55 protein-coding genes, 12 tRNA genes and 1 rRNA gene are annotated in these 54,348 nt (G+C 41.8%); 49 read left to right on the plus strand and 19 right to left on the minus strand.

Annotation, left to right across the window (positions count from 1 at the left end; all coding sequences use genetic code 11):
- The first annotated feature begins 533 nt into the window (after positions 1–533).
- Positions 534–1,550 (plus strand): AimR family lysis-lysogeny pheromone receptor, encoded by a 1,017-nt coding sequence (locus tag LCM11_RS19500; RefSeq protein WP_224895911.1) that lies wholly within the window; start codon positions 534–536, stop codon positions 1,548–1,550.
- A 21-nt stretch (positions 1,551–1,571) separates the two neighbouring features.
- The gene (locus tag LCM11_RS19505) at positions 1,572–1,742 is read left to right on the plus strand and encodes a hypothetical protein (RefSeq protein ID WP_224895912.1); all 171 of its coding nucleotides are present in this window, start codon (positions 1,572–1,574) and stop codon (positions 1,740–1,742) included.
- A gap of 58 nt (positions 1,743–1,800) precedes the next feature.
- Here LCM11_RS19505 and LCM11_RS19510 read toward each other — a convergent pair whose 3' ends face one another.
- Together LCM11_RS19510 and LCM11_RS19515 are read right to left on the minus strand one after the other, a co-directional pair.
- Positions 1,801–3,312: a BCCT family transporter gene (locus LCM11_RS19510; protein WP_224895913.1), complete on the minus strand. Its 1,512-nt coding sequence runs from the start codon at positions 3,310–3,312 to the stop codon at positions 1,801–1,803.
- Between the two features lie 133 nt (positions 3,313–3,445).
- A complete protein-coding gene (locus LCM11_RS19515; protein ID WP_224895914.1) occupies positions 3,446–4,006 on the minus strand; it encodes a GNAT family N-acetyltransferase in 561 nt (186 codons plus the stop codon).
- Positions 4,007–4,119: 113 nt separating this feature from the next.
- Between LCM11_RS19515 and LCM11_RS19520 the strand changes: the two genes are divergently transcribed.
- The 6 genes from LCM11_RS19520 (at position 4,120) to LCM11_RS19545 (ending at position 10,270) form a co-directional block, all read left to right on the plus strand.
- Positions 4,120–4,689, plus strand: coding sequence for a nucleotidyltransferase domain-containing protein (locus LCM11_RS19520; protein WP_224895915.1), 570 nt, complete (start codon positions 4,120–4,122; stop codon positions 4,687–4,689).
- 76 nt (positions 4,690–4,765) lie between these two features.
- Positions 4,766–6,088, plus strand: a complete 1,323-nt coding sequence (locus tag LCM11_RS19525) for a DUF2254 domain-containing protein (RefSeq protein WP_224895916.1) — start codon at positions 4,766–4,768, stop codon at positions 6,086–6,088.
- A 158-nt stretch (positions 6,089–6,246) separates the two neighbouring features.
- Positions 6,247–7,767 carry a BCCT family transporter gene (locus LCM11_RS19530; protein ID WP_224895917.1) on the plus strand — a complete coding sequence of 507 codons (1,521 nt, stop codon included), beginning with the start codon at positions 6,247–6,249 and terminating at the stop codon, positions 7,765–7,767.
- Between the two features lie 155 nt (positions 7,768–7,922).
- A complete protein-coding gene (locus LCM11_RS19535; RefSeq protein ID WP_224895918.1) occupies positions 7,923–8,738 on the plus strand; it encodes a DUF368 domain-containing protein in 816 nt (271 codons plus the stop codon).
- Between the two features lie 38 nt (positions 8,739–8,776).
- Complete coding sequence (locus tag LCM11_RS19540) at positions 8,777–9,130, plus strand: thioredoxin family protein (RefSeq protein WP_224895919.1); 354 nt, start codon at positions 8,777–8,779, stop codon at positions 9,128–9,130.
- Between the two features lie 57 nt (positions 9,131–9,187).
- Positions 9,188–10,270 (plus strand): FAD-dependent oxidoreductase, encoded by a 1,083-nt coding sequence (locus tag LCM11_RS19545; protein ID WP_224895920.1) that lies wholly within the window; start codon positions 9,188–9,190, stop codon positions 10,268–10,270.
- Positions 10,271–10,298: 28 nt separating this feature from the next.
- Here LCM11_RS19545 and LCM11_RS19550 read toward each other — a convergent pair whose 3' ends face one another.
- The 5 genes from LCM11_RS19550 to LCM11_RS19570 are packed head-to-tail and all read right to left on the minus strand — an operon-like array spanning position 10,299 to position 14,772.
- On the minus strand, positions 10,299–10,943 hold the full coding sequence (locus tag LCM11_RS19550; protein WP_224895921.1) for a TVP38/TMEM64 family protein: 645 nt from the start codon (positions 10,941–10,943) through the stop codon (positions 10,299–10,301).
- The gene (locus tag LCM11_RS19555; RefSeq protein WP_224895922.1) at positions 10,940–11,899 is read right to left on the minus strand and encodes an ABC transporter ATP-binding protein; all 960 of its coding nucleotides are present in this window, start codon (positions 11,897–11,899) and stop codon (positions 10,940–10,942) included. The genes LCM11_RS19550 and LCM11_RS19555 overlap by 4 nt, the downstream gene beginning before the upstream one ends.
- Positions 11,896–12,696 carry an ABC transporter permease gene (locus tag LCM11_RS19560; protein ID WP_224895923.1) on the minus strand — a complete coding sequence of 267 codons (801 nt, stop codon included), beginning with the start codon at positions 12,694–12,696 and terminating at the stop codon, positions 11,896–11,898. Before LCM11_RS19560 ends, LCM11_RS19555 begins: the two co-directional genes overlap by 4 nt.
- Complete coding sequence (locus LCM11_RS19565; protein ID WP_224895924.1) at positions 12,693–13,553, minus strand: ABC transporter permease; 861 nt, start codon at positions 13,551–13,553, stop codon at positions 12,693–12,695. Before LCM11_RS19565 ends, LCM11_RS19560 begins: the two co-directional genes overlap by 4 nt.
- Positions 13,534–14,772 carry an ABC transporter substrate-binding protein gene (locus tag LCM11_RS19570; RefSeq protein WP_224895925.1) on the minus strand — a complete coding sequence of 413 codons (1,239 nt, stop codon included), beginning with the start codon at positions 14,770–14,772 and terminating at the stop codon, positions 13,534–13,536. The genes LCM11_RS19565 and LCM11_RS19570 overlap by 20 nt, the downstream gene beginning before the upstream one ends.
- Before the next feature lie 166 nt (positions 14,773–14,938).
- Here LCM11_RS19570 and LCM11_RS19575 point away from each other — a divergent pair, with 166 nt between their 5' ends.
- Positions 14,939–15,529, plus strand: coding sequence for a class I SAM-dependent methyltransferase (locus LCM11_RS19575; protein WP_224895926.1), 591 nt, complete (start codon positions 14,939–14,941; stop codon positions 15,527–15,529).
- 111 nt (positions 15,530–15,640) lie between these two features.
- The gene (locus tag LCM11_RS19580) at positions 15,641–15,895 is read left to right on the plus strand and encodes a DUF2164 domain-containing protein (protein WP_224895927.1); all 255 of its coding nucleotides are present in this window, start codon (positions 15,641–15,643) and stop codon (positions 15,893–15,895) included.
- A 167-nt stretch (positions 15,896–16,062) separates the two neighbouring features.
- Here LCM11_RS19580 and LCM11_RS19585 read toward each other — a convergent pair whose 3' ends face one another.
- The 5 genes from LCM11_RS19585 to LCM11_RS19605 all read right to left on the minus strand — a co-directional run bounded on the left by LCM11_RS19585 (position 16,063) and on the right by LCM11_RS19605 (position 22,197).
- Positions 16,063–17,061, minus strand: a complete 999-nt coding sequence (locus LCM11_RS19585; RefSeq protein WP_224895928.1) for an LLM class flavin-dependent oxidoreductase — start codon at positions 17,059–17,061, stop codon at positions 16,063–16,065.
- A gap of 135 nt (positions 17,062–17,196) precedes the next feature.
- Positions 17,197–18,504: an efflux RND transporter periplasmic adaptor subunit gene (locus tag LCM11_RS19590; RefSeq protein ID WP_224895929.1), complete on the minus strand. Its 1,308-nt coding sequence runs from the start codon at positions 18,502–18,504 to the stop codon at positions 17,197–17,199.
- A gap of 23 nt (positions 18,505–18,527) precedes the next feature.
- A complete protein-coding gene (locus LCM11_RS19595) occupies positions 18,528–19,199 on the minus strand; it encodes a hypothetical protein (RefSeq protein ID WP_224895930.1) in 672 nt (223 codons plus the stop codon).
- A 1,166-nt stretch (positions 19,200–20,365) separates the two neighbouring features.
- Complete coding sequence (locus LCM11_RS19600) at positions 20,366–21,748, minus strand: MATE family efflux transporter (protein WP_224895931.1); 1,383 nt, start codon at positions 21,746–21,748, stop codon at positions 20,366–20,368.
- Positions 21,745–22,197 (minus strand): MarR family winged helix-turn-helix transcriptional regulator, encoded by a 453-nt coding sequence (locus LCM11_RS19605; protein WP_224895932.1) that lies wholly within the window; start codon positions 22,195–22,197, stop codon positions 21,745–21,747. The genes LCM11_RS19600 and LCM11_RS19605 overlap by 4 nt, the downstream gene beginning before the upstream one ends.
- A gap of 271 nt (positions 22,198–22,468) precedes the next feature.
- Between LCM11_RS19605 and LCM11_RS19610 the strand changes: the two genes are divergently transcribed.
- The 3 genes from LCM11_RS19610 to LCM11_RS19620 all read left to right on the plus strand — a co-directional run bounded on the left by LCM11_RS19610 (position 22,469) and on the right by LCM11_RS19620 (position 25,593).
- Positions 22,469–23,131 (plus strand): DUF4396 domain-containing protein, encoded by a 663-nt coding sequence (locus LCM11_RS19610; protein ID WP_224895933.1) that lies wholly within the window; start codon positions 22,469–22,471, stop codon positions 23,129–23,131.
- Between the two features lie 402 nt (positions 23,132–23,533).
- Complete coding sequence (locus LCM11_RS19615) at positions 23,534–24,625, plus strand: hypothetical protein (RefSeq protein ID WP_224895934.1); 1,092 nt, start codon at positions 23,534–23,536, stop codon at positions 24,623–24,625.
- Between the two features lie 44 nt (positions 24,626–24,669).
- The gene (locus tag LCM11_RS19620; protein ID WP_224895935.1) at positions 24,670–25,593 is read left to right on the plus strand and encodes a YegS/Rv2252/BmrU family lipid kinase; all 924 of its coding nucleotides are present in this window, start codon (positions 24,670–24,672) and stop codon (positions 25,591–25,593) included.
- Between the two features lie 53 nt (positions 25,594–25,646).
- Here LCM11_RS19620 and LCM11_RS19625 read toward each other — a convergent pair whose 3' ends face one another.
- On the minus strand, positions 25,647–26,258 hold the full coding sequence (locus LCM11_RS19625; RefSeq protein WP_224895936.1) for a class I SAM-dependent methyltransferase: 612 nt from the start codon (positions 26,256–26,258) through the stop codon (positions 25,647–25,649).
- Positions 26,259–26,425: 167 nt separating this feature from the next.
- Between LCM11_RS19625 and LCM11_RS19630 the strand changes: the two genes are divergently transcribed.
- Together LCM11_RS19630 and abc-f are read left to right on the plus strand one after the other, a co-directional pair.
- Complete coding sequence (locus tag LCM11_RS19630) at positions 26,426–26,890, plus strand: MarR family winged helix-turn-helix transcriptional regulator (protein WP_224895937.1); 465 nt, start codon at positions 26,426–26,428, stop codon at positions 26,888–26,890.
- A 268-nt stretch (positions 26,891–27,158) separates the two neighbouring features.
- Complete coding sequence (abc-f, locus tag LCM11_RS19635) at positions 27,159–29,027, plus strand: ribosomal protection-like ABC-F family protein (protein ID WP_224895938.1); 1,869 nt, start codon at positions 27,159–27,161, stop codon at positions 29,025–29,027.
- A 94-nt stretch (positions 29,028–29,121) separates the two neighbouring features.
- Here abc-f and LCM11_RS19640 read toward each other — a convergent pair whose 3' ends face one another.
- Positions 29,122–30,219, minus strand: a complete 1,098-nt coding sequence (locus LCM11_RS19640; protein WP_224895939.1) for an SDR family oxidoreductase — start codon at positions 30,217–30,219, stop codon at positions 29,122–29,124.
- Between the two features lie 260 nt (positions 30,220–30,479).
- Between LCM11_RS19640 and LCM11_RS19645 the strand changes: the two genes are divergently transcribed.
- The 4 genes from LCM11_RS19645 (at position 30,480) to LCM11_RS19660 (ending at position 33,329) form a co-directional block, all read left to right on the plus strand.
- Positions 30,480–30,761 carry a glutaredoxin family protein gene (locus tag LCM11_RS19645; RefSeq protein ID WP_224895940.1) on the plus strand — a complete coding sequence of 94 codons (282 nt, stop codon included), beginning with the start codon at positions 30,480–30,482 and terminating at the stop codon, positions 30,759–30,761.
- A gap of 96 nt (positions 30,762–30,857) precedes the next feature.
- Positions 30,858–31,244 carry a YppG family protein gene (locus tag LCM11_RS19650; protein ID WP_224895941.1) on the plus strand — a complete coding sequence of 129 codons (387 nt, stop codon included), beginning with the start codon at positions 30,858–30,860 and terminating at the stop codon, positions 31,242–31,244.
- A gap of 94 nt (positions 31,245–31,338) precedes the next feature.
- The gene (locus LCM11_RS19655; RefSeq protein ID WP_224895942.1) at positions 31,339–32,025 is read left to right on the plus strand and encodes an alpha/beta hydrolase; all 687 of its coding nucleotides are present in this window, start codon (positions 31,339–31,341) and stop codon (positions 32,023–32,025) included.
- A gap of 23 nt (positions 32,026–32,048) precedes the next feature.
- Positions 32,049–33,329 (plus strand): MFS transporter, encoded by a 1,281-nt coding sequence (locus tag LCM11_RS19660; protein WP_224895943.1) that lies wholly within the window; start codon positions 32,049–32,051, stop codon positions 33,327–33,329.
- Between the two features lie 218 nt (positions 33,330–33,547).
- Here LCM11_RS19660 and LCM11_RS19665 read toward each other — a convergent pair whose 3' ends face one another.
- The 3 genes from LCM11_RS19665 to LCM11_RS19675 form a co-directional block, all read right to left on the minus strand.
- Complete coding sequence (locus LCM11_RS19665; protein ID WP_224895944.1) at positions 33,548–33,934, minus strand: hypothetical protein; 387 nt, start codon at positions 33,932–33,934, stop codon at positions 33,548–33,550.
- A gap of 157 nt (positions 33,935–34,091) precedes the next feature.
- Positions 34,092–34,949, minus strand: coding sequence for a DegV family protein (locus tag LCM11_RS19670; protein WP_224895945.1), 858 nt, complete (start codon positions 34,947–34,949; stop codon positions 34,092–34,094).
- Positions 34,950–35,016: 67 nt separating this feature from the next.
- Entirely contained in the window at positions 35,017–35,931 is a 915-nt protein-coding gene (locus LCM11_RS19675; protein WP_224895946.1) for a DMT family transporter, read from the minus strand.
- 231 nt (positions 35,932–36,162) lie between these two features.
- Here LCM11_RS19675 and LCM11_RS19680 point away from each other — a divergent pair, with 231 nt between their 5' ends.
- A complete protein-coding gene (locus tag LCM11_RS19680; protein ID WP_224895947.1) occupies positions 36,163–37,635 on the plus strand; it encodes a DEAD/DEAH box helicase in 1,473 nt (490 codons plus the stop codon).
- Positions 37,636–38,541: 906 nt separating this feature from the next.
- On the opposite strand, the gene LCM11_RS19685 is transcribed toward LCM11_RS19680, so the two are convergent.
- Positions 38,542–39,312 (minus strand): rhomboid family intramembrane serine protease, encoded by a 771-nt coding sequence (locus LCM11_RS19685; protein WP_224895948.1) that lies wholly within the window; start codon positions 39,310–39,312, stop codon positions 38,542–38,544.
- A gap of 128 nt (positions 39,313–39,440) precedes the next feature.
- Here LCM11_RS19685 and acpS point away from each other — a divergent pair, with 128 nt between their 5' ends.
- The 15 genes from acpS (at position 39,441) to LCM11_RS19760 (ending at position 51,981) form a co-directional block, all read left to right on the plus strand.
- Positions 39,441–39,797, plus strand: coding sequence for a holo-ACP synthase (gene acpS / locus LCM11_RS19690; protein WP_224895949.1), 357 nt, complete (start codon positions 39,441–39,443; stop codon positions 39,795–39,797).
- Positions 39,798–39,859: 62 nt separating this feature from the next.
- Entirely contained in the window at positions 39,860–41,389 is a 1,530-nt protein-coding gene (locus LCM11_RS19695) for an NAD(P)H-hydrate dehydratase (protein WP_224895950.1), read from the plus strand.
- A gap of 42 nt (positions 41,390–41,431) precedes the next feature.
- On the plus strand, positions 41,432–42,451 hold the full coding sequence (locus tag LCM11_RS19700; RefSeq protein WP_014641672.1) for a LolA family protein: 1,020 nt from the start codon (positions 41,432–41,434) through the stop codon (positions 42,449–42,451).
- Positions 42,452–42,574: 123 nt separating this feature from the next.
- Positions 42,575–43,732, plus strand: a complete 1,158-nt coding sequence (gene alr / locus LCM11_RS19705) for an alanine racemase (protein ID WP_224895951.1) — start codon at positions 42,575–42,577, stop codon at positions 43,730–43,732.
- A 163-nt stretch (positions 43,733–43,895) separates the two neighbouring features.
- Entirely contained in the window at positions 43,896–44,177 is a 282-nt protein-coding gene (locus tag LCM11_RS19710) for a CopG family ribbon-helix-helix protein (protein ID WP_014641674.1), read from the plus strand.
- A gap of 5 nt (positions 44,178–44,182) precedes the next feature.
- Positions 44,183–44,533 (plus strand): type II toxin-antitoxin system PemK/MazF family toxin, encoded by a 351-nt coding sequence (locus tag LCM11_RS19715; RefSeq protein ID WP_014641675.1) that lies wholly within the window; start codon positions 44,183–44,185, stop codon positions 44,531–44,533.
- A 255-nt stretch (positions 44,534–44,788) separates the two neighbouring features.
- On the plus strand, positions 44,789–45,658 hold the full coding sequence (locus LCM11_RS19720; protein WP_224895952.1) for an RsbT co-antagonist protein RsbRA: 870 nt from the start codon (positions 44,789–44,791) through the stop codon (positions 45,656–45,658).
- A gap of 5 nt (positions 45,659–45,663) precedes the next feature.
- Complete coding sequence (locus tag LCM11_RS19725) at positions 45,664–46,020, plus strand: STAS domain-containing protein (RefSeq protein ID WP_014641677.1); 357 nt, start codon at positions 45,664–45,666, stop codon at positions 46,018–46,020.
- A gap of 3 nt (positions 46,021–46,023) precedes the next feature.
- On the plus strand, positions 46,024–46,425 hold the full coding sequence (locus LCM11_RS19730; protein ID WP_089752251.1) for an anti-sigma regulatory factor: 402 nt from the start codon (positions 46,024–46,026) through the stop codon (positions 46,423–46,425).
- 14 nt (positions 46,426–46,439) lie between these two features.
- The gene (locus LCM11_RS19735; RefSeq protein ID WP_224895953.1) at positions 46,440–47,450 is read left to right on the plus strand and encodes a PP2C family protein-serine/threonine phosphatase; all 1,011 of its coding nucleotides are present in this window, start codon (positions 46,440–46,442) and stop codon (positions 47,448–47,450) included.
- Positions 47,451–47,515: 65 nt separating this feature from the next.
- Positions 47,516–47,848 (plus strand): STAS domain-containing protein, encoded by a 333-nt coding sequence (locus LCM11_RS19740; RefSeq protein WP_224895954.1) that lies wholly within the window; start codon positions 47,516–47,518, stop codon positions 47,846–47,848.
- Positions 47,848–48,324, plus strand: coding sequence for an anti-sigma B factor RsbW (gene rsbW / locus LCM11_RS19745; RefSeq protein WP_014641681.1), 477 nt, complete (start codon positions 47,848–47,850; stop codon positions 48,322–48,324). Before LCM11_RS19740 ends, rsbW begins: the two co-directional genes overlap by 1 nt.
- Complete coding sequence (gene sigB / locus LCM11_RS19750; RefSeq protein ID WP_224895955.1) at positions 48,296–49,075, plus strand: RNA polymerase sigma factor SigB; 780 nt, start codon at positions 48,296–48,298, stop codon at positions 49,073–49,075. Before rsbW ends, sigB begins: the two co-directional genes overlap by 29 nt.
- Entirely contained in the window at positions 49,075–49,671 is a 597-nt protein-coding gene (locus tag LCM11_RS19755) for a PP2C family serine/threonine-protein phosphatase (RefSeq protein WP_224895956.1), read from the plus strand. The genes sigB and LCM11_RS19755 overlap by 1 nt, the downstream gene beginning before the upstream one ends.
- A gap of 168 nt (positions 49,672–49,839) precedes the next feature.
- Positions 49,840–51,981, plus strand: coding sequence for a Tex family protein (locus tag LCM11_RS19760; RefSeq protein WP_224895958.1), 2,142 nt, complete (start codon positions 49,840–49,842; stop codon positions 51,979–51,981).
- A gap of 46 nt (positions 51,982–52,027) precedes the next feature.
- Here the strand turns inward: LCM11_RS19760 and cmpA are convergent, their stop codons facing one another.
- On the minus strand, positions 52,028–52,138 hold the full coding sequence (gene cmpA, locus LCM11_RS19765; protein WP_087946026.1) for a cortex morphogenetic protein CmpA: 111 nt from the start codon (positions 52,136–52,138) through the stop codon (positions 52,028–52,030).
- Between the two features lie 76 nt (positions 52,139–52,214).
- On the opposite strand from cmpA, the gene LCM11_RS19770 reads away from it, so the two are divergent.
- From LCM11_RS19770 to LCM11_RS19835, 14 genes are all read left to right on the plus strand, one after another.
- Positions 52,215–52,670 (plus strand): SprT family protein, encoded by a 456-nt coding sequence (locus LCM11_RS19770; protein ID WP_224895957.1) that lies wholly within the window; start codon positions 52,215–52,217, stop codon positions 52,668–52,670.
- Between the two features lie 196 nt (positions 52,671–52,866).
- Positions 52,867–52,941: transfer RNA gene (locus tag LCM11_RS19775), tRNA-Asn, on the plus strand.
- A gap of 4 nt (positions 52,942–52,945) precedes the next feature.
- A tRNA-Ser gene (locus LCM11_RS19780) sits at positions 52,946–53,036 on the plus strand.
- A 17-nt stretch (positions 53,037–53,053) separates the two neighbouring features.
- Positions 53,054–53,125, plus strand: a tRNA-Glu gene (locus LCM11_RS19785).
- A gap of 14 nt (positions 53,126–53,139) precedes the next feature.
- Positions 53,140–53,216, plus strand: a tRNA-Asp gene (locus LCM11_RS19790).
- Between the two features lie 10 nt (positions 53,217–53,226).
- Positions 53,227–53,301, plus strand: a tRNA-Gln gene (locus LCM11_RS19795).
- 111 nt (positions 53,302–53,412) lie between these two features.
- A tRNA-Lys gene (locus tag LCM11_RS19800) sits at positions 53,413–53,488 on the plus strand.
- 9 nt (positions 53,489–53,497) lie between these two features.
- Positions 53,498–53,579, plus strand: a tRNA-Leu gene (locus LCM11_RS19805).
- Between the two features lie 43 nt (positions 53,580–53,622).
- A tRNA-Leu gene (locus LCM11_RS19810) sits at positions 53,623–53,706 on the plus strand.
- Positions 53,707–53,780: 74 nt separating this feature from the next.
- Positions 53,781–53,857, plus strand: a tRNA-Arg gene (locus LCM11_RS19815).
- Between the two features lie 5 nt (positions 53,858–53,862).
- A tRNA-Pro gene (locus tag LCM11_RS19820) sits at positions 53,863–53,939 on the plus strand.
- 33 nt (positions 53,940–53,972) lie between these two features.
- Positions 53,973–54,046 (plus strand) — tRNA-Gly (locus LCM11_RS19825).
- Positions 54,047–54,063: 17 nt separating this feature from the next.
- Positions 54,064–54,140 (plus strand) — tRNA-Ile (locus LCM11_RS19830).
- A gap of 118 nt (positions 54,141–54,258) precedes the next feature.
- Positions 54,259–54,348: ribosomal RNA gene (locus LCM11_RS19835) — 16S ribosomal RNA — on the plus strand; the annotation flags it as partial.

The raw sequence follows: 54,348 nt of genomic DNA on the forward strand, positions 1-54,348 counted from the left end.
GGTGGCGGAGGAAACGACGAGACTCCCGCGGGAGAAGGAGCTAGGCGAGACCCCGCAGGGAGTGAAACGAGCGAGGAGACTTGCCAGTTCCCCCGCAGGAAAGCGAGTTGTTTCCGCAGTCATCCCTTCTCTATATTAAGTAACGGACCCGATTTATCTCGAAATCAAGTCTTCAACAAACGGGAGCTTTACTGTTAAAGCAGCAAGGTGGTTTAATAGTCAATCCACGAAAGGTAGAAAGGACTTGAAACATCATGATGGCCACAGGACACCAAGTCGTTGGAATTACATTTGGAATAGGAGCATTGACCTTACTTCCCCAGCTCGCCCCTCATGCTAATGAGCCATTTTCAGCGGTATTTTTCTCTGGTATATAAACTTAATATTTTAGTTAATTTAAGATATTTTTAATAAAAATTGAAAAATGACTTAATATTTACCTTAAATTTACAAAATAATCTGATAGATTGCTAGACTTTACCAATAAAATACAATAAAATGAATAATAGGTAATGCGAAAGGGATGAAGCTGGATGGTCAGTTATCAGGTTATTGAACCTAGTCCATTGCATCAATTACAATTAAACTATACCTCATCCTTGTATGAAACATATATCCCCTTATTAAAAAAACAGTCCAAACAAGAAGCCACTTTTCAGGCAAGCCGATACTGCTTGACTCATCCGCCTAAGTATTTGGAGGATCAAATCGCATATCTGGAATTTCTTTATATGAATGATTTTTTTAAGGAGATGGATAAACTCCTTCAAAACCATAACTTGGACTCCCGTCTTGTTTATTTATATAGACTGCTATTAAACCGACTGAATAGCAAACCTTCAATAGGGCAACTACAGTCCTTACAAAAAGAAAAATTCCTCCATCCATCACTTCATTGCTTACATCTTTTCACAATTATTTATTATTATTATGATTTAAAAGAATATACGGGACTCGACAAGTACCTGGAACAAATCGATGAAGCTATTAGTGCCGTTAACGAACCTCTGACTCTTTACTATATGAGGATCAGGTATCATGAATTATTATTCCAGCATTATTGGAAGACGAATAACCCGCTTCTTGCTAAGAAATATGCTTATAAAATTACCAATACAGAATTATCACCTAAGAAAATCTGCCGTGTTTATCACAATCTTGCCCTATGCAATTTATATACCGACTATCCCACTGCCATGGAACAAGCTTTGAAGGCATTTGAAGCTGCAGAAAAGTATAGTTTAAATCGATGGGCCGCTATTATTAAAAACCATACGATTCCTTTTATTGCTGCCTATCATCTTCAGACAGAAGAAATAACAACGCCTGACCCCGTAGAAACAGCTCATTTAGCCATAGCTGACAAAGAATTTAATAAAGCTAGAACCATTCTGAAAAATATGGAAACTTGGACTCCGTTTCAAGAGTGCTACATGGGGGCAGCGAGTAAGAATATTCATCTGTTGGAAAACGCCCATTATCGGTTTATTCATGAGCTAGGAGATCAATTCTTTGCACTTTTACCCAAACACTATTTGAAGCGTTTATAAAATAAGGGGAGGTAGAAGAAAATGAAAAGACGTTTAACTGTATTTCTCTTAGGTATAATGTTGGCCGCAGGTACCTTGGGATCGGCATCTCTTGCATTTGATAATCAGGAAGATCAAAAACCTGAAGAAAGTTCGGAAGTCACTCTTGCCAAATTTAAGGCTCATGATCCAGGAGATTTAGGTATGGGGTAAAGATAGTCTGAATAAAGTTGAAAAAGCTGCCTCCTATGAAAGGGAGGCAGCTTTTTCATTATCTTGCCTTGCGGTGTTGTTCAATTTTTTGTTGAGCAGGTTCTTCTTTTCTAATCATCTTCGTAAATGCATAGACAAAGAGTATGATCACTATGGTAAATGGTAAAGCAGAAACAAGGGAAGCAGTCTGTAAGGCATTCAGCCCGCCTGCTAACAGCAGAACTCCAGCAATGGCTGCCATTAGAACCCCCCAAACAATTTTAATGATAAGCGGAGGTGTTAAGCTTCCATTAGTCGTCATACTTGCCAGGATGTACGTAGCGGAGTCTGCTGAAGTAATTAAAAATGTTGCAATTAATAAGATGGATAAAATAGATAGTATTCCCGTCATGGGAAGATGCTGGTAGGTTTCAAACAATGCTAAAGTTACGTCATTGTTAACCGCCTCAGCTATGTTTGTTCCGTTATTTAAATCGCTGTTTAAGGCTGTACCTCCAAAAGTAGCAATCCACAAGCAGGCAATTAATGGCGGCACGATCAGCACGCCGAAGATGAATTCTCTGATGGATCTTCCTCTTGATACACGGGCGACGAAAGTTCCAACGAATGGAGACCAGGCAATTACCCATGCCCAGTAGAAGATGGTCCACTCTCTCAGCCAGTCCCCTCCACCATCTTCATAAGGAGTGAGACGCAGGCTGTAACCCACGAAGTTTGTAATATAATCTCCAAGCCCTAGGGTGAAGGTATTAAGTATAAATACAGTAGGTCCTGCTATGAATACAAAGGCTAGTAAAACCATACATAAGCCAAGGTTCACGTTACTAAGCCACTTAATCCCTTTATTTAATCCTGTACTGGAAGAAGCTAAATAAAGGACGAGAAGTACGCCGGTAATGGCCAGTTGAATCATGGTGTTATTTGGCACACCGAATACGGCTTTTAGACCACCATTCATTTGCAGAATCCCAAGTCCGAGTGAGGTCGCGATACCCATGACCGTGGCAATGACGGCAAGCGAGTCAATAAAGGTCTTCACCCCTTTATTCTTACCCAGAACTGGTTCGAGTGCGGTGGAAATCAAACCGCTCTTATTCTGCCTGAACTGTAAAAATCCGATTAAGAGTCCGACAATGGCAAAAACAGACCACTGATTGATGCCCCAGTGGAAAAAAGCATATCCCATAGAAATTCGAGCTGCTTCTTCAGTCTGTGCTTCAAGCGTATTAAATGGAGTTGTGAAAAAGTGACTCATCGGTTCAGCTACGCCCCAAAACACTAAACCTGCTCCAAATCCAGCTGAGAAAAGCATGCCGATCCAAGTGAAGAAAGGATACTCTGGTTCAGAATCTGGCGGGCCGATTTTAATTTTCCCGTACTTACTCAGGGCTAACGCACCTAAGAAGATAACGAAGCCAAATACAGAGATGAGGTAAAACCAACCGAAATTTTTCGTTGTAAAACCAAATAAAGTGCTGGCTACACTGCCAAAACCTTCAGGATTGACGGCACCTATGACTACTAATACGGCAATCACAGTGGCCGAAATAAAAAATACTGGATTTTTCATACTGACTCCCTTCCTGGAAATGGATTTTGATAAATAGATCAGTGAATTAAATCAAATAATATTGATAATTTTATTCCCTTAAAAATCCCAAAAAAAACATGTAATAGGAGATATGTACAGTAGCTGTATTATTTTAACGTGAGCTGGAGTCAAATTCGCTTTTCAATATTCCCATAAGAATGGTGTCATAGTAGCTTCCTTGAACGAATTCATTTCTACGCAGACGCCCCTCCAGTTGAAATCCGGATTTTTCATATAACTGGAGGGCTTGATGATTTCCGCTCCAGGTATCGAGTTGTACCCTTTCTAAATTAAGGGTATAAAAAAGGTGATTGAGCAAAGTGTAAATAATATCTTTTCCATATCCCCGGCCCCAGTAATCGCGTTCCCCAATGGTGAGCCCAATCTCTGCGGCTCTTGTAACAGGATTCAAATTTCGATAATCACATTTGCCGATAGGTTCTTGCGTTGCTTTTGAATAAACAATAAAAACAGTTCCATGTTCCCATAAATGGTGTGCATTCAGATTTTTTTCATACTGGGCTTGGAGAGCTTCCAGAGGGTTATTATTCTGGGTAGCTGATTCACTTCCTGAACTAAGAAAAGTAAGGGCCTCATCATTAGCCCATGTGTAAAGATTCTCCAAATCTTTGCGAGACACGGGCTTTAAATCTACTAAGCGTCCTTTTAACATATCCCACCTCCTATGCCTCATTATTCGACTAAATATTGGATTTGTCAAAAAACACTGAATTTTTTATGTAGGTTCTATCTAGCTTTCCATTTCAGGGTAAGGAGGTATTCATCGTGTTTGAATCATGTGTGCAAGTAAAGAAGTTCATGAAAGACTACCCGGGTCACTGGTGGATCGCGGGTGGATGGGCGATTGACCTTCATATAGGCGAAGAAATAAGAGGGCACGAAGATCTTGATGTAGCTGTATTAAGGGAGGAGCAGTATATGCTCCAGACACACTTCAAGAATTGGAAAATGGAGTATATTAAAGAAGGGGAAGGAATAAATTGGAATTTGAAAGATTGGCTGGATGCCCCCATTCACGAGATGCATGCAACGAATCATTCTGGAGAACATATAGAGGTTTTATTAAATGAAAGGAAAGGGGACTATTGGCACTTTAGGCGTGACAATAAAATTAAATTTCCGCTTAGTTATATGCATCTTCGCTCTGAACAGGGAGTTCCTTATTTAAATCCGGAAATTGTCCTTCTTTACAAAGCAAAGAACACCCGTGAAAAGGACCACCAGGATTTTCACTCTATATTCCCCCACTTAAATGAACGTCAAAAGGAATGGATCAAGCAGAGTCTGATGCACCACCAGCCTGAACATGTCTGGTTAGAAAAATTATTATTTTAAAGTAAATCCTTAAGACTTCTCGTACTAAAATGATATGGTGGGAAAGTGAGTTAAACAGGAAGGGAGAAAGAATTTGATGAACAGAGAGAAAATTTGGGTAAAAGTGCGGGACAGTTTCTGGTTTCTTCCAACTCTTTACAGCCTAATATCTATCATTTCAGTTATTTTAATAAGTATTGTGGACTTATGGATCGTTCCGCAAGTTCAGGAAAGTATGCCGAAAATATTTTTAACGGAGAAAAGTGTGGCCACGACCCTGTATGGGTCTTTGATTACCTCAATATTGACGATGACCACCATTAGTTTTTCGACTATTATGGTGGTGCTGACCACTTATTCCACTCAGTTTTCACCGCGTACATTACAGGATTTTATGAAAAGCCGAGTGACCCAGCACGTTTTGGGGGTCTATTCATTTGGGTTTATCTTTGCACTTGTTAATTTATTATTACTAGGAGGCACCCAGAAAAAAGGTCTGGTCAGTCCATTTTTAACTGTGGTCGTATCCATCATTTGTTTAGGTTTTTTCATCCTGTTTATTCACCATTCCTCCCGCTTTTTACAAGTGAACAATTTAATTGGTGATATCCGCCAGACCACTTCAAGTGTTATTGCTAACACGTTTAAGGAAAAGAGCTATAATGAATCAACAGAGTGGGATGAAGAAGAGCTGGAAAGCTTGAAACAGAACAGTCAAGGAGTCATTTTTGCAAATGAATCGGGTTATCTTCAAGGAATGCAGATGGGGTTATTCATTCAGTGGGCTGTGAAAAATGATTTATTTATTGAAGCCAACACGTTAATTGGAGATTACATTCAAAAGGGTATGCCTCTGTTTTATTATTGGAAAGAGGATTCCTCAGAAGAAATTAAACCGGAGGAAGCGCTGCAATATATTATAGTAGGAAATGAGCGTACCGATATACAGGACATTGAATTTTCAATACAGAAACTCGTTGAAATAGCCGTCAAAGCCATCTCACCTAGTATTAATGATCCACATACAGCGGTGAACTGTATTAATCGAATAGGTTCGCTGCTTGCTGAATTAGGTTCAGTGTATGAGCCGATCCGCTATTATGCTGATGATAATAATCATCTTAGGCTGAAGATAGAGCCAAGGAAATTTCACGATTATCTGTACACCAGCTTCTATCAGATGCGCATCTATGGGAGTCACGATTTCTCTGTGATGAACGGAGTGATTGAAGCTCTCTATAAAATCTCTGTGGTGCATGATGAGAAGATTAAAGAGGACGTATGGAGGTTTGGCCGATATATGATGAAAGCTGTCGATACAAAGAGTATGGATCAGCTGGATTTTGAATACTTTGATAAGCAGGCTCAGAAGTTAGCATCAGCTTGTAATAAAACCGTTCAGTTCCCGCGCCCATATTAAATAGGTACATTTTTCCGGGAAGTCGACATTTTTTACAGTTTTTAGACAAATTGTTTACAATTTTGAGGATGGGGTAACAGTTAACTAGTCCACAATTACCATTTCCTCGCAATTATCTATTGATGTAAAAAAAGTTGAGCACCGGAAAGGAGAAAATGATGAAAAAAGTTACGTCGGTATTTTGGATTACTCTGGCCATCGCCTTATTTTCAGTTATTTGGGGGGCTGTTGCTCCTAAAAATCTGGAAAGCATTACAGGTTCGATACAGTCATTCATTTCTGTACATTTTGGCTGGTATTACTTATTAATCGTTACGGGTTTTGTCATTTTTTGTATTTATATGATTTTCAGTCCATATGGGAAAATTAAGTTAGGTAAACCTTCTGATAAGCCGGATTACAACTATGCCACATGGTTTGCGATGTTATTCAGCGCAGGTATGGGGATCGGTCTGGTTTTCTGGGGGGCAGCAGAACCGATTTACTTTTACTCAAAGAATGCTCCAACTGCAGAAACAGGCACTCCTGAAGCTTTGAACGAAGCCATGCAGTTCGTGTATTTTCACTGGGGAGTTCATGCCTGGGGGATCTATGCGATTGTTGCTTTAGTACTCGCCTATTTTAAATTCCGCCGTGGAGCGCCCGCTCTCGTAAGTGCCACTTTAGAGCCGCTATTTGGGGATAAGATGAAAGGTCCCTGGGGGAAAGCGGTTGACGTGGTTGCGGTTTTTGCAACTATTGTAGGTGTAGCTACTACTTTAGGATTCGGAGCAGCACAAATTAATGGTGGACTGACATTCCTTACGCCTATTAAGGATTCGTTTACTGTGCAGCTGATTATTATTGGTATCGTAACGGTCCTGTTTATGATGTCAGCTTACACTGGACTTAGTAAAGGGATTAAATACTTGAGTAATACTAATATGATTTTAGCTTTACTTCTGTTAGTAATGATGATGGTAATAGGTCCTACCTTATTTATTATGAATATGTTTACGGATACGATAGGAGCTTATTTGCAGAACTTGCCTTCCATGAGTTTTAGATTAGCTCCGAATAGTGAAGAGAACCGAACTTGGATTAACAACTGGACCGTATTCTACTGGGCCTGGTGGATCGCCTGGTCTCCGTTTGTCGGTATTTTTATCGCCCGTGTGTCCAAAGGACGTACAATTAGAGAGTTTCTATCCGGGGTGCTGTTAGTGCCATCTGTAATAGGATTTCTATGGTTCTCTGCTTTTGGATCTTCTGCCATCAATGTTCAGCAGGGCGGCGAAACGGACTTGTCTGAATTAGTTACGGAACAGACGCTATTTGGTGCTTTTGATAATTATCCATTAGGATTGATCATGTCCATCATTGCGATGATCCTTATTGGAACTTTCTTTATTACCTCCGCCGATTCTGCAACATTCGTATTAGGTATGCAGACTACGAACGGCTCGTTAACACCGCCGACTATGGTTAAATTTGCCTGGGGAATTATCCAATCCTCTATGGCAGCTGTGTTATTGTATTCTGGCGGCTTACAAGCCTTGCAAAATGCTTTAATCTCGGCAGCATTTCCATTCTCGTTTATTATGATTCTCATGGTTTTCTCGCTTTATAAAGCACTTCGTGCTGATAAAGCTTCCATAGAGAAAGAACACAGAGAATCTGAGGAAAAAACCTCTGCCTAAAATATTGGATAAAAGGACCGGGTAAAATCCGGTCCTTTATTTATGCTATAAGAATGATTGATTGAAGGCAATTTTTAGGATACATTAAATAAGGATCATAAAATCATAGACAAGTACGATAGAATAAGTGACACTATTAAAAAGGAGTATTGAACATGTGGGAATGGAGAAATATCTACCGTGGTATGCTTATGGGAGCAAGTGACGTAGTCCCAGGCGTAAGCGGTGGCACAATTGCGGTAGTCCTCGGTATCTATGATCGTCTAATTGAAGCGATCAACGGTTTCTTTACAAAGGAATGGAAAAAACATCTTAAATTCTTACTGCCGTTGGGAATTGGGGTTGTTACGTCTATTCTGCTGTTGGCAAAATTAATAGAATGGTTATTTGAACATTACCCTGGTCCCACTCAGTTTTTCTTCCTGGGATTGATTATAGGGGTTCTTCCGTACTTAACACATAAAGCGGATGTGAAGCATAAATTTAAAGCGAACCATTATTTCATCTTACTTATCGGTGCAGCACTCGTAGCTTCAATGGCATTCTTCCAGACCAATGAAACGGAACCTATGCAGAACTTAACGCTTTCCACCTATATCCTTCTTTTCTTTTCGGGCTGGATTGCGAGCAGTGCCATGATCCTGCCGGGTATAAGTGGGTCATTTATCTTGTTGATTATTGGGGTTTATTCAACAGTAGTCGGTGGAGTATCAGATTTGAAATTTGATATTATAGCAGTGGTCGGATTAGGAATTCTATTTGGTATTGTGGTTATGAGTAAGATTGTTAAATTCTTTTTGGAGAATTACACCTCAGGGACTTTTGCCCTCATTATTGGTTTAGTTATTGGGTCAGTATTTGTTATTTTTCCTGGTGTACCGGAAAGTGCAGCATTGTGGTTGGTAAGTGCCCTGACCTTCTTTGGAGGTCTTGTGGCTGCATGGCTGCTGGGCCGTGTGGAATATAAATAAGCAAATCATAAGACAAATGCATTCTTACCGATTATCATATGGATAAGAATCTGTTTAAAAGGAGAATGATGAGCATGGAATCAATTCATACAATAGAGAAATTCAACGAAACAATCGAGAGTGAGCAACCGGTTATTATTAAGTTCCAGGCAGACTGGTGCCCGGATTGTCGTCGAATGGATATGTTTATCGGAGAAGTTTTAGAGGAATATAATCAGTATCACTGGTACGACGTTAATCGTGACGAAATTCCTGAAGTTGCGGATAAGTATGAGGTTATGGGTATTCCTAGTTTGTTGATTTTTAAACAAGGTGAAAAAATAGCGCATTTGCATAGTGCAAACGCAAAAACCCCTGAAGAAGTAGAAGAGTTTTTGCAAACAAGTCTTTAAAGTAAACGTCCACATGGTTATTCCATGTGGACGTTTTGTATAAAGGGGGAACCTGTATTGTCAAAGCGATTGTTATTAGTAGGAGCAGGGCATGCGCATCTAGAGGTGATTCGAAGACTGAAAAGCGAAGCATGGGTAAATGTTGAGGTGTGTCTGATTTCTTCCTCCAGGTACCAATATTACTCTGGAATGTTTTCGGGATTCACAGAAGGTCTATACTCACTTGAGGATACACGAGTTTCATTGGAAAAGATTACAAGAGAAGCACGTATCCATTTCATTGAAAAAACCGTGGTCAGTTTGCGACCTAAACAGAAAAAAGTAATTTGCCATGACGGTTCCGTCTATCCGTTTGATGTTGTAAGTTTTGATATTGGCTCCAGAAGTTTACCTCAGGAGTTTGAAAATTCGGTAGCTCGGACCATCAAACCTAATTATGAATTTATATCTCAAATTGAAGAAGTTCGTAATACAACTCATCCTTTAATTGTAGGTGGAGGTGCTGCGGGAACGGAACTTGCTCTTTCGCTCCAAACTTATAAAGAAAAGAACCAAATTCCGGGACAAGTTAAGCTGGTAACTGCTGAGAAGGTCATGAGTGGATTTCCGAAATTAGTTTCCCATCGGCTTAAATCTTTACTTACTAAAAAAGGAGTCCAAGTGTGGGAGGATGAGAGTGTGGAGGAAATTCACGATCATTACATTGTGACGGACTCCGGTAATAAGATTCGGCATACGAGTGTTCTTTGGCTGGGAGGAGCTTCTGCGGAGCCTATCTTTAAACAGTCGGGCGTCGAAGTAGATGAGAAAGGATTTGCGCTGGTCCGGGACACTCTGCAATTTCAAGATTATGAATATATTTTTGGATCAGGGGACTGCGTAACCTTAGCGGGGTATCCTGAACTTCAGAAAAGTGGGGTCTATGCTGTTAAACAGGGCCCAGTGTTATGGAACAATTTGAGCCAATTCTTGTCTGGTCAATCCCTCCAGGAATATGATCCCCAAAAAAATGCCCTCTATATCTTATCAACTGGAAAACAGCAAGGATTTATGGTCTATGGTGCGCTGAGTCATCACAGCCACCAGGCCTGGAAGTTAAAAAATAAAATAGACAGAGATTTCATGGCTAAATATAAATAAGCGTCTCCATAAAGGAGGCGCTTATTTACTATATTTTCAGCCAGCTTCTCACTTTATTCCGGAATAGAAAAGTCAGGGCGAAGATCAGAGCAAATACAGTCAAGGCGATGAAGATCAATTGGCGGTCTCCACTTGCCAGACTAGTACCAACTAAACTATAAGCAAACGTTCCGGGAAGCATTCCAAAAACGGTGGCGATGATAAAGGATCGCAGCTTTACGCGTGTAACGCCCGCCAAGTAACTTAAGATGTCAAATCCTACAATAGGGATGAGCCTTAGAACGAATACATACAGAAAACCCCGTTCCTTCATACGGTAATATATCTTTTCAGACCATTTGGATTCTTGGAATTTCAAAACCGAATCTCCAAAGAACCGGCCCATTACGTAACCCGTAATACCAGCAGCGGTAGCACCTATTACAATATATAACATGCCTGGCCATAAACCGTATGCAAAAGCAGCAGCTAGTGAAAGAATAGATGTTGGAAATACCACGATCGGACCTATTGCGTATAAACCCATAAATAGAAGCGGTCCATAAATACCGAAAGAAAGAATGAAGCTGCGAATGCTATCCGCCGTGACATCAAATTGCTGCCGTATAAACCAGGCAATAACAAGGAAAACGATAACAAACAAGAGGGCACGTATGAGGCTTTTCCACTTCATAAAGATGAGCCTCCAAACGTCCGGATGCTCGATTCTTTTATATATAGAGTGACTTCTTCACCGGATATAGGTTTTTCGAGAGGAAGAGAGATCTTATGATCCAGGTCCTCTAAAAATATATGACCGACCGCCTGACCGTTCTGATAGGTAATGTGCTGGAGGACGCCGTTATAGGAGCGTGCTTCTTGTTCATTAATAGGATCGAGAGAGCATTCCTTTAGTGGAACATAGTTTTGTTCATCAATTACCAAATGACCTCCTAAAAAATCGGCAACAAATGAATTAGCTGGGTGCTTATGAATCACTTCTGCCTGATCGATTTGCTGGAATTTCCCTTCATGAAAGAGCGCAAGCCGGTCACCCATAATCATCGCTTCCTCGGTATCGTGAGTTACGAAGACTCCTGTTATGGATTGATTAACTAAAAAGTCTCTTACCCAGTATCTGATCTGTTGACGCAGCTTAGGATCAAGACTACTGAAAGGTTCATCAAATAATATGATTTCCGGCTCTGTGGCCATAGCACGAGCTAAAGCAACCCGTTGCTGCTGCCCCCCGGAAATTTCTGAGGGGAAGTAACTTTTGAAGCGATCTAATCCAGTCGATTTAAGCAATTCAGAGATTTTGTGGTTATTCTTTTTGCCCGCCAGTTTTGCTCCATAGGTGATATTTTCCTGAACGGTCATATGCGGAAATAATAAAGGCTGTTGAAAGACAAGGCTGATGTCCCGTCGATTAGCTTTTTGGAAAGTAATTTCTTTCCCATACATATGAATACTCCCTTGAGAAGGAGATTCCAAACCAGCCAGTATGCGCAATAACGTTGTCTTTCCACTTCCTGATGGTCCTACAATGCTGAGGATTTCTCCTCTTTTAAGTTGAAAGGCAAGGTCAGACAGGATGAGATCTTGATTAAATTGTTTACTCAGATGCTGAACGTCCAGTGTGTGGCTCATCTTGTATTCCTCCAGGGCATTCTAGAATAGGGGAGAAGGAGAATGAACGCTTCTACAATGATATACATTGCGAGTGGAATCATAGCAAACCATACAGCAAATGCAGCCATGACTGATGTATTTGCTGTATCAAGAAATGGAAAGAAAATCATGGGCAGGGTAACAATCCTGCCTCCCCCGATAATAGATGTAATGGCATATTGACTTAGACTGATAACGATTGTTAAGAATGTGACACTGCGGATCGCAGGTTTCATTAAAGGAAGTTCTACAGTGAACAATTGCTGCAGCGGCCCGGCTCCAAGAACCACTGGCTGTTCCAGCATGTGCTTTCCTAGCTGAGCATACGAATTGTGAAAAATTCGTATGCTGTATGGAATGGTCGGAACCAGGTGGATAAGGATAACACCAAGGGCGGTATCAGCCAGTCCTGCTTGAATCATGAACAAATGAAGGCCCATAGCGACCGCAAGCACAGGAATTAAAACGGGAGACAGAAACAAGGCTTCCAGCAGCGGTTTTCCTTTAAAGGAAAGTGTAGAAAGCGCTTTTCCTGCAGCGATTCCCACTGCCATATTCAGGATAAGCACTCCGGCTCCGACCACAATCGACCAGAGAGTAGCTTCAAGAAGGTTAGCAGCTGACCATAGCACCTGGAAACTTTCAATTTGAAAATGAAATGATTCTCCAGACTGGAAACGCCAGGGAGAACTGACACTCTGTAACAGAAGCAAGAGGACGGGCATTATAAATAATAAAAGAGCTAGCATAACGAAGGTCATTTTCTTTATATTCATATGGATCGTCCTCTCATAGCTCGCCAGCGCTTTTTCTGAAGGATAGAGAACCCGGCAGCCGAAAAAGCAAGAATGAGCAGACTTAGACTGACCATCGCTGCAAAAGACATAGGGCGATCTTCCCATCCGCTGCCATAAAACCATTCATAGCTGAGTACAGATATCATTTCTGGAAAAGTCGTTCCCATTAAAGCAGGAACTTCATAGGCAGAAATTGTGAAAGAGAAAACAATCAATGCGGTTTCGATTAATACTGGAAATATAGCAGGCCACTCGATTGCTGTGAACTGTCTGAACTTGCTCCCGCCAAGGGTTTTCACAAGGTCGTAGTATCCTGGTTTAATGGAGCCGTAAACCGGCAGAAGCATAAGAATTACAAAAGGAACTTCCTTCCATACATACGTAACGATAATACCAATTCCCTGAGGATCCCTCGTCCATATGGGGAAGGCGCTGCTGTTCTGGAGCACTCCTGCTTCTACAAGTAATTGGGCAGCTAGTCCTGTTTCCGAAAGCAGAAGGATAATCATATAGCCCCAAACAAAATGAGGAAACAGCATCGGAAGCCACACGAGAAGACGCGGGACGTGATGTTCCAAGTAGGGATAAAAGGACCGGGTGATTAGGACTCCGATAATCAAGGATACAATCGTTGCGATTAAGGTTGTTCGGATACTGAACCAAATCGAAGAAAGGAAGCGGGTGGATTCCAATAAATCAAGATAATATTCAAATGTCCATCTGTCTCCCCCTGACAGACTCTGAAAAATGGCGGAAAAAAACCCATATAGAGGAAGAGTCAGAAATAAAAGGGCAGGTATTAATAGGTAGACAGACTTATTGTTGAACAACTTCATTAAACCACTGATCCTTAATCCATTCTACATAGCTTGCTTCTGATTCTGGAAGGAAGCTTTCCTCAAGCTTTTTCTGGCTTAGTACGCTCTCCCCTCTTTCTACGGCTTTAAATTTTTTACGCATATTTTCGGGAAGCTTATCCAGACTGATGGGGGTATTCTCTCCCCAATAATCCGGCTTTAGCTTAGCCAATTGGGCTTCTGGAGAAAGCATGAAATTGATAACGGTTAAAGCTCCCTCAGGTTCAGTAGTGTTAAAAGGAATTGAGAGGAAGTGTGTATTTCCGATAGAACCGGGCTCCATAATAAAAGACCGCGTGGTTTCGGGGAAGACTCCTTCTTCAATAAGTGACTCAGCGCGAGCTTCATTGTACCCCATCGTCATCCACACTTCCCCTTGGCTGTATAACCGATCCAGCTCAGCTAAGGTGTTCGGATAGTGTTTACCCTTCCGCCATAGATTAGATTCTATCTCTTCTAAATAACTCCAGGTCTGATCAGCTGTTGCTGCTATTCTTTCTTCATCTAGAGACTGTTCATATATAGCAGAAGGTTCTTCAGCTTTCGCGTATAAGACATGTCTCAGAAAAGCGTTTCCTGTAAAGTCTTCCGCGTTTGGATAAGTGAATTTACCCGGATTCTGCTCGACCCAGCTTTTCAGCTCTTCAAATGATGAAGGTGGGGTGTCTAATTTGGACTGGTCGTAATGAAAAACAAATTGTACTTTACCCCATGGAGCTTCCATTCCATCGGCTGATGTACCGAAATCCGTCTGAAAAGCAGGATCATCAGTATCGTAATATTCTTGGAAGTTAGGAAGTGCATTTACAAAAGAGCCAGCAAGCAGACTGTTTTCTTTAGCATTTTTAAAATTCTCACCGTTCAGCCAAATGATGTCAATCGTTCCTTCCGACTTACCAGCCTTCTTTTCAGTTTGAAGCTTTTGCAGGATTTCACCCGTATCCATAGGAACTCGCTCCAACTCAATATTATAATTTTCTTTTAGACGGGGAGCTGCCCATTCATCAATGTACTGGTTGATCCCTTCATCGCCGCCCCACATAAACAAGCGCACGGTTGTACCATCTGCAGCACTTTCTATATCTGACCAGGGCTTTTCTGTCACTTCAGATAATGCAGTTTCGTTTGATGATGTATTTCCGCAAGCGGCTAATAGCGCTATTAGAATGATACTAAATAGAAGCCATTTTTTTCTCATTGGAATCCCCCTTATCTCCGGCACCCTACATTATTTTATAAAAGGTTTCTGTAATCTATCATACAAACAAATCCATCTTAAGGAAACTAAATAACTTATAAATAGCGCATAGGATAGCTGAAGGGAGGGAAAAGAGACAAGAGAATATGAAAAGGAGTGGGACAGAATGTTGTATAAACAGTTTGCTAAGCCGGAAGGATGGATAGGTAAAATGACCGGCTGGTTTATGGTTAAAGAAAATGAGACAAGAAATGAATGGACGTTGTCTTTCCTTGATATCCAAAAGAATGACAAGGTATTGGAAGTGGGATTTGGCCCAGCGGATGCTCTAAAAAAGATAGCGGAGAAAGAAGGGGTTTCCTTATACGGTATTGATCCGTCAGAGTCAATGGTGGAGACAGCACTTCGCAGGCTGAAAAAGGAGAAGGCACCTGAACAGATATGTATGATGCAGGGGGAGGCTCAAATGTTGGAAAACTTCTATCAGCCCCTTGATAAAATCTATTCCATTAACAACATTTCATTTTGGGAGACCCCTGTAAAGACGTTACATCATCTGCATTTCTTGTTGAGGCCTGGAGGAAAAATAGCCTTAACCCTTTCCCCGCACGGACGTGGGACAAGTGATGAGACGACTGAAGTGATGGGCGGACAGCTTCGCGCACTGTTGGAAGAAGCAGGATTTGATCAAATTGAAGTATTTATTAAGCCGACATTTCCGAATGATACCGTCTGTGCCCTCGGAATGAAGAAATAGTATAGTAGTAGATAGTTTGGTTTCTAAAACTGTAACGATACAAACGTTATCTAACGCTTATTTTCGTAAAAGGTTATGGTAAGCTTTAAGTAGAAAGGGGGACTGATTTGAATGCTTCCATCTTTGAAAAAGGAAGAAAAAGATTACGTAATTGCCAAAATTCAGGAGTACTTTGAATTTGAACGAGGCGAGGAGATCGGTGATCTGGCAGCTGACCAGCTTCTACAATTAATGATCGAAGAGCTGGGTCCCTTTATATATAACAGAGGGGTTCAGGATGCACGTCAGATGGTTGAGCAAAAAGTGATGAATTTAGATGAAGATTTGATGTCCTTAACAAGACCGGCAGGGCGTCCTAAACGCTAGCTACATAATGAAACCTCCGTCCTAATCAGGACGGAGGTTTTCTCCATATAAAGTTTTAAAGCACTTTATAATAAGGGAAGGGATGCAAAAAACTAAAACTGGATAGAAAAGAGGGGAATTATAAAACAAAAGAACTTGGTATGAGATACCAGTTCCTGTGTTTACACTTACTCTTTGTGAAGTTGAAAAGCTTCAGCTAATAGTTCGTATGAGCGGAGTCGTTCCTCAAAAGGGGAAACGATCGTATTAATAATAATTTCGTTTACTTGATAGCTCTCTGCTAACTCCTCAATCTCTTGCTTTACTCGATCAGGAGAACCGACAATCATACGGCTGCGATTATCTTGTATTCTTTCCTGTTCAAAAAAAGTATAAGAGTGTTGCAGGGCTTCGTCAGGAGTAGGAAAACCGGATCTTCTCGCACCCTGTTCAATTTGTAATAAAGCGAGATCAAGACTCGAAGCTAAATACTCGGCATGTTCATCTGTCTCTGCACATACGACGAAAATCGAGACATTCGCATCCGGAGCACTTTGCTGCATGGAAGGGGAAAAGTATTTCTTGTAACGATCCACGACTCTTGTTCCTCCGTGGCCATTAATAAAATGGGCAAAAGAATACGATGCGCCTAAATCTGCAGCAAGCCGGGCACTTGTCCCGCTGGACCCGAGCATCCAGATCGGGGGAGAGGTTTCTCCTTTAGGAGTAGCATAGACATTCATTCCTCGAGGGTCCTGCCCATGCAAATAGGCCATCAATTCTTCTATTTGAGCCGGGTACCCTTCAATATCAGGTGAGCTGCCCCGGTTTAAAGCTAAGTTTACGTTTGGCATGCCGCCTGGCGCACGTCCTACGCCGAGGTCAATTCTGTTCGGGTGTAAGGCTTCCAGCACACGAAAGGACTCTGCAACCTTATAGGCGCTGTAATGAGGAAGCAGAACACCGCCTGTTCCTATGCGTATGCGGTTAGTGCGGGCTGCTAAGTGAGCAGCTAAGATAGCAGGTGATGACCCCGCCAGGCTTTCCGTACTGTGGTGTTCAGCTACCCAGAAGCGGTGGTAACCTAATCGGTCTGTCCATTCTGCCAGCTCTGTTGTTTGCTTTAGTGCATCTTGAGAAGTCATCCCGGATAATATGGGGGATTGATCTAATACACTTAATTTCATCTATAGGTCCCCCTTTACTTTAAAATATCATGTATATCGTGCCATGCAGCGTCTCATTATGCAATGGATAGGATTATCATCCATCATTAGAAAGCACCCTTTCCTTTAAGGGAGAAGGGTGCTCACCTGATCAAATTAACGAGCTAGCAAACCTAGCAATCCATAATTCACAATACTTTCCTGATCTGAATGCCATATTTGCGAAACATCCAAGTCCTGATACTTGAGAGGAGTAAAAAAGGTGGACTTCCTTCTAAACTCGTCTTTGGGCTGATAGGCTACCCATTCACCAGCTTCCAAACCTTTTTGTATTTCTATCAGGTTATCTTCTTTAAGGCCTGTTTCTACTTCTTGCCGGTCGATTTTTCCATCTTCATTCATCGTCCACACGTAGGATTTCTTCTCTTTAATGAGTCCGTCATCAAGAGTGGTAACCACCCCGTCAACTTGCTTTGTTATAATATCTACTTCTGCATGATAACCAGGCAAAACCTTCTCATCTACTTCATCTACCGTGACTTCGTATGGGTACCTGCTGCTTTCGTTGATTTCTACCTCTTCCGGATGGTCCTGAATGGCTGCGAGAGATCCATTAAGCTCCATGTTCAGTTCAGGAACGTACATCGTTACCGGCATTTCCGGTTTTACCTCTGGGCGGTCTTCTTCCTTTAAATCCCCTTTAAGGTTCAGTTCAGTTGAAGAGAGGGTCATAATGGGTTTGTCCAAATCATTTGACGTATCCGTAACGGTTCCTGAAAAAGGACTGCTGACCGTAATAACCTCTCCATTCTCACGTAGTTGATTAAGTTGACTTTCCACCATGGCAGCCATAGCTTCTTTTTGAGCCAGGACAGTTTCTTGCTCGGCAATTTTTTCTTTTTTTAAAAACTCTGTTTCAGCATAGGATCCTTCTGTGGCACTATTACCAGTTTCTCCATTAGCGGGACTCTCTGGGCTGAGATTCCCGACATTTGAATTATCTTCCGTGTTCTGATTGGTACGGCCAGGTGTGGTCAACTCATTTTCAGGGTCAGGTACTGTGTAGCTCTCAAGTTCTTGTATGTAATTTTCAATAGCCGCTATTTCCTGTTCTAAGCGGGTTTGTTTATTCTCAAGCTGCGCTTCCTTACTAGCATAGTCTTCTACTTCATAAGAATATAGGTCATCGCCTTCCTCAACGGTTTGACCTTCTTTGGCAACAAACTCATGAAAAGCGCCGGAATCCTGGTTGAAGTAAACAGGAGTGGTTTGAGCGGATGCAAAAACCCCTTCAGAAGACAGGGTGTTCTGCAAATCCGATGTAGTCGACTCAGACCATTCCTTAATATAGGACTTGCGTTCTACCTGCTCCTCGTCGTCAAAGTAAATAAGCAGAGCATTGGCTGCTATGAATGAAATTATTAAGAAGCCTAGAATTCTTTTACTATATCTTTTATTTTTCATATACCTTCACACCTTCTGCTTTCTTACCTGAGTAAATAGTGTAAAAACAGGTCATAGTTGGATAGAGCTGCGGTTCCGGTCCACAAAAGCAAGTGCCAAAAGATAACACCTGTCCATATCCACCTTTTTTTGGTGGGGGAAATGCTCGAGATGCACGTCACCTGATACCAAATGATGAACAATTGAAAGATGGATACAGAGCCAAGTAAATAAATGATCCAATCAATATTGGTTATGTAGGAAGTGATAATTCCAAATGAAAAAGGTGAAACATACCAGTCAAGTCCGAAATAAACCATTAGCGGGATCCAAAGTACACGCTCAAGAAGCATAATCAACAGGACATTCATTTGGATAATCAATAGCTTCTTATAAGTTACATGATTAAATAACCAGAAAAAGAAAGAAGAGATAAATAAGATGAAGACATATAATAGAATTCCAAATGCTACACGGCCGATTAAGAACCAGGCTTTTCGGAATTCATATTCCACTCTGTTTAAGGTGGTCATCTCATCTGATAGAGGATCGGTTCCAAGGCCCATCCAGGATGTCCAGACATAGGTCAATACGGTTAAACCTAGTAATAAGAATAATAGTTTCCAAACGTTTTTAATTCGTTCCGCTTCCCTCAATTTGAATAGATGGTCTTCGCGGCGAATAAACAGTTTAATCAAGTTTACTGAATAAGTCATTCGGTCCATCCTTTATCTTTTTTGTCTATTCTGTACTTATTTTAACTGAATTTGTCACACCTTGCTATATGATAATTGGAATCATTGGAAAAAATAACAATTTGTCACCTCTCTTAATTTAAAGGTAGGGTGGATATGATCGTGATTCTAGTAGAAGTTAGTGTTTAATTTGTTATATAAAGATTATTAAATTATCGGAACGAAATCTGAAAGCCTTAATTTTGACCTACAGGTTTACGGTGGTGGTTCTGAGTAGAACGATTCGCTGCAGCTCTGCAGCACGAAACATCGTACGCCCCATTAAACTGAGTCTTAGCACCAATCAGGAGCTTGTATGATAAATCATCGGGAAATGATTAGGATTTTACATAATCATAAAGCTCTGTTTAATCCTCCATGTAGATATTAAGGTAAAGCTCCCGTTTGTTGAAGACTTGATTTCGAGATAAATCGGGTCCGTTACTTAATATAGAGAAGGGATGGCTGCGGAAACAACTCGCTTTCCTGCGGCCCTACAAGATGTAGGGTCGATCGACGTTGCCACAGGACGTGGCGACTTTAGTCGATCCTCCTTTTCCAAGGAGTCTCCTCGCTCGTTTCACTCCCTGCGGGGTCTTGCCTAGCTCCTTCTCCCGCGGGAGTCTCGTCGTTTCCTCCGCCACCCCAGCCATTTCACATGAACGGACCCTGGCAGTAGAAAAAGCAGGAAGCTTTAATCGTCTTAAACGCTTCTATAGCGCCGCTTATACCTTTGATAGACTCCGTATTTAGCGTTAATCATATAGGTTATTCTTCCTCATATGAAGGCCATTACGTAAAGGTTCGTGCTCCCCATAATCGTAAAGGGGCGGAAGGGAACGGTGAAGACTCCTGCGGGATGAACATGATCGGTGAGATCCCGCAGGGCTGTTAAGCCCGAGGAAGCTCAGCACATATAAGAAGTTCGACTAAGATCGCCACGTCCTGTGGCAACGTCGAACGACCCTGTGTCGTGCAGGGCCGGAAAGCGAGCCGTTCCCTGGAGCCCCTTTCTCCACACAATATCTCGAAACTGAGCCTTCAACAAACCGGCCCGTTTGCTTAATAAGCCTCTATTGAAAAATCAACATAAACTGTTAAAGAGCCTTATTAAAAAAACACGACGTTCTTGGACGTCGTGTTTTCCATTACAAAGATGTCGGGGCGGTTTCATAAGGTGGCTTCTCTTTCTTTGACTTAAAGAATAAATCCCTATCTTTATATAGAAAGAGAATAGAAAGCAGGAAAGCCATCAGATCAGCTAATGGAAAGGCAAGCCATACACCGGAAACACCAAAGGAATATGGAAGAATTAATACGAGCGGAATTAAGAATAATACCTGCCTGGCCATGGACAAGATCATCGCAGGTTTTGCCATCCCAAGTGCCTGGTAAAGCCCGCCGCTGACTACTTGAACACCAATCAGCATAGCGAGGGCAAACATAATTCGTATCGCATAAGCCCCGGTTTCAATCGTAGAAGTATCTCCCGTAAAGATATGCATGAGTCCCTCTGGGAAGATCATCATAATGGCAAAGATCCCAAAAGATATTAAGGTAACAACTTTCATGCCGAGGAGAATGGTCTCTTTCAATCGATCATAGTTGTTAGCACCGTAATTATATCCAATAATAGGCTGCATGCCCTGCAGGACACCAATCATCGGCATAATTGTAAACATGGATAGCTTCTGGACGATGCCGAACACACCTACTTCAAATTCTCCCCCAAATTTAATAAGCATAAAGTTGATGGCAATCATCATTCCGCTCCCAGATACTTGACGAATGAAAGCGGGCATTCCGATGGTGATAACTTCTTTAAGAACTTTCAGGTGAGGCCGTAAAAAAGGGACCTTAATCTTTAGGGATGATTTACCGCTAAGGAAATAGTAAAGTACCACCAAACTTACCGTTCCCTGTGAGATTACAGTAGCGATTGAAGCTCCTTTAACCCCCATATCCAGTCCGAAGATAAAAATTGGATCAAGAATGATATTTAACACAGCAGGTATGATCATGGTGATCATAGCAAAGCGTGAATTACCTTCGGATCTGATTATATTGTTGGTTGTAAAAGCAAAGGAAAAGAATAATGTACCCAGCAGAATGGGATACAGATAATCCTTAGCGTATGGCAGAATGTTTTCTGTAGCTCCAAAGAGTTTAAGCAGCGGCTCCATAATAGTGAAAGCACTGATAAAACCAAATACACTGATAACGAGTATGGTGAATAAGACATTACCAAATACTTGGTTAGCTTCTTCCGGCTTGCTCTCCCCAAGTCTTCTTGAAATAACGGAGGCTCCCCCGATTCCTACAGCGGCTGCAACTGCCATCATAATCATCATGACTGGGAAACCAATACTCACGCCAGATACCCCTAGGATCCCGACTCCTCTTGCAATAAACAGGGTATCAACAACGTTGTATAAAGCCATAACAAACATCCCGATCATGGCAGGGATGGACAAGTTAGCAAGAAGCTTTGGTATTGGCTGAGTGCCTAAACGCTGACTCTGTTCTTTCATTGTTGTTCACTCCTTCCTACAGAGGGTTTCATATTCTTCTGGACTTTTTTAAGCCATGTAACCATAATTGTCTGTTCTTCTTCAGAAAGACCTTCTGTGGCCTGAAGTTCAATCTTTCGGATAATTTCCTGAATAGTGCTATGCAGTTCGCGACCTTGATTCGTTAAAGTGATTAAATTAGAACGTTTGTCATTCGGACTTGTTTGTTTCTCAATTCTTCCATGCTTAAGCAGGGATTCAATGACTCCATTCATGGAGGAAGCTTTAATATATAGTTTTTTTTGTAAAGCAGTTTGTGATTGTTGACCGCAAGTAGCCAGGAAATAGATCACTCTCGCTTGAGAATGAGTAAGATCGTACTCCCCAAGCTTTTCGTTATAAACATTTTGCATAAAGTGCGAGACCATATGAATGTTGTATCCTAATGAGTCGCTGAAGTCTTGTTTCATTTGTTTAGCCCCCTAATAAAATTAGTGTAATCGAATTTATTATTGAAGTAAATATATTTGATTCAGGGAACTTTGACTATAGGTGAATATACATGGAAATTGAATGAAAAACAGATTATTAAACAGTTTATACAGTTCTTTATAGTAATAGATGCCGTGTGAAAGATTTTTATCATCCATGCAGTTATATTTAGTGGGCTAAATATTTTCAAGTCGAATGTTTATGGAAATAGGGAAGGGGGGTAATGGTTTTTATAAAGGAGGAACTTCGATGGACACTTTAACAATTATTTCAATTACAGCGCTCGCTATCGGCCTAGTTTCATCACTGGTTATTATTATTGATGTAACACGCCACCCTCAGCAGATGGCAATCATGAATGTGGTATGGCCAATCAATGGATGGTTTCTTGGTCCGATAGCTATTTGGACTTACTTTAAATGGGGACGTATTAAAGCGAAGGATATAGACCGGGAAGACAACCGAGGCAGTGGAGCTCAAGTGTTTACATCTACCAGTCACTGCTCAGCAGGCTGTACCCTGGGTGACGCGGTCGGCGTTCCATTTGTAGCGCTGACAGGCATAGCAATAGCAGGTTCGGTATTATTCGCACATTATATCGTTGAATTCATTCTTGCGTATATCTTCGGTATTATATTTCAATTTTTCGCAATTTATCCTATGAATAAAAAAGCCGGAGCTACAAGCGCTATAAAAGAAGCGGTGAAGGCAGATACACTTTCACTGCTCGCTTTTGAAATCGGAATGTTCGGTTGGATGGCTATTGTTCATTTTGTATTATTCACAGAGCCTCCCAAACCTTCTGACGTAACTTATTGGTTTATGATGCAGATCGCTATGATTCTTGGTTTCCTTACAAGCTATCCAGCCAACCGTTGGCTTGTGAAGAAAGGGATTAAAGAGGCCATGTAAGATGTTGATAACATTGCGGCCGTAAATTCCACATCCAAAAGGGAGGAGCCACAGTCCTCCTATGACTGTCGAGTCTTTCTCGACAGTCTTTTTGTTTTACATGCATCCTTTAAGAATTTTCGAGGTGTTAGAAGTTATGCTCGTCGGGCTCAGTCTAAGGGGAATAGAAAGTGCTGATACGTTAAAAAATTGCGGTAAATTGGAAACTTCCTGATATGGAACTTTCAAGTTTTCTCTCCAAATCAAATAAAAAAAAAGTCTATGAAGCAGCTGTTTAGCAGGCCGCATAATTTATACATATTATATGGGCATCCGTGCCCGGCAGGGAGGTAAAGTAGTACTCCTGCCACTCCTGTAGTAAAATAAAGGAAGAAGGGAAGTTTAGTTGAAGGGGAGAAGTGTGTGAAGATTTCGCTAAGCCATAAGCAGTCTCTGTACTTCAGTTGCGGTTTCATTATCCTCGTTTTATTTTCAAATTTTCTGCTCCAGAAAGTAGAAGTAGCAGGGCGAGTGAGTGCCCTGCTTGTATGGGGCACAATCGTTGATGTGATGGTAGTCATTCCTGGAGTTGTATTTCTTTTTATTTTGAGAAGAAAGCCGGCAGTATCTGTTTTAGCCCCTATGATGATGGTTGGTCTTTTTATCGTTCATTGGCTTGTTCCTCCTTATGCAAAGGAGAGTCTCGTGTACTTGAACTATTCCGTAATTGCGGTAGAGGTTGGATTAGTGGGGATAGAACTTACCATCTTATTTCTATTCTTAAAGACTTTCCCCCAATGGAAAAGAAACTTCAAAAACGCTCAGTTCAATCACCCGTTCGTGTTAGGTAGGATGTATGAAGCGAACCGTATTACTTTCGCCCCCTATAAATACCGTGTTTATTTTCAACGACTCAGCGGATTTCTTGCTACAGATGTATCTGCGGTCCGCTATGCATTATTTCCTCAATTGGATCGTTATCCTCCGGAAGAATGTACCTTCAGTTACCATAAGAAAAGTGAATATTTTGGGGTTTTCCTTATGCTTATTCATGCTATGGTTATTGAAATTATTGCGGTCCATGTCCTGCTCATGCAATTCAGTCATACAGCAGCCTGGCTTGCCACTATTCTCGATGTGTATGCTTTACTTTTTCTAATAGGGGATTATCAGGCTATTAGAAAAGCTCCTGTGCATATAGGGAACCAATCTTTGGATCTGCAAAAGGGACTACGTTTCCATATTTCCATTCCATTTGAAATAATAGAACAAATTAGACCCTGCCACCAGACTGCAAAAGAATGCTCAAGCGATAAGGCGGCTTTGGATCTGACACTTGCAGGGTTAGAACCTGCGCAGCCTCAATATATTCTTGAATTATCGCAGCCGTTGGAAGCTCATTTATGCTTCGGGTTAAAGCGGGAAATTAGCCGAATGTACATAACGGTCGATGAACCGCATGCTTTTGTGGAAGAATTGGAGAAACACGGCGTGGTTTTAAATGTGATAAATTAGTAAATCATACCTGTAGGGTTTATAGAAAGGGAGGTTCTCATTATATGGCACGATATGAAACCGGATTATTTATATACAATGGAAATGAAGATAGCAATGTACTCGAAACAAACCTTTCACAAACGATACCAATTTTGACTCAGGAAGTGAAGGAGCTTAAAGTTCTCCAGACGGATTCACTTGATGAGTTCAGGGAAGCCTGCAGAAATTATGGACCAGAAGTGGAAGTCCTCTTTATTCTGGGAGGTGATGGAACGGTTCACGAGGGAATTAACAGCATGGCTGATCTGGAAAGACGTCCAGTGATAGGAGTGCTGCCTGGAGGGACGTGTAATGATTTCAGCCGTGTACTGGATACTCCTCAGAATATGCAGCAAGCTGCACGTGCAATTATTAAAGGGGAAGAGCTGACTTTAGATGCTGGAAAGACTAATAATTATTACTTTATTAATTTTTGGGGGATTGGATTAGTAACCCAGGCTTCATTTAATATTGACGAAGATAGTAAAAACCGTTTCGGCGTATTAAGCTATTTCATGAGTGCTTTAAAAACCATGAATGAGGCAACTCCTTTCGAATTTACGGTGACAGTGGATGGAGAGAAATTAGAAGGAGAAGCTATCATGATTCTCGTGATGAACGGACAATTTATCGGAACTCGCCGTGTTCCTGTCCCTTCCATCGACTTACAGGACGGTCTTCTTGATGTGCTCGTAGTTAAAAACTCCAATTTGAAATTATTCAAAGAACTGATGACAATGAAACGTCCATGGGCGAATGAGGAACGTTTTCAAGAACTACATCATCTGCAAGGGAAACAAGTGAAAATTGAAGTCGATTCTTCACAGGAAATCGATATGGACGGCGAAATTAAAGGAGAGACCCCAGCTGATCTGGAAGTGCTTCCTGATCATTTCACTTTCTTGAGCGGCGGGCCGAATGCCCTGCATGCCTTTTCTGAAAAATAAGCAGAATTAACTGCAAAAGCCCCGGCTGCTCCACAGGGAGAAGCCGGGGCTTTTTATTTCTCGCATACAGCGACACCAAGAGGGTAATAAACATTTTCTCTCGGCGGCTCAATTAGTACGCCATTCTGATAAAAAAACTCCTGTTTAGCATAATTGGTAAATAACTTCCGGAATTCTTGGGGAGTGATCTGATGGACATGGAAAGGGGAACCGCACTCTTTCCCGCGGCCTTTTCCAAAAGGGGTGGAGATGATGAGTTTTCCACCTGGGTTAAGCAATTGGTAATAGTTATGCAAAAGCTTTTCTTCTTCATCAATATGTTCATACGTTTCAAAGCTAACGATCACATCAAACCTTCCCAGGTGAGAGGACAAATGAGGATCGATGGCATCGTGTGTCTCAAAGCTGGATTTTGGATGATAATAGGTGCCTTTTGCGTAACGGATAATTTCCTGATCAATATCGACTCCCACAACGTCATCAATTTGATGTTTACATTGCTTTGCGATCATATGGGTCCCATACCCCGCTCCGCACGATAAATCTAAAACTCGGCCTTGCATATAAGATAATGAAAACTGGTATCTGGCTACATGCTCAAGCAGCAGATTATTCATAGGATCTGTGTACTCTGGAATGAGACGCTCCCCTGTATTTTTTACCACATTTTGTCACCGCTTTCTATGCGTCTAACCCCTTTCATTATGCCATATTTTTAAGAATGCACAAAAAAGGGTATAGCCAAATATAAAATTCATGGTGGTTTGACATCTTAATTTTGTTAAACTTATACTATCTTTATCTATAGAAAAGGACGAAAGGGCGAAGGTTTATGAGCGAACAAGAGTCATACTACAAGAAAAAACAGGATCCCTCGTTGAAATTATTTGTCGTTTTAACGAAGGCACAGCGCTCCGTAGCTGACCTGGTTAGAGATGATATCCAGCGTTATGGATTAAATCCTACAGAATTCGGAGTTCTGGAACTGTTGTATCATGAAGGAGAACAGCCACTACAGAAAATTGGTGAGAAGATTCTTTTAGCCAGTGGCAGTATTACGTATGTCGTAGATAAGCTGGAAAAAAAGGAATATCTAGAACGGGTTCCATGCCCGAACGACCGGCGGATTACGTTTGCTTCTATTACAGAAAAAGGAAGGGAGTTTTTGAACGAGATCTTCCCTGACCATTGGAAGCAAATAGAGAGGATTACCGGAGGGCTAACGGACGAAGAAAAAGTACAAGCGATTGAACTGTTAAAAAAACTCGGGAAAAACACAGAAGGAAATCAGGACTAGAGAATTTTCTGAATATAGTTTATACTAAGACTTAATTCTAAAGGCAAAGGAGGGTATGACGATGTTACAAATGCATGTGCTTGACTATCAATTGAACTATGTCCGCCGTGCGATTATTCACAATTCATCTGTTAAAGGGACACGTCTGTCCAATTTTACAGGTGAATAGCGAATAAAATGTAACGTCTCATATCTGATTATACCAATGCGCAATGAAGTCAGAGGTTACGGGACCTCTGGCTTTTTTTGTCTTTAGGAGGAAAATAAAATGCTTATTACATTGAAAGATATATATAAAATCGTTGGTGGCCGAGTTTTGTTTGAATGCCTTAATTTTGAATTGAATGAAGGACAGAGGGTTGGGCTTGTCGGCCGCAATGGAAGTGGTAAATCTACTTTATTCCGCTTGATTACGAAAGAGGAAGCTATTGACGGCGGAGATGTGTTTATCCGCAAAAACTTAACGATTGGGTATTTAAAGCAAATTCCTGAAGAGTGGGAATCATCAGGTAAAGCTTATTTGGAAGCGGCTTTTGAAGAATTGCTGCAAATGAAGAATGATATGCAGGGGCTGGAAGAAAAGATGCGTGACCCTGAAAGAATGGAACGAGCTCTTAGTGAATATGGAGAAATTCAAGAAAGATTTACTCAGGCAGGCGGTTACGAAATTGAATCAACCATCAACCAGGTGGCTAATGGTCTGAAGGTTCAGGAGCTTCTTGATCAGCCCTTCTTCCAGTTAAGCGGCGGTGAAAAAACAAAGCTAGGATTGGCTCGAATCTTATTGGAAAAGCCGGATGTATTACTGCTGGATGAACCAACAAACCACTTGGATTTACAAGCCATTGAATGGCTTGAAGAATACTTGCAGCAGTATGAAGGTTCTGTATGTATGATTTCCCATGACCGGTCTTTTCTCAATCATACAGTCACGGATATTATGGATTTGGAATCTGGAGACATTCAAACCTATAAAGGCAGCTATACCTCTTTTGAAAAACAAAAAGAAGAGAAATTGCTCGCGGAATTTCACCAGTATCAGGAACAGCAGAAAAAAATAAAAAAAATGAAAGAGGCTATTCGCCGGCTTAGACAATGGGCTAATGAAGCTAATCCACCGAATCCTAAACTATTTAAAAAAGCAAAGAGTATGGAGAAAGCACTGGAGCGTATGGAAAAAATAGATAAACCAATTGTTGATCCTAAAAAGATGAACCTTGCGCTCCAGGCAGAGGGAAGAACCGGTAAGGATATACTTGTGGCTGATGACGTCAAAAAATCTTACGGGGATCGGGTGATTTTGAATGGCGTTCATCTTCATTTAAGAAATCGTGATCGGCTAGCTCTGGTGGGAACAAACGGAAGCGGAAAATCCACTTTGCTGCGCTTATTACTCGGACAGGAAGAACCTGAAGAAGGATCAATCAAAACAGGGCCTTCGATCAGAGTAGGGTATTTGCCTCAAAACCCATTAATGGGGGCGGACCGTGACCAGCGGATGATTGATTATTTTCGAAATTCGATTCGAGTGACGGAGGGCGAAGCTCGTCATATGCTTGCCGCTTTTATGTTCTACGGGTATGATGTATTTCAAAAGATCAGGCATTTAAGCGGAGGAGAACAAATGCGGCTGAAGCTTGCCGTGTTTATGCATGAAGGTATTAATGTATTAATATTGGACGAGCCAACCAATCATTTAGATATTGAGTCTCAGGAAGTACTGGAAGAAGCTCTTAAAAAATTCGAAGGAACCGTACTTGGGGTTTCTCATGACCGATATTTCTTAAATCAATGCTTTTCAGATACAGCTTATCTTGCAGGCGGGAAAATTTATAGATATATAGGTTCTTATGATGAAACAAGGAAATACTGGATGGAACTTCTGGACCAGCAGCAAAGGAAAAACGCTCAAAAAGAATCTCCTTCAACGGCAGAGAAGCATAGAAACCATCGACCTCACATTAAACAGAAATTTGCAGTCGAAGAGGCCATAGCAGGTTTAGAAAAAGAAGTAACACAGCTTGAAAGCCAAATGGCAGAAGAGAACAATGTAGAGGAATTAATGAAGCTTCAGATAGAAAAGGATCAATTGAATGAAGAGATCGAAAAACTTTATGCACAGTGGATGGAAGAATAAAGTATAGGTCCTTGATCATTGTTGAGAAAGTTTAAATATAGGATAAGAAAAGCCTCGAGCGCAGTCGCTCGAGGCTTTATTGTAGCAGCATTCTTTAAAGCAAGGACGTGTGTTTTCGCTGATCGTGTTTATGACGGCCGTAATAATCAATAAGTGTCTGCACATAAGACGTTAAGTCAGGGCAGGTAATGGAAGAGCCCTGTAAGTCATTCTGAGCTTCAGTCGAGTCATAGTCACTTTTGGTAAGAAAATAGTCCATCGCTTCTTTCTGAATACCAAGTTTCTTTCTTATCGAACGAATTTGTAATCCCTGATTGGCCATCGCTCCCGGAAGGCTAAGCATAGGACGGCGTTCAAGGTAGGTATCGGAAAATAATTGGTAGATTTCTCGAGCCGTGTAAGGATCAGGGTCCGTTAGATGGTACGTTTTTCCTTTACTTTTCTGAATATGCACTAAATAGATACTGCCTTTAATTACATAATCCTGAGGTACTAAATTAACCTTTGCATCCCCCTTTCCAAATTGAGGGATGACCGGCAGTGCGCGGAAACGATCCAGCATATTTAACACAAAGTAGGGTCCGTCGAATTTGAGTGTTTCTCCTGTCCTTGAATGACCTACGACAATTCCCGGCCGAATGATGGTTATAGGGAGATGCTCTTTTTCTGATTCGACGAGCTTTTCAGCTTCGTATTTTGTATATTCATAATGATTCTTGAAACCTTCTTGATGTGTCAATTCGTCTTCATATATCTTTCCTTCTCGTTTTCCTGAGATGTAGGCCGAACTAAAATAAAGATACCTTTGTAACTTTAGGAAACTTCGAAGCCAATGGTTTACCTCCCTTGTTCCCTGTACATTCACACGCCATGCTTTTGTAAGAGAAACAGCCAAATCGTAGAGTGCAGCAAGGTGAAAGAAATGGGTGGTCTCTCTTTCAAGTTTTGCACGTAATGAAGGATCAAGTCCCAACCCTGGTTTTGTAATATCTCCTGGCACAAGCTCGATTTTCTGCCTGTCTACGTAAATTTCCTTCGCTAATTCTTTCACCCTTTGCTCAGCCAATTCTTTCATTTCAGGTAAATGAATTAAGTAAATTTTGTCTACTGGATACCCTTCGAAAAACAGCTCTTCTACGATGTTGGATGCCAGGTACCCTGGAAATCCTGTACACACATAGGTGTTCGCCAAATCAATCATCTCCTATTAAGTGGTTATTTTATCCATTCGTCAGTTGAGTCAGGTTTTCCTTCTTCAACGTCTGATCTCCTTTAATGGTGGAGGAAGTGCGGGAAGAGAATCTGGCTTATAAGAACATCATGGGGGAAGTATGTTCTCCCCTTTACATATTTGTAGGTACATTCTATCATAATAGGTGGTTTTGAAACTGTAATAAAAGGGTAACGGAAAAGTAATAAACAGAGACGCAAAGGCAATGAGGAGGGACAGCTATGAGTGACCAGAAAGTTGTGGTGTACACGAGCAGGAACTGTGCAAAATGCGATCAGGTAGTAGCCAAACTCTCGGAATGGGAAATTGATTATGAAGAGCGCAATGTATCCACTAACCGTGATCACTTTAAAGAACTTCAAAATATGAAGATATATGGAACGCCAGCAACATTTATAAATCAGGAGAAAATCCTGGGCTTTCAGGAAAGAAAGTTAAAACGAGCGCTGGGAATCCAGTCCGCTGAACGTTTTGTAGATTCCGATATGATGAATTATTCATAATTCTGCAAGTGATTCTCATGGATCACTTGCTTTTTTTTACACTTTTTCATCTTTCCAACATAGGCTGAAGTAAACACGTCAAGAAGGTGGAACATCATGTATCCCTATTATCAACAATGGTATGACTGGTCCCGTCAATCGACTGTTTATCCTTATGATCCTGCCTTTTATCAAGGTGCATACCAAAACCAGGGGAATGTAAATGGCTGGTATAATCATGGTTATAACCAAAATGCGTATGTGCCTCAAAATCCATATCCGTATAGTTACGGCTACACAGGATATACTGAAAATGGAAATCCTAAAACATCCTCCTTCCAAGCAGGAGCGCTTCCAAAAGGCGTTATGAATTATTTTCAAAATGAGGATGGGCAGCTGGATTTTGATAAAATGATGTCGACCACGGGTCAAGTAGTGAAAACAGTTCAGCAGGTTTCGCCGATTGTAAAGGGCATCGGCACGTTTGTAAAAGGCTTCAAATAAACGCGCTCCTATTTGCGGGCGCGTGTTTTTTCTTATGGAACAAGTCATGTGATATAATATTTCGCATAGCGAAATAATAGTGGAGGCGCGGATAATGAGTATTGGTTGTTTATGTATTCATGGCTACACGGGAAGTCCTGAGGAAGTTCAACCCCTCGTAGATTTTTTAAGTGGACGAACCACCTGGGAGATTTCCAACCCTACTTTACCCGGTCATGGGGAAGAACTGGATCTCCAGGGACATTACTACCAGGAATGGATCGCGACAGCGGAGCTTGCATTATTAGACTTGTTGAAGAGGAACGATACCATTGTCATAATCGGGTTCTCTATGGGTGGGATGATTGCTGCGTATTTAACGGCTAAATATAGGATTAACCGTCTTGTATTACTCTCGGCAGCAGGGAAATATGTGAGCCTGCCGCAAATGTACAAAGACATTTATGAAATGCTTGCAGATGCCTGGAAAGGGGCGCTGGCTTCCAATGAGCTCTTTACGAGATACCAGAGGAAATTACAGCAAACCTATCTATTCTCCACATTCGAATTTATGAAGTGCGTGCAGTTCACCAGACCTTACTTAAAGCAGGTAAGATGTCCTGTGCTGATCATTCAGGGGGAATTGGATGGGATGGTTCCTAAGAAAACGGCGGAATTCCTCGATGAAGAAATTCCAGCAGAAGAAAAAGAGCTGATCTTCCTTAAAAATTCCAAGCATTTAATCTGTCATGGCGATGATAAGGACGAGCTCTTCGATGCGGTATTAGAATTTTTAAACTGATTTTAGAGAAAGGGTGCAGTTAAATGACGAAAGATCAAAATACAAAAGCACCCCTTCAAACCTCATTTTATTATGGGTGGATCATTGTTGCGGTTGCTGGGCTTAGTGTATTTTTCTCAGGGCCGGGCCAAACCTATTCGGTTTCAATTTTCATAGATTACTATATTAAGGACTTTGAGTATTCGCGTTCCCTCGTTTCAGGTATATACTCAGGCGCTACATTGTGTGCCGGGTTTGCCTTATTCATGATGGGGAGACTGGTCGATCGATTTGGTCAGCGAACGATGATGGTATCGGTGGGGATATTATTATCTCTGGCATTGTTTTGGAACGCCTTCCTGTTAGGCCCGATCATGATGTTTTTTGGCTTTTTTATGATTCGTTTATTTGGTCAGGGCTCGATGACTTTAATTCCTAACACCCTGGTGCCTCAATGGTTTATTCGCAAAAGAGGCCGCGCGCTAAGTGTGATGGCGATTGGTGGATTCGCGAGTTCAGCCTTAATGCCGCCTTTGAATACATGGATGATCGAAACGGTAGGGTGGAGAACAGCATGGGGAATCTGGGGCAGCTTATTATTGATTGTATTTGTTCCCGTGGCATTCTTCTTTGTCCGCAACCAGCCTAAACTGGTTGGAGAAATACCAGACGGAACTCCAAAGCCTGTGAAAGGCGGGGACGATCCGAATCCGAATATAGAAGTTAATGAAAAAAGCTGGACTTTAAAAGAAGCTATGGCTACGAAAGCTTTCTGGTTTATACTTTTTTGCGTGATCGTACCTGCTCTTGTAAATACAGCTATTACCTTTCATATTGTATCGATTATGGGCTTAAGAGGCCTTGATACGGGAGTCGCTGCAATGGTGTTGACTTTAATGGCGATTATCGGATTCCCTGTTACATTCCTGACAGGGTACTTAGTGGATCGATTCCAAGTACATTACATATTGGCTATCACTTTCTTTGGTCATATTTTTACTTTACTGCTTCTATTATTTACAGATACTTGGTGGCTTGCTGTAGCTTTTGGAGTGCTTTGGGGTTTTGTGAATGGATTTGAACGCATTGTTCTGAGTATTGTTTGGCCGAACTACTTTGGCCGTGAGCATTTGGGAAGCATTAAGGGACTCGCGCAAACCGTCATGGTTATCGGGTCTGCCTTAGGACCGCTTCCGTTTGGCATTTTTTATGATTGGCTTGGAGGCTACCAGGAAGTCATTCTGCTAACCATTGCGTTCCCAATAACGGCTGGGATTCTGGCTTTGAGTTCTCCGCAGCCTAGATATGAAGACTATCACGCCTGATTGTCAGAGCCCAGATCCGGATGAAAAAACCGGGACTGGGCTTTTGGTGTTAGATATAGGTCTGTCCGTCTATTTGACATAAACTCTGGAATAATTCTTAAACTCATGTCTATCTCGTTAAACTCATCTATTGTTACATGAAAACCGCAAACCTCCAGTGAAGTTTTGAGCACGTTCTCTATTTCCTGACATACTTGCAGATCCTTCCTTGATAGAATTCATAAGGAACCAGCCTTTTGCTTTTCATCTGTTCCATTCATTAGCAGGTTCCAGTAACTCAACTGAGCGGAATGATATTGAAAAAGCTCCACGTCGCGTCTATCCAGGGACTGATTCATTTTTAATTGATGATAGTTAATAGAAAGCGCAATATCTGAGTACATATACAAATTATTCAAGTAGTATTCCTCTAAATAAGCGGAAGGAATAAAGAAGGGAAGCTTCGTGTCCGTGTGTAAAGAGACAAGCCAGCCTATCGATTCTACGTAGTGATGATCATCGCCTATGTAAATAAACTCTCCTCTCTTAAAATGAAGACATTTATTGGGGCTGCCGGGATCTCTATGGTAGGTAAAATCGCATGTAACAATGAGACAATCTTTCATGTTCATTCCCCTTTATAAGAAGATGATTAAATTATAATTGTCAATGAAGCGTCTGCTTTTTAAATGTAGACATAGGGAGGATCATGAACTCAAATTGCATTCTTAAAGTCAATAAAAAAGCTGCAGGGCAGATGCTCCGCAGCTTTTGGTTAATCTATTAATCTCGGAAGAAAGCAATAACTAATCCACCTTCGCCTGCATAAGTCGAGATAAGAGGACCCGTTTCCATAAACAAACTTTCTTTAGGATTATAACGTTCTTTTATATCATCGAGAACTTTTCGGCCTCTTGCTTCATCATTACAATGGGATAAAGCAATCACTCTGTCTTCTAAGGTGTGGGCATATTCACCAATCTGGTCAATAAAGCGGCGGATGGATTTCTTGTTTCCGCGAACCTTTTCCGTAACTTCTACGGCTCCTTCATCATCACTGGCTTTCATAAGAAGTTTAATGTTTAATGTCTTGGCGATCGTACCTTTCATTCGATCGAGACGTCCGCCTTTAATCACGTTTTCAAGCGTTTTTAAAATAAATAACGTCGTGGTTTTTTCGATGCGTTCTTCCATATGAGCTACCAGAGCTTCAAAATCCAGACCTTCTTCAATTTTCTTGTTGGCTTCATGGACGAGCAAGGCTATGCCGCAAGAAGCGGTTCTCGTGTTCAATACGGCTATTTTTCGTTCTGGATCTTCCTCAAGAAGCATGTCCATCCCCATTACAGCACTTTCGTACGTACTGCTCAGTCCCTGAGTGAGTGCGAGAACCAGAATAGGAGTGTCACGATCTACTTCTTTATATTTTTCATAAAAGTCATTCGGACTTGGAGAAGAAGATCTTGGCAATTCTTCTGATTGTTTTAGTTTTTTATAAAAAGTAGGCAGATCAATGGTCTCACCTGTTTTATAATGTTCCTCGCCAAAATGAATATTCAAGGGTACATTTTTGATGGAATGTTGATCGTTCATGGAGTCGGGAAGGTCTCCCCCTCCATCAATCAAAAGTTGTATGGTCAATCTCTTCACCTGCTCTCAAGTAATGGTACATCTTTACTTTTCTATCATTATAACAGACATCTTCTAATTACTGTTTTTGATGGGCATGTGTAATTTTGGGTTTAACTTTTTTCGTCGTACTGAATATAAACATCATCAGTCCAAAGAGTACTATGGAGCCGCCAAGCCACTGGGACCAGGTAACAGGCTCGCTCAACAGCCAGTAAGCAAGAATGGCTGCACCAATCGGTTCCAGTAGCACGGCCATTGAGATCGTTGAAGTGCTGATCCAGCGCAGAGTCCAATTAAATAAGGAATGGCCGAAGAAAGTCGGTATGATAGCCAGTGCAAGGAAGATTAGCCATTGAGAGCCGTTGTAACCGGTGAATGATTGATTTAAAATAAGGTTGTAAAGCAGTAAAGTGACGGAAGCTGTGCCATAGGCAAGAAAAGTGTAAGTCATAAGGGAGAGACGTTTTCTTAAGTTCTGACCCAGCAGGAAATAGCCGGTAACCATAAAGGCTCCTAAAAGGGCCAGGATATCTCCGAGAAGAGCCAAACCGCTAATTTGAAAATCGCCCCAGCTTATAATGACACTTCCTGTTATTGTTATGACCAGGCTTAAAACCGCACCGATTGTGAAACGCTCTTTAAAGAAAATGAAAGTCCCGATAAAAGCAAAAATGGGCTGCAGCGAAACGAGAACGACCGAGCTTGCAACAGAAGTGTACGACAGGGACTGAAACCATAAAATAAAATGAAACGCTAAAAACACCCCGGATAAACTAGCCATGAGCCAATCTTTTTGATTAATTTGTTTGATTTCATCAAAATGTTTCCATAATACATAAGGGGACATAATAAGCACAGCCAGCGACAGTCGGAAAAAAGCTACAATGGATGCCGGAGCATCACCGGCCAATTTAACAAAAATCGCTGCTGTAGATATGGATAGTACCCCTATGAATAAAATTATATATGGATGAATTGGAGGCTTATTCATTAAACCCCTCCTCTGGTAAACAACAGTTGTGCACTTATTTTATCATTCTTCGGATTGAAAAGCATAGGAGAAATGTGTAGAATTAACTGTGTTATGTATGTTATGATGAATGAATCTATTAGGCAGACACCAGAGGAGCCTCTCCCGATTTCTGTGGCGGAAGGCTTTTTTTACATGTTTATAGGCATATAAGTTATATATGATTTTATATAAAAAAGGAGTATGAAATAAGTGACAACATTTAATTCACTAGGGTTATCAAACCCAATTCTAAAATCTTTAGATGATATGGGTTTTGAAGAAACCACACCGATTCAAGAACAAACAATACCTCTAGGGCTGGAAGGCAAAGACGTGATCGGTCAAGCTCAGACAGGTACAGGTAAAACAGCAGCATTCGGTATTCCGATGCTTGAGAAAATTGACAAGCAGGTCAAATCCGTTCAGGGATTGATCGTAGCTCCAACTCGTGAACTGGCTATCCAGGTCGCAGAAGAGATGAACCGTCTTGGTAAAGTCAAAGGAGTTCGCGCACTACCTATTTATGGTGGGTCGAACATGGAACGCCAAATCCGGTCTCTTAAGACAAATCAAATTGTCGTAGCTACACCGGGACGTTTGCTTGACCATATTCGCCGTAAAACTATAAAGCTTCAAAATGTACACACGGCTGTACTGGATGAAGCAGATGAAATGCTGAACATGGGCTTCATCGAAGATATTCGTGACATCCTAAAAGCTCTTCCTGAAGAGCGTCAGACGCTGCTTTTCTCAGCTACGATGCCTAAGGAAATTCGTGATATCGCGACAACCTTAATGAATAACCCTGAAGAAGTAAAAGTTAAATCAAAAGAAATGACCGTTGAAAATATCGAGCAATACTTTGTGGAGATCCCAGAAAAACACAAATTTGACACATTGACTCGCCTGCTTGATATTCACGACCCTGCTCTTGCCATTGTATTCGGTCGTACGAAGCGCCGTGTAGATGAGGTAGCGGACGGTTTACAAGCACGTGGATTCAGCGCAGAAGGAATTCACGGTGATCTGACTCAAGGTAAGCGTATGTCTACGTTGAACAAGTTCAAGCGTGGACGTATTGAAATCCTGGTAGCTACAGACGTAGCTGCTCGTGGGCTGGATATTTCTGAAGTATCACATGTGTATAACTTCGATATCCCTCAAGATCCTGAAAGCTATGTTCACCGCATTGGACGTACCGGCCGTGCAGGACGTAAAGGTGAGTCTATTTCTTTCGTAACACCACGTGAAAAAGATCAGCTTAATTTGATTGAAAAGCTTACGAAGAAAAAAGTGGAGCGTCTTAAAGTTCCTTCTTCTGAAGAAGCTTCCCGCGGCCAGCAAAAAGTAGCGGTAGAAAAGCTTGTAGAATCTCTTGGTTCAAACGACCTTAAGAATTACAAGCATTCAGCTAACGAATTGCTTGAGCAATATGATTCTGCTGATATCATAGCGGCGGCTCTTAAAATGATGACGAAAGAGCGCAGCGAAGTACCTGTCAGCTTGACTTCTGTACAGCCGATCAGCGTGAAAAATGCTCAGCGCAGTAAAGGTAAGAAGAATTATGGTAAAGGCGGAAATCGTAATTACAACTCGAAGAATAAATCCCGCAACCGTAATTTCAACGGAAAAGGCGGCAAGCGTGGTTACCAGAACAAAGGACGTAACTCAAACGCTAAATAAATCATAAAGAAAAAAGGTCAGACCCATTGAGGTCTGGCTTTTTTTTATTGGGAAACTCTTTTCAGCCTCCGTTGTTGTATTTCACAGTTAGGTTATACCACTAAAGGGCCGGATTGTGTAAGACTCCGTTTCGAGATAACTTGGGTCCGTTGCCTAAAATCGATGAGGGCGGCTGCGGAAACAACTCGTCTTGTTCCATCACCCAGACACTCGAGACATAAGCCGCTCATCAACGGATTGAAAAACCGCCATCCTTTTGATGATCGGCTTATGCTGGTCGTGTCTTTCGGGGTGATTCCACATTTGAACACTTTCCTGCGGGGGAACTGGCAAGCCTCCTCGGTCGCTTCACTCCCTGTGGGGTCTCGCCTAGCTCCTTCTCCCGTGGGAGTCTCGTCGTTTCCTCCGCCGCCCCAGCAATATCTGGTAAACGGACCCTTCTATAGGCGGTGGAGAGGTGCTTGGATCTGCCGCAAATGCTTGTATAACGGGAATTATCCACCCATGTACGCTTATTTTTAATAGTTAATCACCACCATAAACCGGTGCGTTTCGAATAAGATTTCGAGCTCCATATATCGCAAGGTCCGGAGGGGGACGATGTAGACTCCTGCGGGATAAACATGATCGGTGAGACCCCGGAAAGCTTTAGCTTGAGGAGGCTCAGCACATATAGGAAGTTCGACTAAAACCGCCACTTCCTGTGGCAACATCGAACGACCCTGCGTCGTGCAGGGCCGGAAAGAGAAATCGTCCTCCGCAGGACCTTACGCTCAACAAATATCTCGAAATCGAGTCTTACAGAAAAGGGAGCTTATATGGAACAAACAACTAAATAAAAGAGTATAGTAAAAAAGCCTCTCCTTAGTCTAGGAGAGGCTTTATGGTTAAGAAAACAGCCAATGTTTATAGTACTCGGCTGAACAGGGCTACGGCTACGAGGAAAATTATCACAAACCAGAATGCGTAACCACCGTATTTTTTCCAAGGAAACCGCCGCTTCTTCCATCGATTAGGATTAAAAGAAATATCTCCGCTTGACTGACTCGAAGTACGGGCGCGCTGCTGCCAAATTGAAAATGGTCTTGCATTTCGGAGAATGGTTGGAGCGATGGCAAACCCGCCAATCAATCCAAACAAATGGCCGAGTACATTGATGTTAGGTCGCGTAAATGTCATGAACAAACCTAATATAAAAATAACCATAACGATTTGTGAGTTGGCCTGATCGATTAGGTTCTTGCGGAAAAGGACCATAAAGACGTAGACGCCAAAAATTCCAAAGATGGCACCTGAAGCGCCTAGATGCTGGTAATAAGCGTCTGGATTTACGATAAAGGTTCCTAGATTACCTGCAATTCCTGCGAACAAATACATAAAGATGAATTTAAACTTACCAAGAATCTGTTCAAGTGCCGGACCGAATAAAACAAGTGAAAAGGAATTAAATAAGGCATGAGCAAATCCTGCATGCAGAAAAATTGGGGTGACAAGCCGCCAGTATTCTCCTTCGAGGATTAAGACATTAACTCCGACTCCAAAGCGCAGGAGCTCCAGTGCAAATCCGAATTGGAGAAAGTCAATTAATATCCACAGCAAGAGATGAATACCAACAAGTGTGGAAACAATGGGATAGAACTTCAGAAATTCTTTGAAACTTTCTGTTCTGACAAACATAGGCGTTATTCTCCTTTAAGTTGCGTTCCTACTATCATACTATGACGCGCTCCGAATCTCATATCCATTTTTATCGGCATAAAATTCGGGTATACTGTTACTACTTCAGTAGAAAAGGAAGATCTTATGTGATCAGAGGTATCGGAATTGACATCATTGAAATGGATCGTATTAAACAAAGTATAAAGCGAAAGCCTCGATTTATTCAACGAATTTTAACGGATGGAGAGTACCAGCGTTTTAAAGAATTAAATGAACGCCGGCAGACTGAATATGCTGCTGGACGATTTGCTGCTAAAGAAGCTCTCGCAAAATCCCTGGGTACAGGTATTGGTGCTTTGAGCTTTCAGCACATTGAAGTTTTATCGAATGGTAAAGGAGCCCCGTCTATGAAGGTTCAGGGGTTTGAAAATTTGCACATATGGTTGTCGATCAGCCACAGCACTACGCACGCTGTTGCTCAAGTGGTGTTAGAAGAGAGGTAATAGATCTGACATATTTACATAGTTTGTCTCATAACATTGTAATGCGGGTAGGAGGGAACTTTTTGGATATTGTAACCGCACAAGAAATGTACGAAAGGGATCAGGCAGCCATTGAGTCTGCCGGGATTGATGGAAAGATGTTAATGGAGAGCGCCGGTCGTGCGGCAGCTGATGATTTGGAGCATAGAATTAAGCGTAAAGATCAGGTGATTGTGCTCATAGGATCCGGAAATAATGGCGGAGACGGTTTCGTCATTGCGCGGACGCTTCTGAACAGAGGCTACAAGGTGGAAGCCTGGCAGGTCGTTCCTGATGAAAAAATCTCAGGGGACGCGGAAGCCCATCGGGATATTTTTAAAAACTCAGGGTTTGAGCTGAAGAAATTTTCCCTTATGGAGGAATTCCTGCCTTCCCTATACCAGGCATCCGTGATTATTGATGCGATGCTTGGGATTGGTATAGAAGGACGTCTGAGGTCCCCCTTAGCCGAAATTGTTGAAAAAGCAAATGGGCATAAAGCGCTTAGACTAGCGATAGATCTTCCGACAGGTCTTCCAGCCGGAGAAGGTGTTGATGATTTTGATGCCTTCCATGCAGACTACACGACCATTATAGCTGCTCCAAAACTAAGTGTTTTTCTGCAGCACACAAGTCCTTATTACGGAGAGTGGAGTGTCGTAGAAATTGGACTTCCTGTAAAGAAACTTCCAGAAGTTAAGCGGTATTTATGGAGTGTGGAGGACGTTCAGAAGAATTTACCCCAACGAGATAGTCATTCTCATAAAGGCAGTCATGGGAAAGGTGTAATGGCAGGAGGCTCCTATTTTATGCCGGGATCTATTGCTATGGCGGCAAGAGCAGCGTTAAGAAGTGGGACGGGTCTGCTTACCATTGCAACCGCTGAAAGTATTATTCCTTCCGTTACTTCTTATGTCCAGGAAGCAACTTTTTCCGGATTGGCAGAGAAAGAAGGAGTGATTACCGGACAAGTGATCCCTGAATTATCAAAGTATGACGGGGCTGCGATTGGTATGGGGCTTGGACGTCACGAAGAAGCTGCAGGACTAGTATTGCATATGCTTCAAGAGTGTAAAGGTCCTTTATTGATTGATGCAGATGGTCTTTATGTGCTGAAACCCATGCTTAATTCTATGAAAGACAGGAGTCTGCCTACGGTCATAACCCCTCATCCTGGAGAATTTGCTTATCTTGCGGGTATATCTATTCAAGAAATTCTGCAATCCCCTTTTCGAAGAAGTCGAGAATTCGCTTCTGAATACGGAGTGTATCTCGTCCTGAAAGGTCCTTACACTATTATTACTGCTCCAGATGGTGAGCAGCGGGTCGATATGACTGGTAATGCTGGTCTTGCGAAAGGCGGAAGTGGAGATGTTCTGTCTGGTATTCTATTTGGAATGATGCTTCAGTCAGACAATATTCTCGATGCCTTAAGTAATGGCTGTGTGATTCATGGTTCGACCGCTGATTATTTGGTTCAGGAGGAACATTCGAAGACTGATCTTCTCGCTTCGGATTTGGTTGAAGGTTTATCCCATACCTTTCGTACATTTTCTGCGTCATCCAAAGCATAACGTTCCCTTTGTCCTTCAGTAGAGACAAAGGAGTTGAGTCTTATGCAAAGACGTTTTCTCATCATATTGTTCACCATGCTGGTTCTTGGAGCGTTAACCGCTTGTGGCTCGCAATCAAAAGAGGATGTTATGAAAAAGCTCGAAAAACAATCAGAAGAAATGGCTGGATATAAGACAGAGGCCAATATGAAGATGCGGACAGGAGAAGAGGAGCAGAAATATCATATCCAAGTCTGGCATAAGAAGGACGATTTCTATCGTGTGAAGCTGGAAAATGATCAAGATGAAAAAGGGAGCCAGATTATCTTAAAGAATGACAGTGGCGTCTATGTATTAACACCGGCCCTTAATAAGAGCTTTAAATTCCAAAGTGAGTGGCCGCAAAATACAAGCCAGCCTTACCTTTATGCTTCTTTACTGAAAGATATTCAGGCCGATGGAGATGCTGAGTTCAGCGCTACTGAAAACCATTTTAAATTTAAGACCAAAACCAACTATCAGAACAATAAAACATTACCTTACCAGGAAATCTATTTCGATAAAAAGTCCTACCAGCCCGTTATGGTCAAAGTTTTTGATCAGGATATGAATGCTCTGGTAGAAGTGCAGTTTGCTAATTTCGCAAAAGATGAATCCTTGAAGAAAGAAGATTTCGATGTTGATAAGAATATGGCTATGGCTCCTTCTGAAGTGCCGGTAGCAAGTATGGAAGGAACCGAAATGGCTGAAGTTCTTTATCCTCAAGAAACTTACGGAGCAGACCTTGCTGAAGAGCAGGAAGTTAAGACGGAAGATGGTAAACGGGTTATTATGACGTATGGCGGCGACAAGAGCTTTACGCTTATTCAGGAAAAAGCAGAGGTGCAACCTGCCAGCGCCCAATATTCTGTACAGGTAAACGGAGAGCCTGTTCAGTTGGCTGATGGGGTTATTGGAGCGATGGAAAATAATCGGCTGGAGTGGAGCCAGAATGGTACAACGTATCAGCTGGCAAGCAATGACTTAACGCAAGCTGAAATGGTTTCAGTGGCAAGCTCCATTAATAGTACAGCAGTGAAATAATCATGGAAGGAGCAGGCTTAACGGTCTGCTTTTATTTTTACTTGTTGCTGCAGGAACGCCATTGACAGGGGAACCCCCACGTTCAATAATAGAAAGATATGGAACAAAAGAGGAGGGGACCCCGTGTCAATCGAAACTTTTTATCGAGATTCCTGGGCAGAAGTGGACCTGTCCAAGATTGGTTACAATATCCGGCAGTTGCAGGGGCGTCTTCAGGATGGAACTGAAATCTATGCGGTGGTAAAAGCCAATGCTTATGGCCATGGGGATATCCAGGTTGCAAAGCAAGCATTAAAGTCAGGGGCAAAAGCTCTTGCTGTTTCTCTTTTAGATGAAGCAATCCGTCTTCGGGAAGCTGGAATAGAAGCCCCTATATTAGTAATGGGATGGACTCGGCCGGAAGATGCTGTAACGGCTTCAGAATACAAGGTTTCAGTAACCGTTTTTCAAAAAGAATGGATGGAGCAAGTACAATGTCTTCATTTTGAAAAACCGCTGAAACTGCATATGAAATGGGATACAGGAATGGGGAGAATTGGTATTCGAACGACAAAGGAAATGGACGATATTCTCGATCATTTCCGGCATAACCCGAGCTTAGAATTGGAAGCGGTGTTCACTCATTTCGCGACGGCGGATGAAGAGGAAACGGGGTATTTCGAAGAACAGGAACGACGGTTTGAGTATCTATTTTCCCATTTTGAGAGGGTATGGCAGGAAAATGTCGAAGTTCATACAGGAAATAGTGCGGCCAGTATGAGATTTCCAGACCGAATGAAACACTTTGTCCGGTTTGGGATTAGTATGTACGGTTTATATCCATCAGACGTGGTGAAAGAAGAGCGTCCTATCGCCTTGGAACCTGCCTTTTCCTTGCAGAGCCGTCTCATTCATGTGAAAAGATTGGATGCAGGAGAGGCGGTCAGTTATGGAGCAACCTATCATACCCGAAAAGAAGAATGGATTGGTACGGTTCCTCTTGGTTATGCTGACGGATGGATACGAAAATTACAGGGGATGGAAGTGCTGGTTGACGGCAAACGTCACCCGATTGTTGGCAGGATCTGTATGGATCAATTTATGATTCGTCTTGATCAGGAATATCCTTTGGGCACAAAGGTTACCTTAATTGGTAAACAGGGGGCTCACGAGATTACCACGGATGAAGTGGCAGATTATCTTGAAACCATTAATTATGAAATACCCTGTATGATCAGCTACAGGGTTCCGAGAATGTTTTTTGAAAACGGCCATATGGTGGAAGTAGATAATCCTCTATAAAAAAACGGGTCCAGGTGTGAGACAATCCTCCCTATGTTTGGATGTAACAGAGCACATTTCACGAAAAAATTCCAACATGCCTTTGCAATAGACACTCCCCTTTGATAAGATTAGAGTGGAATTATTGACTGGTTTTCTTTCTGAGAGAAGATGGTGGAGGTGTATGGTTTTGTCCGATAGCATGCAGGAGATTGTCATCCGGATTCCGGATAACCTACTCAATGAAGTGGACGGCTTTATTCAACTCGAAAATAGTGATCGGAGCGATTTCATGTGTCAAGCAACTAAAATGTATTTGCGTGAGAAGAAACAGCGTCATGTCAGGGAATCCATGCGAAGAGGCTACATGGAAATGGCGAAAATTAATTTAAACATCGCTTCAGAAATGTTTCAAGCTGAAGAGGAGGCAGAACACACCCTGGAGCAATTAGTGGGCGGGGTGTGAAGCCAGTGATAGTCAAACGAGGAGACGTTTATTTCGCTGATTTGTCCCCGGTAGTGGGATCAGAGCAAGGCGGGGTGCGTCCTGTACTCATCCTTCAAAATGATATCGGTAATCGTTTTAGCCCTACAGTTATCGTAGCTGCAATTACAGCGCAAATACAAAAAGCCAAACTTCCCACACACGTAGAAATCAATGCAGAAAAATATGGGTTCGAACGAAATTCTGTGATCCTATTGGAACAAATCAGAACGATTGATAAACAGCGTTTGACCGACAAGATTACTCAACTGGACGACGCAATGATGCTGGAAGTCAACAAAGCGCTGCAAATCAGCCTTGGATTAATTGATTTCTGATTACAACAGAGCATAAGGAAAAAACGATGTTTTTTTCCTTAGATAAAGTTACCTGCGTGAGGTAGCTTTATTTTTTTTTATTGTGTAGTTTATAATAGAAATATGATGAAGATTCTTGTAACTTATTATATTAGCATTCATTTCCACAACGTATTAGTATGATGTTACCCTGATTTTTGGTAACATTATATCTGAATATTATTAGAGCGTGTCCTAATGATTACTGAATAGGGTTCCGAGGCGGAGGTTTAGATAATGGATGAGAAATTAAAGAATGTCGTGTTAGAACACAGCGACGATATTGTAAAAATGTGGCTGGAGGAAATTGATACTCACAAGAAGAATGATTATACATCGACAATTTCTGAAGAAATGTTTGAAAGTACCAATCGTGAATTTGTGAATGTCATTTTTTCCAGTATTGAAAAGAAGGGCCTCTCTTCAGATTTAGATGATTTTTCGGAACGATTAATTAACCTGGGGTGGCCGCTTAGCTATCTTACAGATGGCATGCAGGTGTTCAGGCGTGTCGTAACGGGATATATTCTGCAGCAGTCCGAAAAAATCGATTCGGATTATTTTTCGAAAGTGTTAAGAGAAGTCGATGACTGGGTGGATCCGATTATCAATCGTTTAGTAAATGAATACTCTGGCAGCTGGGAACACATTGTATCTCTGCAGCGGGTAGCGCTGCAGGAACTGTCAGCGCCTTTGATACCCGTCATGGAAAACATCACGATTATGCCTCTTATAGGAACGATTGATACGGAACGTGCCAAGCAGATTATGGAGAACCTTCTAGATGGAGTTATTAAACACAATGCTGAGGTTGTTTTAATTGATATTACGGGAGTGCCTGTCGTTGATACAATGGTGGCCCATCATATCATTCAAGCTGCAGAAGCTGTCCGTTTAATTGGCTCCCGGTGTATCTTAGTGGGCATACGTCCTGAAATTGCTCAAACGATTGTGAATCTAGGAATTGATCTCGGGAAATTCCCGACAAAAAGTTCACTTCGTAAAGGGTTCCAAACAGCACTCGAATTAACGAATCGCCGCATAGAAGAAACTCAGAATAATGATAAAGATATTGAACGATTAATCGATTCGCTAGACAGGGAGTGAACAAATTGAGAATTCCTATATTAAAATTGCACAATTATTTACTGATCTCCATTCAAATCGATTTGGATGATCAGACAGCTATACAATTTCAAGAAGATCTGTTAAGTAAAATTCATGAAAGCGGTGCTTCTGGTGTCGTTATCGATTTAACTTCCGTTGACATCATTGATTCATTCATCGCGAAAGTCCTTGGAGATGTGGTCACAATGTCCGATTTAATGGGTGCCAAAGTGGTGCTTACGGGTATTCAGCCAGCTGTGGCTATGACTCTGATTGATTTAGGGATACACTTGCAGGATGTCCCTACTGCATTAGATTTAGAACAAGGATTGATTAAACTTCGTCAGGAACTGGAGGAGTAGCCCATGGACTTCCAATCCTGTGTGAATATAAAAAAGGAGTGGGACATTGTAGGGGCACGCCAACTTGGTCGGGACATTGCCAGAAAAATTGGGTTTGGCACAGTCGATCAGGCGCGGATAGCCACTGCCATATCAGAGTTAGCAAGGAATATTTATTTGTATGCTGGAACAGGTAAAGTCTGCTTTGAAGCTCTTGAAGATATGAATCAAAAAGGAATCAGGATACTGGCCATAGATAGTGGTCCTGGTATTAAAGAACTCAGTCAGGTGATGGAAGACGGGTTTTCTACATCTGGCGGACTCGGTGCAGGTCTTCCGGGTGTAAAGCGTCTAATGGACGATTTCGATATTACATCCGAAGAAGGAAAAGGGACTGAAATTACAGTCATTAAATGGCTCCGTTAAAGGAGGATAAGACGATGAGTACACTAAAGCTTGACCTGGAAAATTATAAAGAACTTCTACAGGAATATATCAAAACACAAGATGAACAAGCTCTGTATCAGGCAGAGCAGTTCAGTAAGCAGTCTATGCAGCAAAATATTTCACCTGAAGAAATTATAAATGTGCATATTCAATCTTTACAGGAACTATACCCGGAAATGCCCGATTACATTCAGGCATCGATGAATTTTCTTTTAGAAACTATGATTTCTTATGGACTGGCTTATCAAGAACATCAATCGCTTCGCGAAAAACAGCTGGAGCTTAAATCCGAAATTTCTGTAGCCGCTAATATGCAAAAAACCTTATTGTCCACTGTTAAACCGGATGTGGAAGAGGTGGACATTGGAGCTTTGAGTGTACCTGCTAAACAGATGAATGGGGATTATCACCATTTTGTTCAGGATGGCAAAGGTTCTCTCGGAATAGCTGTAGCGGATGTCATTGGAAAAGGGGTACCTGCAGCATTGTGTATGTCTATGATCAAATATTCAATGGACAGCTATCCGGAAATGCGTATGGATCCAAGCGTGATTCTGGGCAGTCTGAATCGCGTCGTTGAACGAAATGTGGATGCGAGTATGTTCATTACAATGTTTTATGGACTCTATAATTCTAATACGCACACGTTCTCTTATTCTTCTGCTGGTCATGAGCCTGGTTTTTATTACTATAGTGACCGGGATGAGTTTGAGGAAATAGATGTGCCTGGACTTGTGCTGGGGGTATCTCCTGAAACAAGCTACACTCAGTACCAGAAGAAAGTTGAAAAAGGCGACATGATTATCCTTCTGACAGATGGAGTGACGGAGTGCAGGCAGGGAGACCGTTTTATTGAACAGGAAGAGATTCTTCACGTTATCAAGCAATATTCCCATTTGCCCGCTCAGGAAACAGTCGAGAATGTTTATAAGCACTTTGAACGTCTTCAGGATTTTCATCTGCGTGATGATTTCACCCTGATCATTTTAAAAAGGAATGTTTAGTCCTTAATTGAAACGGGTATTTACCGTTTGATGGACTTTTACAGGAATATTAGGAGGACTTTTAGATGAACCTAACGATAGATGTTACGAATAAAGAAAATGTCGCTTATGTTGTGCTTTCGGGAGAGGTGGATGCATTTACAGCACCGAAGCTAAAAGATGCTTTATTGCCCTTAACGAAAGAAGAAGGTCAGACTGTGGAAGTTGATCTTCATAATGTGAATTACATGGATTCTACAGGTCTTGGTGTCTTTATTAGTGCTTTAAAATCTACAAAAGAGTACAATACTGAGTTGAAATTGGTACAAATGCAGGAGCGTGTGTACCGCTTGTTTAAAATTACCGGTCTTACAGAGATCATGAATATAGATTCTACAGTACAAGGTGGAATGCAATAATGGAACCATTTGATTTTGTTGAAATAAAGGTCCCTGCCAAAGCGGAGTATATCGGCGTGGTACGTTTGAGTATTTCTGGTATCGCCAACCGCATGGGCTTTACCTATGAAGATATTGAAGATTTAAAAGTAGCCATCTCTGAAGCCATTACGAATGCTGTTAAACACGGCTATAATGAAACAGGTGAAGGAGAAATCACTATAGGTTTTGGTGTGTATGATGACCGTCTTGAAGTAATGGTTGCAGACCACGGCGGCAGCTTTAACCTTGGAGACATTAAGCAGGATATCGGCCCTTACAAACAAGATGACAATATTGAAGAGCTCCGTGAGGGTGGTTTCGGATTGTTCCTGATCGATGCACTTATGGATAAAGTTGAAATTAATAGTAAATATGGAGTGATTGTACTAATGACGAAATATCTCCATGAAGCTGAGGTGGGTCAGAATGGCGACCAGATCTCAACATCACAATGATGAAGTATATGAATGGATAGAACACTTACAGGAAAATCCTACTGATGAAGCGGTCCAGGAGAAGATTGTGCTTGTTTATAAAGACCTTGTGGAATCCATTGCACGCAAGTATTCCAAGAACAGCACTATCCATGAAGACCTGGTCCAGGTCGGCATGCTGGGGCTTTTAGCGGCCATTCGCCGTTACGATCCCTCTTTTGGAAAGTCTTTTGAATCTTTTGCTATCCCTACAATCATCGGAGAGATTAAACGATTTATCCGTGATAAAACGTGGAGTGTACATGTTCCCCGTCGGATTAAAGAGCTTGGTCCTAAGATTAAAAAAGCGGCCGAAGAACTCACCAATACTCTCCAGCGATCTCCATCCGTTATTGAAATAGCGGACCATCTGGAAGTTTCAGAAGAGGATGTCCTGGAAACAATGGAAATGGGTAAAAGTTACAAAGCTTTATCTGTCGATCGTAAAATTGAAGCGGATTCTGATGGAAGTACAGTAACGATCCTTGACCTTATCGGCAATCAGGATGATGGATATTCTCAAATTGATCAGCAGATGCTTCTTGAGAAAGTCCTTCCCATTCTAAGTGAACGTGAGCAGGAAATTCTTCAGTGCACTTACTTTGAGAATATGAGCCAAAAGGATACAGGAGAAAAACTCGGGATTTCCCAGATGCACGTTTCTCGTCTTCAACGACGAGCTCTTCGCAAACTAAGGGAAGCCTTGCAAGCTGAATCGGTAGAGGCCTTCTAGTGGAAGAGCAGTCCAAGCATGTCCGTCTATCGATTTATCAAAAAGCGAAAAAAGGCAACTACTATTGCGGAGATAGTTACTTTTATAAAGAAACTGAGGATGCTTTCATATGTGCTTTAGCTGATGGATTGGGCAGCGGAGAAATGGCCCATGAATCTTCTAAAGCCGTTATGAATGTCATTGAAGAACACACGGATTTAACTATTGAAGCCCTGGTTCGGAAATGTAATGAAGTGTTAGTAGGTAAACGAGGGGTCGTTCTTGGGATACTTAGAATAGACTTTACTGCTAAAACATATTCATACTCTTCTATTGGGAATATTGGAGTCATAATCATTGAACCAGATGGCAGAAGACATCGCAATATTCCATTGGCCGGTTATTTAGCCGGATTCTCTCGTAAGTTAAGAGTTTCAAGAGGAGAGATCAGCGCAGGCATGATCTTTTTACTTTTTTCGGATGGAGTAAATGACCGTAGATTAACATCTAAATATATCTCCACAAATAATGTGAGCGATATTACTGATCAATATAAAGAACTTTATGGACAAGCCAGAGAAGATGATACCACATTAATTGCCATGGAGTATGTATAAAAGGCCTTATTCTTATGAAAAGAGAATAAGGCCTTTTTTAATAACTTAAAAAGAGAAAGGATAGTCTCGCGTTCTTCTGACGGATCAACCAAGAATTTGATACAATACAGAGTAGATGTTTGTGAAGGAGGCCTTTTTTTGAGTGAAATAGAGCAGAAGCCTGAGTTGATGAGCTTGGTAGCTCAACAGACCAGTATCAAGGAGTCATCGGTTAAGCAAGTTATAGAATTACTGAATGAAGGGAATACTGTGCCTTTCATTGCCCGCTATAGAAAAGAATTGACGGGTGGTTTAGATGAAGTACAAATTAAATCAATAGAAGATCAGTGGAGTTATGTAAAAAACCTGACCCAAAGAAAAGAAGAAGTCATTCGGTTAATTGATGAGCAGGATAAATTAACGGAAGAATTACGTAAAGAAATCCAGCAAGCGACTCAGCTTCAAAAAGTTGAGGACCTATATCGTCCGTATAAGCAGAAGCGAAGAACAAGAGCCACGATTGCGAAGGAAAAAGGTTTGGAACCTCTTGCTTTGCGAGTCTGGGAGCAACAAGACATGGATTTCTCTAAAGAAGCTCCATCCTACTTCTCTGAAGAACATGAAATGGTAAGTGAAGAAGAGGTAGAGGCTGGTGTAAATGATATTATTGCCGAATGGATTTCGGATGACCCAGCCTACCGGGATCAAATAAGAAAACAGACCTTTCAAAAAGGGACGATCCAATCATCGGATAAAAACGCAGATAAGGACGAAAAAAATATATTTGAGATGTACTACGAATATCAGGAACCTGTAAGGTCGATCGTTTCCCATCGTATTTTAGCTTTAAATCGTGGGGAGAAGGAAGGCGTGTTAAAAGTAGGAGTGCAGCCTCCAGAAGAATCCATTGTTGATTACATAAAGAAAAAGGTGATCAAGAATTCTACTTCTGGCAAACTCCGGGAAATTTTAACGGAAGCTATTCAGGATAGTTATAAACGGTTAATCCAACCCTCTATCGAAAGAGAAATCAGGAACTCCCTCTCTGAAAGCGCTGAGGAGCAGGCTATTGAAGTATTTTCCAGTAACCTGCGAAGTTTGTTGCTGCAGCCGCCGCTAAAAGGGAAAGTTGTATTGGGGGTGGATCCTGCCTACCGTACCGGATGTAAATTGGCGGTTATTGATGAAACCGGGAAAGTGCTTGATATTGCCGTTATTTATCCAACGGCTCCAAAAAATGATACGGCCGGATCAGAGAAAAAAATATTGTCGTTTATGAAAAAATATCCGATTGAACTTATGGCGATTGGTAACGGCACAGCTTCCAGAGAAACAGAACAATTCGTTGCGGATATGATTCAAAAACATAACCTGGATGCTTCTTATATGATTGTGAACGAAGCGGGAGCGAGTGTGTATTCTGCTTCTAAGTTAGCGCGTGAAGAGTTCCCTGACCTGCAAGTCGAAGAAAGAAGTGCTGTATCTATAGCCCGGAGAGTTCAGGATCCATTGGCTGAACTGGTGAAAATTGATCCAAAATCCATTGGAGTGGGGCAGTACCAGCATGATGTCACTCAGAAGAAACTAAATGAATCATTGACGTTCGTTGTAGAAACTGTAGTCAACCAGGTAGGAGTAAACGTTAATACGGCTTCTTCTTCTTTACTTCAATACGTATCAGGTCTTAGTAAAGCTGTAGCCAATAATGTAGTGAAGAAGAGAGAAGAAATCGGGAAGTTTACGAAACGTTCAGAACTTAAGGATATTCCAAGGCTTGGCGCCAAGACGTATGAACAGAGTATTGGATTTTTAAGAATTCTGGATGGAAAAGAACCGTTGGATCGTACGCCGATTCATCCTGAAAGCTACCGTTCAGCCCGCTCACTCTTGAAAATGGTCGATGCGACTGTTGAAGATCTAGGTAGCGCGGAGATTGCAGAGAAGCTTAAAGCAATGGATACAGAACAAACGGCTGACGAACTGGATGTAGGCACGATGACCTTTGAGGACATAAGGAAGTCACTCGTTCAGCCTGGACGTGACCCAAGGGATGACTTGCCAAAACCACTGTTGAAAACGAATGTACTCTCTATGGAAGATCTTGAACAAGGTATGGAGCTTGAGGGGACGATTAGAAACGTAGTGGATTTTGGGGCTTTTGTAGATATAGGAGTTAAACAGGATGGGCTTGTCCATATTTCCAAGCTTTCAAATAAGTTTGTTAAACACCCAATGGACGTTGTTTCTGTAGGAGATGTTGTAACGGTATGGGTAGAGCAGGTGGATACCCAAAAACAACGAATCGCTCTCACGATGATGCCTCAATCATAAGATTTCCATAGATACCCGGGAGGAGATTTTCCTTCTGGGTACTCTTTTATTTATAGAGGTGTTGGTAATAGTACCAGCACTGGTTCAGCATTTTAATTTGATATTTATCTTTATTGGCGAAAGCTCTAGCCATTTGATTTTTTAGCCATGCAGGCATGGATATCTACTCCTCTGTATTCATCTTTTTTGATACTTATGATAAAGTATGCTAAAAAGCCGGTAGGTGTTCCTATATGACGATGACAAATGAAGAATTACAACAATGGACAGAAGAAATCTCCCTTGCCAATTTTCAAAAGCCTTACGTAGATAATGTTGAATTTAATCCAAGACTTAGAACTACAGGAGGAAGGTATATTCCTTCTAAAAGAGTGATCGAACTAAACCCTAAGTACTTGGATGAATTGGGGGAGGAAGAGTTTAAGGGCATTATTAAACATGAACTTTGTCATTATCATTTGCATATCGAGGGTAAAGGATACAAGCATGGGGACCGTGAGTTTAAAGAACTTCTGAAAACAACTAACTCTCCAAGATTCTGTAAAGCCTTACCATCTCAAAAGCAGAAGCAGGCAGAGTTACATTATTATACGTGCACCTCATGCGGTCTGGAATATAAGAGAAAGAGAAGAGTTAATACGAAAAGGTATGGTTGCGGAAAATGCGGGGGAAAACTTAAAAAGAAGTGAAAAATCCATTGACGGATTATTAAGTGCGTGTTAAATTAAATAAGCCTTAACAAAACAACCCCCGAAACAAGAAAAAGAAACAAATTTTTTGCGGGAAAGGGTTTGACATTATCAGCTGAATATTATATTATATAAAACGTCGCTGATAACGAAGTTGTTTTTAGGACAAGCAAATGAATCTAAAGTTTTTTATTATTCCAACGTAGCTCAGTGGTAGAGCAATCGGCTGTTAACCGATCGGTCGTAGGTTCGAATCCTACCGTTGGAGCCATTACGGAGAAGTACTCAAGTGGCTGAAGAGGCGCCCCTGCTAAGGGTGTAGGTCGCGCAAGCGGCGCGAGGGTTCAAATCCCTCCTTCTCCGCCATTACTTATTTTTGTGATGGCCCGTTGGTCAAGTGGTTAAGACACCGCCCTTTCACGGCGGTAACACGGGTTCGAATCCCGTACGGGTCACTTTTTATTACATAGGTCCGGTAGTTCAGTTGGTTAGAATGCCTGCCTGTCACGCAGGAGGTCGCGGGTTCGAGTCCCGTCCGGACCGCCACTTTTATGTTTGGGCCATAGCCAAGCGGTAAGGCAACGGTTTTTGGTACCGTCATGCGCTGGTTCGAATCCAGCTGGCCCAGCCATTTTCTTTTGAAAAATGAGTTGACAAAAAGCAACGGACGTTATATGATAGTCCTTGTGCTTTTAACGAAAGCTTGTTGATTTCTCATTAGAAAATAGATTGATAACATTGCGAGCCATTAGCTCAGTTGGTAGAGCATCTGACTTTTAATCAGAGGGTCGAAGGTTCGAATCCTTCATGGCTCACCATTTATTAACGCGGGTGTGGTGGAATTGGCAGACACGCTAGATTTAGGATCTAGTGCTTCACGGCGTGGGGGTTCAAGTCCCTCCACCCGCACTTTCCAATCACCATGATCAGCAGCGGATTGTCTTTACAACTTGCGGTCGTGGCGGAATCGGCAGACGCGCTAGGTTGAGGGCCTAGTGGGGGCAACCCCGTGGAGGTTCAAGTCCTCTCGGCCGCACTAAGTTTTTTCAAAAAAACCCTTGCGTTAAACCGTAAAGCATGTTACATTAATAAATGTCGCTTTTTTGATAAGCGCCCGTAGCTCAATTGGATAGAGCGTCTGACTACGGATCAGAAGGTTAGGGGTTCGACTCCTCTCGGGCGCGCCATTATACGGGAAGTAGCTCAGCTTGGTAGAGCACTTGGTTTGGGACCAAGGGGTCGCAGGTTCGAATCCTGTCTTCCCGACCATCGAGCAACTCTTACATTTAATAATTATATATTGCGGGTGTAGTTTAGTGGTAAAACCTCAGCCTTCCAAGCTGATGATGAGGGTTCGATTCCCTTCACCCGCTCCATTATTTCTTTAACATTGGGGCCTGTAGCTCAGTTGGTTAGAGCGCACGCCTGATAAGCGTGAGGTCGGTGGTTCAAGTCCACTCAGGCCCACCATGAACACTTTTGATCTTTGAAAACTGAACGAACCAACCAGTACGTCAAGATATTCTTTCAATCTAGAAGGAATTCAAACAAGCACATTTGGTGTGCAAAGAGCTAATCAATCTCAACTTTTATGGAGAGTTTGATCCTGGCTCAGGACGAACGCTGGCGGCGTGCCTAATACATGCAAGTCGAGCGCGGGAAGCAAGCGGATCCCCTT

Source organism: Halobacillus halophilus, from assembly GCF_020171985.1.
Classification (GTDB): domain Bacteria; phylum Bacillota; class Bacilli; order Bacillales; family Halobacillaceae; genus Halobacillus; species Halobacillus halophilus_A.

Bases quoted from the DNA above. Each gene is read 5' to 3' on its own strand.
- LCM11_RS19500 (WP_224895911.1), top strand. From the start codon at position 534: ATGGTCAGTTATCAGGTTATTGAACCTAGTCCATTGCATCAATTACAA.
- LCM11_RS19505 (WP_224895912.1), top strand. From the start codon at position 1,572: ATGAAAAGACGTTTAACTGTATTTCTCTTAGGTATAATGTTGGCCGCA.
- LCM11_RS19510 (WP_224895913.1), bottom strand. From the start codon at position 3,312: ATGAAAAATCCAGTATTTTTTATTTCGGCCACTGTGATTGCCGTATTA.
- LCM11_RS19515 (WP_224895914.1), bottom strand. From the start codon at position 4,006: ATGTTAAAAGGACGCTTAGTAGATTTAAAGCCCGTGTCTCGCAAAGAT.
- LCM11_RS19525 (WP_224895916.1), top strand. From the start codon at position 4,766: ATGAACAGAGAGAAAATTTGGGTAAAAGTGCGGGACAGTTTCTGGTTT.
- LCM11_RS19530 (WP_224895917.1), top strand. From the start codon at position 6,247: ATGAAAAAAGTTACGTCGGTATTTTGGATTACTCTGGCCATCGCCTTA.
- LCM11_RS19535 (WP_224895918.1), top strand. From the start codon at position 7,923: ATGTGGGAATGGAGAAATATCTACCGTGGTATGCTTATGGGAGCAAGT.
- LCM11_RS19540 (WP_224895919.1), top strand. From the start codon at position 8,777: ATGGATAAGAATCTGTTTAAAAGGAGAATGATGAGCATGGAATCAATT.
- LCM11_RS19550 (WP_224895921.1), bottom strand. From the start codon at position 10,943: ATGAAGTGGAAAAGCCTCATACGTGCCCTCTTGTTTGTTATCGTTTTC.
- LCM11_RS19555 (WP_224895922.1), bottom strand. From the start codon at position 11,899: ATGAGCCACACACTGGACGTTCAGCATCTGAGTAAACAATTTAATCAA.
- LCM11_RS19560 (WP_224895923.1), bottom strand. From the start codon at position 12,696: ATGAATATAAAGAAAATGACCTTCGTTATGCTAGCTCTTTTATTATTT.
- LCM11_RS19565 (WP_224895924.1), bottom strand. From the start codon at position 13,553: ATGAAGTTGTTCAACAATAAGTCTGTCTACCTATTAATACCTGCCCTT.
- LCM11_RS19570 (WP_224895925.1), bottom strand. From the start codon at position 14,772: ATGAGAAAAAAATGGCTTCTATTTAGTATCATTCTAATAGCGCTATTA.
- LCM11_RS19575 (WP_224895926.1), top strand. From the start codon at position 14,939: ATGTTGTATAAACAGTTTGCTAAGCCGGAAGGATGGATAGGTAAAATG.
- LCM11_RS19580 (WP_224895927.1), top strand. From the start codon at position 15,641: ATGCTTCCATCTTTGAAAAAGGAAGAAAAAGATTACGTAATTGCCAAA.
- LCM11_RS19585 (WP_224895928.1), bottom strand. From the start codon at position 17,061: ATGAAATTAAGTGTATTAGATCAATCCCCCATATTATCCGGGATGACT.
- LCM11_RS19590 (WP_224895929.1), bottom strand. From the start codon at position 18,504: ATGAAAAATAAAAGATATAGTAAAAGAATTCTAGGCTTCTTAATAATT.
- LCM11_RS19595 (WP_224895930.1), bottom strand. From the start codon at position 19,199: ATGACTTATTCAGTAAACTTGATTAAACTGTTTATTCGCCGCGAAGAC.
- LCM11_RS19600 (WP_224895931.1), bottom strand. From the start codon at position 21,748: ATGAAAGAACAGAGTCAGCGTTTAGGCACTCAGCCAATACCAAAGCTT.
- LCM11_RS19605 (WP_224895932.1), bottom strand. From the start codon at position 22,197: ATGAAACAAGACTTCAGCGACTCATTAGGATACAACATTCATATGGTC.
- LCM11_RS19610 (WP_224895933.1), top strand. From the start codon at position 22,469: ATGGACACTTTAACAATTATTTCAATTACAGCGCTCGCTATCGGCCTA.
- LCM11_RS19620 (WP_224895935.1), top strand. From the start codon at position 24,670: ATGGCACGATATGAAACCGGATTATTTATATACAATGGAAATGAAGAT.
- LCM11_RS19630 (WP_224895937.1), top strand. From the start codon at position 26,426: ATGAGCGAACAAGAGTCATACTACAAGAAAAAACAGGATCCCTCGTTG.
- abc-f (WP_224895938.1), top strand. From the start codon at position 27,159: ATGCTTATTACATTGAAAGATATATATAAAATCGTTGGTGGCCGAGTT.
- LCM11_RS19645 (WP_224895940.1), top strand. From the start codon at position 30,480: ATGAGTGACCAGAAAGTTGTGGTGTACACGAGCAGGAACTGTGCAAAA.
- LCM11_RS19650 (WP_224895941.1), top strand. From the start codon at position 30,858: ATGTATCCCTATTATCAACAATGGTATGACTGGTCCCGTCAATCGACT.
- LCM11_RS19655 (WP_224895942.1), top strand. From the start codon at position 31,339: ATGAGTATTGGTTGTTTATGTATTCATGGCTACACGGGAAGTCCTGAG.
- LCM11_RS19660 (WP_224895943.1), top strand. From the start codon at position 32,049: ATGACGAAAGATCAAAATACAAAAGCACCCCTTCAAACCTCATTTTAT.
- LCM11_RS19665 (WP_224895944.1), bottom strand. From the start codon at position 33,934: ATGAAAGATTGTCTCATTGTTACATGCGATTTTACCTACCATAGAGAT.
- LCM11_RS19675 (WP_224895946.1), bottom strand. From the start codon at position 35,931: ATGAATAAGCCTCCAATTCATCCATATATAATTTTATTCATAGGGGTA.
- LCM11_RS19685 (WP_224895948.1), bottom strand. From the start codon at position 39,312: ATGTTTGTCAGAACAGAAAGTTTCAAAGAATTTCTGAAGTTCTATCCC.
- LCM11_RS19700 (WP_014641672.1), top strand. From the start codon at position 41,432: ATGCAAAGACGTTTTCTCATCATATTGTTCACCATGCTGGTTCTTGGA.
- LCM11_RS19710 (WP_014641674.1), top strand. From the start codon at position 43,896: ATGGTTTTGTCCGATAGCATGCAGGAGATTGTCATCCGGATTCCGGAT.
- LCM11_RS19720 (WP_224895952.1), top strand. From the start codon at position 44,789: ATGGATGAGAAATTAAAGAATGTCGTGTTAGAACACAGCGACGATATT.
- LCM11_RS19730 (WP_089752251.1), top strand. From the start codon at position 46,024: ATGGACTTCCAATCCTGTGTGAATATAAAAAAGGAGTGGGACATTGTA.
- LCM11_RS19735 (WP_224895953.1), top strand. From the start codon at position 46,440: ATGAGTACACTAAAGCTTGACCTGGAAAATTATAAAGAACTTCTACAG.
- LCM11_RS19740 (WP_224895954.1), top strand. From the start codon at position 47,516: ATGAACCTAACGATAGATGTTACGAATAAAGAAAATGTCGCTTATGTT.
- rsbW (WP_014641681.1), top strand. From the start codon at position 47,848: ATGGAACCATTTGATTTTGTTGAAATAAAGGTCCCTGCCAAAGCGGAG.
- sigB (WP_224895955.1), top strand. From the start codon at position 48,296: ATGGCGACCAGATCTCAACATCACAATGATGAAGTATATGAATGGATA.
- LCM11_RS19760 (WP_224895958.1), top strand. From the start codon at position 49,840: ATGAGCTTGGTAGCTCAACAGACCAGTATCAAGGAGTCATCGGTTAAG.
- cmpA (WP_087946026.1), bottom strand. From the start codon at position 52,138: ATGCCTGCATGGCTAAAAAATCAAATGGCTAGAGCTTTCGCCAATAAA.
- LCM11_RS19770 (WP_224895957.1), top strand. From the start codon at position 52,215: ATGACGATGACAAATGAAGAATTACAACAATGGACAGAAGAAATCTCC.